This window comes from Denitrobaculum tricleocarpae (genome assembly GCF_007004665.1).
Classification (GTDB): domain Bacteria; phylum Pseudomonadota; class Alphaproteobacteria; order Kiloniellales; family Kiloniellaceae; genus Denitrobaculum; species Denitrobaculum tricleocarpae.
The window spans coordinates 1-57,671 of the sequence record NZ_ML660061.1; the positions used below are offsets into that span (position 1 = coordinate 1).

The following is a 57,671-nucleotide window of genomic DNA, read 5'->3' on the forward strand; positions in this document are numbered from 1 at the left end:
CGGTCGCGCGGGTATAGCCGTCGCAGATCATGCCCGCGTTGGTCTCATGCGCGCAGTCCCAGAAAGTCACGCCCGCGCGCGGAAACAAATCCGATACCGGCATCATCGCTGACCCGATAATCCCAAACGCATGCTCAATGCCATGCATCTGCAAAACCTTCACAAAGGCTTCTTCCGTCGTCATCTTCATTTCAACGCTTCCTTCCAGTCGTCCAAATTTAAGTGTTTCTGTGCGGTTTTATCTGCGCGCAATTCATTCACGGGCCCGGATGTCTGGCCGGGCACACAGGCTTCTCTATGCAGGGACGCGCGCGTCTTCCAAAATCATCTTCGAGGCCTTTTCCCCGATCATGATGGCCGGTGCATTGGTGTTGCCCGACACGATCTCCGGCATGATCGAGCAGTCGGCGATCCGCAGGCCCTCGATGCCGTGGACCCGCAGACGCGCGTCGACCACGGCCTGGGTGTCCTGTCCCATTTTGCAGGTGCCGGTCGGGTGGTAGATCGTGGTCGCGTTGTTCCTCGCCCATTCGAGCAGTTGTTCGTCGCTGGTCTCCTCGGGGCCGGGCCGGAACTGCTCCGCGATCTTGCCGGCCAGCGGCTGCTGCCTGGAGATGTCGAGCGCGATCTTGATCCCGTCGACAATCGTCCTGCGGTCCGTCTCGGTCGCGAGATAATTGGGATGGATGGTCGGATAGGTCTTGGGATCCGGCCCTTTCAGTCTGATTTCACCCCGGCTTTCCGGACGCAGCTGGCAGACCGATGCGGTGAAGGCCGAGAAGGGATGCACGCCTTCGCCCGGGCTGTCCGCCGACCAGGGCTGAATGTGAAACTGGATGTCCGGCGTCGCCACCTCTTCGCGGGTCTTCAAAAAGCCCGTCGCCAGGCTGGCGGCCATGGTCATGGGGCCCGCCCTGAAGAGAATGTACTTCAGGCCGATCCGCATCTGATTGACGTAGCTGCGGACCTCGTCGTTGAGGGTCGGTTCGTTGCATTTGTACACCAGCCGCGCCTGCAGGTGGTCCTGCAGGTTCTTGCCGACGCCGGGCAGGTCCTTCACGACCTCGATGCCGTTGGCTTTCAGCTGTTCCGCTTCACCCAGCCCCGAGAGCATCATGATCTGCGGCGATCCGATGGCGCCGGAGCAGAGCACCACCTCGCGCCTGGCGCGGACGATATGCTCCTTGCCGTCGGGACCGAGATAAGCGACGCCCGCGGCGCGTTTGTTTTCGATCACGACGCGCGTGGTCATGGCCTTGGTGATGATCTGAAGATTGGGGCGCTTCTTGACCGGGTTCAGGTAGCCCACGGCGGTGCTGCAGCGGCGGCCCTTGCGCGCGGTCAGCTGAAAGTAGCCGACCCCTTCCTGCGTCGCGCCGTTGTAATCGTTGTTGAAGGGGTAGCCCGCGTTCTGCGCCGCCGCGACCCAGGAATCGCAGATCGGCCGGCTCAGGCGCATGTTGGAGACCGAGAGCGGGCCGCCGGTGCCGTGGAATTCGTCTTCGCCGCGCTCCTGGTCTTCGGCTTTCTTGAAGAGCGGCAGGATCTCGTCCCAGCCCCAGCCTTCGTTGCCCATCTGCCGCCAGCGGTCATAGTCCTCGGGCTGGCCGCGGACGTAAAGCAGACCGTTCAGCGAGCTGGAACCGCCCAGAACCTTGCCGCGCGGCCAATCGAGCTGGCGTCCGTTCAGGCCGGGATCCGGCTCGGTCCGGTAGCACCAGTCGACGCTCGGGTTGTGCATGGTCTTGAAGTAGCCGACCGGAACATGAATCCAGGGATTCCAGTCCTTTCCACCCGCTTCCAGCAGGATGACGCGATGATTCGGATCGGCGCTCAGCCGGTTTGCCAGGACGCAGCCGGCCGATCCAGCGCCAACGACTACAAAGTCAGCTTCATTTTCTTGCATTGCCGCTGTCCTCCCGATCAAATTGCCATAATGATTGGCTTGCGTTTTTTTGTAATACGTGTAATTTTTGAGACCATAAGTCTCATAAAGCGCAGATAAATGCAAGGGAGGATAACGTGACTGTTTCGGATAAGCTCAGTAGAATATCGCGTCGCGACCTGTTCAGGCTCGCGAGCCAATACGGAATGTCTTCGACTCTGATGGCCGCGGCCAGCTTCGGTGGCGCCATGTCACTGGCGAGCCTCGCCAAGGCGGCGGAGTCGACTTACGAGCGCCGTTTTTCAAAGCCGGCAAAACATAACCTTAAGTTCGGAGCGTCCGGTTTCAACGCCCGGAACCTTTTGATCGAACGTGCGGGTGCGCTGGAATTTGCCCGTGATCTCGAATCCCGGACCGACGGCGAAATCCGGATCGAATTCATCGGCGACAACCAGATCTGCGGTCAGCTTTCCTGTGTGAAGAAAACCCAGCAGGGCATCGTCGACATCTATGCGGCCTCCACGCAGAACTCTGCCGGCGGCGCGCCTTACCTCAACGTCCTGGACTATGCTTTCATGTTCCCGGGCCGGGCATCGCAGTATTACTTCCTCTATCACCCCGACAGCATGAAGATCCTGCGTGATCCTCTGGAGAAGCGCCACGGCCTGAAGTTCCTCTTCAGCCACTGCGAATTGCGCGGCATTCAGCTGGGTCTGAAGTGGGAAGATCAGCCGACGGTCACCAAGCTGGAGACCCTCTTCGGCACCAAGAACCGCGTCACGGGCACGCAGCTCGGCCGGATCGCCATGCAGCTTCTGAACCTGAACCCGGTTCCGGTTGCCTGGGAAGAAACCCTCGACGGCCTCAAACAGGGCCTGATCGACGGTGCCGAGACCTGGGCCTCGGCCGTGGCCTACGCCAACATGTCGCCGGTGGTGTCCCAGTGCGTCGATCTGAAGTTCTTCTGCGGCACCGAGCACACCTCCATGTCCTCCAAGGTCTTCGACGCTCTGGAACCTCATCTGCAGGATGCCGTGATGGAATCCTCTTATCTGGCACAGGTCCATGTCCAGGCCGCCAACGAAGCGGCCCTGGTCAAGACCGTCGGCTTCTCCGATCCGCAGATGCCCAACACGCTCTTTGCGGAAAACAACGTTCGCGTTGCCTTCCTGCCGGACGACCAGGTCAAGATGGCCGAAGAAATGTGTTCGCCCGAGTTCCAGCCCGGACCTTGGGAGCAGTGGCGCGAGCGGCTCAACGGCTGGGCCGGCGGCATCGACACCTATCAGGAAATTCACAAGATCGCGCGTGAAGTTCCTGCGGACATGCTGCCGGAGAACGTCGAGCCACGGCGTTGGTGGAAGTCCTGATCTAAAGTTGTCACCGCGTCCCGGGGGTCTTTTTCGGGGCGCGGTGTTCTTTTAGGTTCTATAAAAGAGCAGACACAAAAAAAGTCTGACGGTGGGAGGAACCGAGCATGTCATCATTTTCCGAGGGCGCCGGTGCGATATTCGACGCCATCCTTGCGGGCGATTCATGGATGTTCGCAGAATCGCTCAATCACTCTGCGGCATACATTCTGGGGGCAATCGTCGTTCTGGTCGGCGGATATATCGTTTTGAAAATTCTTCAGGCGGTTCCTCTTCTGGATAATCATCTGGAGCGGACCGTTCTGATTACCAGCTATCTGGTCATCGCCATGGTGATCTTCGTCGAGGTCATCCGGCGCTTCGTGTTCCAGTCGCAGGTGCCCTGGTCGACAACGCTTCCTCCTTTCCTGTTCCTGATTATGACCTGGGTCGGCTGCGCCTATAACACGCGCCTCCGCTCGCATCTTTCCTTCTCGGAATTCCGGGCCAGCATGCCGCCGGCCGGGCAGCTCTTCTGTGTTTGCCTGGATGCGGTTCTCTGGCTGACCTTCGCCCTGATCGTGATCGTCACCACCACGAAGCAAACCGCCAACTCGGCGGCGAACTTCCAGATTCTGCTGGGCACGGACAATATTCTGCAGTGGTGGTTCTATGCCTGCGTTCCGGCCAGCTGGCTGATCCTGAGTGCGCGCGTCATCGAAAATCTGATCGAAGACATCGCGCGCTTCCGCGCCGGCCAACCGGTCGTGCAGCAATCCGCAATGATCAGCGATTAGGGGGAACGGACATGACTGACGGTAACTGGATACTCCTGATCTCGATCGGCGTGACGGTCTTTTTCATGCTGGGTGTGCCGATCTTTCTTGTGATCGGCTTCTGGGTCGTCGGGGCCAGCTTCGTGCTCGGCCTGACCCTCGATAACATCGGCGTCGCGCTGTCGGACGTTTTCACTGACGGTTTCGCGCTCCTGGCCATGCCGCTTTTCATCCTGACCGGTGACTTGATCAACAAGTCAGGTATCGCCCGAAGGCTTTCCGACTTCGCCTATGCCTGTCTGGGCTGGCTGCGCGGCGGCCTCGCCATGGCCAGTCTGGGCGCCTGCGGCCTCTTTGCCGCAATTTCGGGTTCGAACTCGGCCACCACGGCCACCATCGGTGCCATGATGCATCCCGAGATGGTCAAGGGCGGCTACGACGAGCGCTTCGCCGCGGCAACCGCCGCCGCCGGCGGCACGGTCGGTATCATCATTCCGCCTTCGATCATCTTCATCGTCTACGGCTTCCTGATGAACCTGCCGATCTCCGATCTCTTCGTCGGCGGGATCATTCCCGGCCTGATGATGGTGATCGGCATGCAGCTGGCCTGCTGGATCATCTGCAAGATGAACGGCTGGGGGCACCTGATACAGCTCAAGCTGAACCGCGTGCTCAAGACGGCTTTCGGTGCCTGGCTCGGCTTCTTCGCCATCGGCCTCGTGCTCTGGGGCATCTACACCGGCAAGTTCTCGCCGACCGAGGCCGCGGGCGTGACCGTCGGCTTCTGTATCATCGTGGGCCTGATCTCCCTGCCGCTCTACCGCCTGATGGGCTCCCTGGATCCGGACCGCTCGCCGGACGAAAAAAGCTACAGCGAGATGGCGCTGGTCGAGGGTTTCAAGTTTACCGAGATCCCGGGCATCGTGATCCGCTCGGCCCAGATCACCGGCATCCTGGCCCCCTTGATCGCCGTCTCGGTCGTCATGCAGCAGATCCTCTCGCTGCTGGGTGCACGGGACACGATTCAGGAGTTCGTGACCGGAATGGGCGGCTATTACGCCGTGCTCTTTACGGCGATGATCATCGTCTTCGTCGCGGGCATGGTGCTCGAAAGCCTGCCCAATACCATCATCCTGGCTCCGATCCTGGCTCCGATCGCGCACTCCATCGGCGTGGATCCGGTCCACTTCGCGGTGCTGTTCCTGGTTGGCGGTTCGATCGGCTTTATCACACCGCCTTACGGCTTGAACCTCTATGTGGCCAGCGGGGTGACCGGTGTCCCTTACTTCAAGCTCTTACGCTACACCGTTCCGTACCTGGTGGCCCTGCTGGCTGTCTGGATTGTCGTGGCCCTCGTGCCGGATCTCTCGACAGTTCTGCTGCCCAACAGATAACAGCCAACGGGACAAGAAACAGAGGACCCTGGAGTCAGTGCTGTGACAACGGCCGTACAGAAAGAGAAGCCGGACAGCATTCCGACAGTTTTGCGCCTCCTCCTGGTCGTGGAGGAGGTGGCAAAACAGGGCGTTCCCGTCACGCCATCCGAGATCAACCAGCATCTCGGCCTGCCGAAACCCACCATCCACCGGCTCTTCGCCACGCTCGAGGCGGAGGGCTTCCTGCAACGCAATCTAGATGGCAAGAGCTACGCCCCGGGGGCGCGGCTTCAGTCCCTCGCGGTCGATGTGCTCTCGTCGCGCAGGTTCCGGGCCGCGCGTCTGGGAGTCATGCGGGCGCTTGCGGACGATATCGGCGAGACCTGTAATCTGGCGGTTCCGGACCGTGACGAGATGCTCTATCTCGAGCGGGTGGAAACCAAATGGCCCCTGCGAATCCGTCTCCCGGTCAGCAGCCGCGTCCCGCTCTACTGTACCGCCAGCGGAAAGCTCTACCTGAGCAGCCTGACCTGCACGCAGTTGGATGGCTACCTGCATCACGTAAAGCTTGAACGGCACACGGCGCATACGCTCACGGACCGTGACCGCCTCTGTCAGGAACTCAAAAGCGTGCGCCGCAATGGCTATGCGAAGGATAACGAAGAGTTCATGGAGGGGATGGTGGCGCTCGCGGTGCCGATCAACGATCAACGGGGCCGGCTGCTGTCCACAATCGCCTTTCATGCCCCGGTGCAGCGCATGACCATCGAGATGGCGCAGCAACACCTTGCTAGGCTGCGTCAGGCAGCGGACGAGCTTTCCCAACTCGTTGCCGAAGGCGCTTAACCTGACCTATAGCGAATTGCGTTTTTCATGAATCACAACACTTCAAAATTTGCGTTCAAGATCAGCAATTTGCTGATCGAGAGGCAGCGAATTTTGTGTCTGTTTAAACGCAAATTGCTTTAATTCCAGTCCGGTCTTTCACCCATTTTCTTTTTCCAGTGACTTTACCACTTCAGAAAGTATGGCCTCGCGGGTTTTGTCGTCCGGGGCAGCCTCGAGTTTCCGGCGCAGATCCAGCGAGAAGGCCGCGAGCCGGTTGTGCCAGTCCAGATTGCCGACCGCTTCAGGGGCAATGCGCCGCGGTGTCCTGGTCTTGATGGGCTTGAGATCCCCGGCGGTCAGATCGAAGCTGTCGTCGAGTTCCGGAATCACGACACGGTTCGGCGTCAGGCCGCTTTCGATGACGCCGTCTCTCAAGGCCTGCAGCCCGGTCCGTTCGCCGTGAACCAGAAACAGTCCGCGCTTGATGGGAAAGCGGGTCTTGATCCATTCCAGCAGGCCGTCGCCGTCGGCATGTCCGGAATAGACGTCGAGCGAGCGTATCCTTGCCCGCACCATGATATCGCTACCCTGAATCCGCACCGCCGATGCGCCCTCGAGCAACAGACGGCCCAGGGTCCCCGGCGCTTGGTAGCCGACGATCAGGACCGTGGTCTTCTTGTTGCTCAGAAAGTGTTTGAGGTGGTGGCGGATGCGCCCGGCATCGCACATGCCGCTGGCCGCGATGACGATAATGCCGCCGCTGTAACGGCCGATGGCCTTGCTCTGATCGACGCTTTCCGTGAAGTGGAAGGAGGGGTGGTTGAAGACCGAGCCGTGGTCTTCGATGTCTTCCAGGCTTTCCGCATGCTTGGCGAAGACCTCGGTTGCCCGGATCGCCAGCGGCGAGTCCAGAAAGACCGGGACCCGGGGCAGGGCGCCCTGATTGATCAATATGGCCAGATCGGCGAGCAGTTCCTGGGTCCGCTCCACGGCGAAGGAGGGGATCAGGAGCACGCCCTCCTGTTCCAGGGCGTCCCGGACTTCCCTGAACAGGGCGTCCCGGCGGTCCTGGGGGGAGATGTCGGTCCGGCTGCGTCCGCCGTAGGTCGATTCACAGATCACATAGTCGAGCCCGGCCGGCCCGTCGGGGTCCGGGTGGAAGAGTTTGTGATCGGGGCCGATGTCGCCGGAAAACAGCAGGCGCTGCCGCTCCGCGTTCACGCCGTCACTGTTCAGTTCCAGCTCAATCGACGCGGCCCCCAGAATATGACCGGCATTCCAGAAGCGCACGCGGGCCTTCGGGCCGACGTTATGCCACTGTTCATAGGAAACCGCGCGGAAGCAATCCAGCGCCTTCTCGCCGTCGCGATGGGTGTAGATCGGCGTCAGGGGGCCGTGAGCGCGCTGGCGGCGGCGGCGGTTGAGCTGCTTGACCTCCATCTCCTGAATGTGGCCGCTGTCGGGCAGCATGTAGGTCAGGAGGTCCCGGGTGCCCTCGGTCGCATAGACCGGACCGGAAAAGCCCCGGCGGATCAGGCGTGGGATCAGGCCGCTGTGATCGATGTGCGCGTGGGTCAGAAGAACGTAGTCAATCTCCTTCGGGTCAAAGGGAAAGTCTTCGTAGTTCAGAGCCTTCAGGGTTTTGGACCCCTGGAACATGCCGCAGTCGACCAGAAACTGACTGTTGCCGTGGCGGATCCAGAAACAGGATCCGGTCACCGTGCCGGCTGCGCCGCAAAACTTGATCTTCAACGTCATGGCGTTTCCCGAAAAGCGGATTGAACCTCGGCCAGCATGCGGGCTTCTTCACCCTCGTAACGTTCCGAGAAATGGAAGACCTCGACCCGGCTGACCCCGGCACGGGCGGCCAACTGACCGGCCTGCGCGGTGGTCAGGTGATAGCGTTCCCGGGCGAGCGCGCTGTCGGCCCGCGCAAACTTGGCTTCTATGAAGAGGATATCCGCGCCCTTGGCCAGCTCAACGATCCGCGCTGCGTTCTTGGGATTGAACTGGCAGTCGGTGACGTAACAGATCTTTCGCGCAACGCTCTCCTCGGTGAGCGCCTGCTTCAGAACGCCGAGCGCGACTTCACCATGCTCTTCGTCGATTGCGATCATGCTGTCGCCCGGCAACTTCTGTCGCAGCGCCTGCTTAAAGCTGTGGAGCCAGGGGCCGGCCGGCAGCCTCTCCGCCGCCAGTTTCGCCTCCAGAATATGCGGCACCGCCTGTTCGCGGATGGCGAAAGCCAGACAGGGAAGCCTGTGATCGAGAAGGGTGCAGTCGACGGTCACGTCGTGATCCTCCAGAAGACGGCCTTTTTTTAGCGGCACTCGCTCGATATTGTCCTGCCGGAATTGGTCGCGGAGCGCGAAGGACGCACGCTGCGCCGTCTCGGCAGAGCCGATTTCCGTGACCGTGATGCGCAAGCTGGCGGGCGCTGGGGGCTCCAGGTTCCAACTGTAGGCGGCCAGCTTGTGTTTCGTCTTTTCGATGATGCCCAGCGGACCATAGACGCGAAGTTGCTGCCCCTGCGCCAAGAGGTGCCGCAACAGCCGGTCGAAGTCGGCGAAGTGATCCAGATGGGCATGCGAGACGAAGAGGTCGCTCACCTGCCGGAGCTTGGCCGGGTCCAGCGAACTGACATCGCCGACATCAAGCAGAAGGCCGCGCTTCTCGAATTCAAACCCGACATAGAGGACCGGATCGCCAAAGCGCCCATTCACCAAAGCCGGTTCGAGCCGATATCCCATGCTTCACTGCGTCCATTCGAGCGGGTAAATACTTGCCGGCGCATTGGCATCGGTATCCGGATTCTGCGCCGCCTGTTCGGACTTCAAAGGGTCACACCTCCACTGTTCCGCGATATCTTGATTCAGCCGGAAAGCGCGGTTCCGGGCATTGATACGCATCAATCATTCAACCTGGAGGAGTTGATGCAGGTCATAGCCGCCTTTATCGCCGAAGACATAGACTCTACCATAGTGAAGCTTACCCGGCAGGGCCGTCGCGTTTGAGGAAGGCGCGCGTCTCGCGGCTGACCAACCCGACTCAGAGGTGACGCCAGCATGGATAAGAAGCATAGATTCAATTTTGCGTACGCCCTGCTCGCCGTCTGGGCGATTCTTTTGTTCCAGAACTGGTGGATCAGTTCGCGCGAGATACAGCAGATTCCCTACAGCGAGTTCGAGCAGCTGCTGGAGGAGGGCCGGGTTGCTGAGGTCGCGATTTCACAGAATACGATTCAGGGCACGCTGCGCGGCAGTGCGGGCGAAAAAGCCGGGCTCTTCAGAACGACCCGGGTCGAGCCGGGGCTGACCGAACAACTGCGCAAGTATGACGTCACCTACAGCGGAGTCATCGAAAGCACCTTTCTGCGGGACGTACTCTCGTGGATCCTCCCGGTTGTTTTTTTCGTTGCGATCTGGTTGTTCGTGATTCGCCGCTTTGCCGAGAAACAGGGGTTCGGCGGCATGATGTCGGTCGGAAAGAGCAAGGCGAAGGTCTACGTCGAAACAGATATCAAGGTCACCTTCAGCGATGTTGCCGGTGTCGACGAGGCCCTTGGCGAGCTCAAGGAAATTGTCGATTTCCTGAAACATCCGGACCAGTACGGCCGCCTGGGGGCCCGGATTCCCAAGGGAATTCTGCTGGTCGGACCGCCGGGCACCGGTAAAACCCTGCTTGCGCGCGCCGTGGCGGGCGAGGCCGGCGTGCCTTTCTTCTCGATCAGCGGTTCCGAGTTTGTCGAGATGTTTGTCGGGGTCGGGGCGGCGAGGGTGCGCGACCTGTTCGAGCAGGCGCAAAAGGCGGCGCCCTGCATCATTTTCATCGACGAACTGGATGCCTTGGGCCGGGCGCGAGGGGTCGGCGGTTTCGGCGGGGGGCACGACGAGAAGGAACAGACGCTCAACCAGCTGCTGTCCGAGCTCGATGGCTTCGACACGCGCCAAGGCATCGTTCTTCTGGCGGCGACCAACCGGCCTGAGATTCTGGATCCGGCCCTGCTGCGCGCCGGACGTTTCGACCGTCAGGTTCTGGTCGACCGGCCCGACAAGCCGGGACGTGTTGCTATCCTCGATGTGCATGTGAAGGGAATTGAATTGGCCGGCGATGTCGATCCGGAAAAGATCGCCGGATTGACGCCGGGGTTCTCGGGCGCGGATCTTGCCAATCTCGTGAACGAGGCGGCAATCATGGCAACCCGGCGCGGCGCCCAATCCGTCGCCATGGAAGACTTTACGGCGGCGATCGAACGGATTGTCGGTGGTCTCGAAAAGAAAAGCCGTTTGCTCAATCCGCATGAACGCAAGGTCGTGGCCTATCACGAAATGGGGCATGCGCTGGTGGCGATGGCCCTGCCGGGAATGGATCCGGTGCACAAGATCTCGATTATCCCCCGCGGTGTCGGCGCACTCGGCTATACCATGCAGCGTCCTACGGAAGATCGCTTCCTGGTTACCAAGGCTGAGCTTGAGAACAAGATGGCGGTGTTGCTGGGAGGACGCGCGGCCGAGCAAATTATCTTCGAAGAGATCTCCACCGGCGCGGCCGACGATCTGGAAAAGGCGACGGAGATCGCGCGCCATATGGTTACCCGCTTCGGTATGTCCGAGAAGCTTGGCCAGGTGACCTATGACACGCGGCAGCAGGCTTTTCTTGGCGATGGAGGTGTTGTTGGGCCGGGCGCGCGCGAATACAGCGAGGAAACCGCTGCGGAGATTGACCGTTCTGTCCGGGATCTCACCGATCGGGCGCTCAAAAGGGCGAAGGAGGTCCTGAGCCGCTACGCCGCGCAACTCGAGGATGGCGCGGAACGCCTCTTGGAGAAGGAGACACTCTCGAGCCGGGATCTGCCCGCCTTGCCAGATTCACCAGACCGGCCAGATTCGCCAGACCGGCCAGATTCGCCAGACCGGCCAAACCCCGCAGACCGGCCAAACCCCGCAGACCGGCCAAACCCGACAGACCAGCCAGACCCGACAGACCTCTCAGCCGGGGAGGGCGATGCCGATGGGCGGCATGACGATGTCTCCGCAGCCTGATCGCGGGACAGCTGACAGCAGCGGGCGCGGCGTGAGCCGGTCTTCGAATCCGCATCAGATGGAAGACCAGTCCGAAGTCGAGGCCTTCCTGGCGTCGCCGGCGGCCCATGGTCTGTTGGAGGGTGACGTGGAGCGGATCGACACCCACGCCGCTGTCGTTTTCCTGGCCGGCGACCGCGCCTACAAGATAAAGCGCGCCGTCAAATATCCCTACCTGGACTTTTCCACTCTGGCCAAGCGGCGCGATGCCTGCCTGCATGAGCTTGAGCTCAATCTCAGGACCGCGCCCGCGCTCTATCTCGGGCTTGCGGCGGTCCGGCGCACGGCGGCCGGAGAGCTGACCCTGGAACAGGAAGATGGGGGCGAGACAGCAGCTTTGACCCTCGAGTATGCTGTGGTGATGAAACGCTTCAACCGCGAGGATGAGTTTGACCGCATCGCCGAACGCGGTGCTTTGGACGATCAGCTTCTTGCCGATCTGGCCTCCGTCATCGCGGCGTTTCACGAGACCGCGGTGCCTCATGTGACGGGCTTTGATCATGCCGCCGGCTTTACCGAAATCGTTACGGGCAATGATCTCGCATTCGAGGAATACCAGGGGATCTTTCCACGCGCTGAGTCGCGCGCACTTTCCGGGAAGGCCCTGGCCGCAATCGCCGCAAACGCAGCTCTTTTCGCGGCGCGTCAAAAGCGGGGGAAGGTCCGGCAGTGTCACGGTGATCTTCACCTGGCCAACATCGTTCTGATCGATGGGCAACCGGTTCTTTTCGACGCGATTGAGTTCGACGACCGGATCGCCATCATCGACGTGCTCTACGATCTGGCTTTTCTGCTGATGGATCTCTGGCAGGATGGGCGGAAACGCGAGGCCAATGCGGTTTTCAACCGTTACCTCTCGATCACCGACGACACCACGGCCTTGCCCTTACTGCCATTGTTTCTCTCGGTGCGGGCCGCAATCCGGGCCAAGGTTGCGGCGGCCTCGGGAAAGCCTGGCGAAGCCGGTGACTATTTCCGTCAGGCGGTGCGGTTTTTGGAGCCGGGCAAGCGCCGCTGCGTCGCCGTCGGCGGTCTGTCCGGCAGCGGCAAGACCTCTCTGGCCCGAGCGCTGGCGCCTGAGATCGGATCGGCGCCCGGCGCCGTGCATGTCCGCAGTGACGTCATCCGCAAAGAACTCTTCTGCATGCCGGAGACCGAACGGCTGCCCCAGTCCGCCTACAGCAGCGCGGTGACCGAACGGGTCTATTCGATTATGCTGGAGCGGGCGCACAAGGTTTTGAGCAAGGGCCACAGCGTGATCGTCGACGCGGTTTTTTCAAAGCCGGCGGAGCGGGAGGCGTTTGAAACCATGGCCAAGGGGCGGTCGGTTGCGCCGCAGTGCTTCTGGCTGCGGGCGCCGGAGGAAACACTCAAAGCCCGCGTGGCCGCGCGCCATGGCGATGCATCCGACGCGACCCCTGCGGTCGTCGACCAGCAGGCGGGCTACGACCTCGGCGCTTTGTCCTGGCGCCAGGTCGATAGCGGCGCCGGGCTCGAAACTGTTGCTCAGGAGGTTCAGGCCATGATCAACGGCGCTGACAGCGTGCAATGACCGGCAGCCGCACCGCCCGGCTGCGCCTCGGTTTCCTGTCCTTCCTGCTGATCCTGGCCGGATCACAGGTGACCGCCGAGGCGGCGATCGTCGGCGAGGAGGAAAGCATCATCCTTCGCGACGGCGACACGCTCCTGGATCTGGCGGTCGCGGAGAGTCTGGGCTACGTGGAACTGCTGCTGGCAAATCCGGGGGTCGATCCCTGGATTCCGGCGGCGGGCACAGAGCTGCTTTTGCCAAAGCGCCATCTTCTTCCGGAAGCACCGCCCTCCGGCATCGTGATCAATCTGCCGGAGTTCCGCCTCTACTACTTTGCGCCGGATGGCGAAGAGGTGCTCACCTTTCCGATCGGCATCGGACGCACGGCGCACGAAACGCCGAGCGGTCAGACCAGGATCGTGAAAAAACGCGCCGACCCGACCTGGATTCCAACGGCCTCCGCCCGGCGCGACGACCCTGATTTGCCCGAATTCGTTCCGCCGGGACCCGACAATCCGCTGGGCGCCCATGCCTTGAACCTGGGCTGGCCGCGCTACGTCATTCACGGCACCAACCGGCCTTACGGCATCGGGCGGCGGGTGAGCCGCGGCTGTATCCGCCTCTACCCCGAAGACATCGCCGCCCTCTTCGCGGCGGTGGAGCCCGGCACCGAGGTCACGATCCTGAACCAGCAGGTGAAAACCGGCTGGGTCGGCGACGAACTCTATCTGGAGGTTCATCCTACCCCGCTTCAGGCCGATGCCCTGGCGGCCACCGGGCGGCTGACGCCCTATGATCCACCTGAAACCACGGCGCTGGTGCTGGAGGCCGCGAAAGGGCAGGCGGCACGCCTGAACTGGTCTGTGATCCGGCGGGTCACACAGGAACGCCGCGGCATTCCTGTCCGAATCACGATGCCGGAGTTGAACTGACGTCAGGCGTGCCTGAAGCGGCTGCCCTTACTTCGTCAGCGACTGCTGGAAGCTCCGGTCGGCCTTTGCATTTGCGGCACGGGCCTGTTCTTCGGCCAAAGCGGCGCGCTGTTCCGCCGCCGCCGCGCGCTGCGCGGCCTCTGCTGCAGACTTCTCTGCCTCCATGGCGCGCTGTTCCGCCATGCGGGCGGTTTCCGTTGCGGCAGTGACTTCACTGCGCAAGGTCGTCATTTCCGCATCGTTTGCGCAGGCACCGAGCAGAAACAGTGATGCAAGCGTGATCGCGAGGACGGACGAACGGCCTGTTTTGGTCATCGGACTCTCCTTTGATCGTGAACATCCAAAGCGGGGGGATCCGCTCTTTTCATTCAGACCTTTTTGCTGCAACGCCGCGTTGATTAAGATCAAGGGCAGGGAACAAATCTGGTGCGGAAGGCTGTGACATTTGTATGGCTTTTCGAAGCGTTTTCAGGGGGTAACTCACTCCTTTCCGTTGTGCCGGTGCGCCGGGGTCCATTCGGGTCTGACGGGACGCATTTGCTTTGCTAAGCTCGAACCAGAGGCCTGAAGCGGAAGTGCAAGCGGTTAAGCTAAGGCCATAAGAAAACGGGGAGAATTCTATGCGCGCTGCGCTCTTTCACGAGTTTATGGGGCCGATCGGGGTGGAAAACGCGCCCGATCCCACGCCACCCGGCGACGGCGTCGTGCTGCGCGTTATGGCCAACGGTGTCTGCCGGAGCGACTGGCACGCCTGGATGGGGCACGATCCCGATATCAAATCCCTGCCGCACGTTCCTGGGCATGAATGTTCGGGCATTATCATGGACGTAGGCCCCGAGGTGCGTAACTGGCGACCCGGAATGCGGGCGATCGTGCCGGTGGTCTCCGGCTGCGGGAAGTGCGGCTACTGCCACAGCGGCCAGCATCAGGTCTGTCCCGATCAGTATCAGCCCGGCTTTACCGGTTGGGGCGCCTTTGCCGAATACGTCGCCGTGCCCTACGCCGACGCCAATCTGGTCGAGCTCCCGGAAAGCCTTTCGTTTGAGGTCGGCGGCAGTATCGGATGCCGCTTTACCACCGCCTTCCGTGTCGTGGTTCAGCAGGGAAAAATAGAGCCTGGTCAATGGGTTGCGATCCATGGCTGCGGCGGCGTCGGGCTCTCGGCGGTGATGATCGCGGCGGCCATGGGGGCGAATGTGGTGGCGGTCGATATCGACGACGACCAGCTCGCGCTTGCCCGTGCTGCCGGCGCGGTGCAAAGCATCAACGCGCGGCAGACCAACGAAGTCGCCGAAGCGGTCCGCGATCTGACCGCAGGTGGCGCGCATGTCTCCGTCGATGCGCTCGGCAATCCTGAAACCTGCAAGAACTCGATCCTCTCCCTGCGCCGTCAAGGGCGCCACGTCCAGGTCGGACTTCTGCTGGGCGGTGAGAACAACCCGCCGCTGCCCATGGACCGGGTGATTGCCCACGAGCTGGAGATCGTCGGCAGTCACGCCATGGCGGGCCACACCTTCGGCAATATGATGGCCATGGTGACCTCGGGGAAAGTGGATCCCTCCAAACTGATCACGCGGAGTGTCGATCTGGCAGAGGGTGCCAAGGTCCTGGAGCAGATGGGAAATTTCACCGAAACAGGTGTGACCATGATCACGAATTTCTCGTGAAGCCCTGAGGTTTCCTTAGACCTGTTCCGGCGGTGGGGCGGAGGATTTCAGGAAGGCTTCGACTTCATCGCCGGTCACTTCGGCCGGGAAATGGGCCTGGGTGTTGATCGCCCGTACCAACTGCTTCTGGTACTCGTCACGGGGGATCTCCTGCACACCGAAACGGCTCAGGTGCGGTGTGTTGAACTGGGTGTCGAGCAGTTTATAGCCGCCTTTGCGGAGGCGCAGCGCCAGGTGCATCAGGGCGACTTTGCTGGCGTCGGAAACCCGGCTGAACATGGATTCTCCGAAGAAGACCGCGCCCAGCGAGACTCCATAGAGGCCGCCGACCAGTTTGCCGTCCTGCCAGCACTCGACCGAATGCGCAAAGCCGCGGGCAAAGACCTGATTGTAGAGGGTCTCGATGGTCGGATTGATCCAGGTATCCGGCCGGCCTTCGGTCGGGGCGGCGCAGAGCCGAATGACCTGGTCGAAAGCCGTGTCACAACGTACTTCGAAGTCGCCCTGACGGATTTTCCGGCGCAGTTTGCGCGGGATATGGACGGCATCAAGCGGAAGCACGCCGCGCAGATCCGGGTCGATCCAATGCAGAACCGGATCGTCCCGGCTTTCCGCCATGGGAAAAACCCCGACGGTATAGGCTTTAAGCAGAAGGTCCGGCGTGAGCTCCATGTCCGTCCGCAATTATCTACAAAAACCCGGGTTCTGTACAACGATCGCCCGGTGAGCTGAAGGCCGCTCTCAATTAAAATTGGTCGGTGTGACCAGAGTGCAAGAGGGACCTTCACCTCAGACCGCCGGATCAGCTACGCTGCTTTCGGCCTATCTTTTTGAACCAAAAGGCTTTTAGGCCTGTTCCGCGACAAATTTCTCTAACCAGTGGATATCATAGTCACCATTGATGAACTCGCTGTCGACGATCAGTTTCTGATGCAGCGGCACCGTGGTGTCGATTCCGTCGATGACAAACTCTTCCAGGGCACGGCGCAAGCGCATCAGACATTCGTTCCGGGTTTGACCATGAACCACGAGCTTTGCGATCAGGCTGTCATAGTGCGGCGGTACGCGGTATCCCGCGTAGATGCCTGAGTCGACCCTGACACCCAGGCCGCCGGGCGCATGATAATCGGTCAGTGTTCCCGGTGAAGGCATGAAGGTCTGCGGATTTTCCGCATTGATCCTGCATTCGATGGCATGGCCGAAAAAGGTAACGTCCTCCTGGGTGAGGCTCATCGGCAGACCTGCCGCGATCCGGATCTGTTCGCGGACGATATCGACCCCGGTGATCGCCTCTGAAATGGGATGCTCGACCTGCAGACGGGTATTCATCTCGATGAAGTAGAATTCACCGTTCTCGTAGAGGAATTCGATGGTCCCCGCCGACTTGTAGCCGAGCTTCTTCATGGCGTCGGTCGAGCGCTTGCCGATCCAGGCACGGGCTTCTTCATTCAGGGCGGGGGAAGGTGCTTCTTCGAGCAGCTTCTGATGCCGGCGCTGCAGGGAGCAGTCCCGCTCGCCGAGGTGAATGACGTTGCCGTGGCCATCGGCCATGAGCTGGATTTCGATGTGCCGCGGCCGGCCAAGGTATTTTTCCATGTAGACCGCTTCGTTGCCGAACGCGGCCTTGGCCTCGGTCCTGGCCAGTTGAACCGCCTGGCGCAGTTCTTCATCGTTGTTGGCGACCTTCATGCCGCGGCCGCCACCGCCGGCCGCTGCCTTGATCAGGACCGGATAGCCGATCTTATTGGCGACGGGCAGAGCCTCTTCCGCGGTCATGATCTCACCGTCGGAGCCCGGTACGACCGGGATCCCGAGGTTGTCGGCGGCCTGCTTGGCCGCGACTTTGTCGCCCATCAGGTTGATGTGTTCCGGCGTCGGGCCGATAAAGACGAAACCGTGTTCCTCGACCATCGCCGCGAAATCGGCGTTCTCGGAGAGGAAGCCGACGCCAGGGTGGATGGCATCCGCGCCCGTGATGGTGGCTGCGGAGAGGATGGCCGCGACGTTCAGGTAGCTGTCCTTGCTGGCCGGCGGCCCGATACAGACGCTTTCGTCAGCCAGACGCACGTGCATGGCGTCGGAATCCGCGGTCGAGTGGACGGCGACGGTCTGAATGCCCATTTCACGGCAGGCACGATGGATGCGGAGCGCAATTTCACCGCGATTTGCGATAAGAACTTTCTCAAACATGGGGCTTCCGCCCGTCTCTATTCGATAGTCAGCAGTGGCTCGCCGAATTCTACCGGCTGACCGTCGCTGACCATGATGTTTGTTACCTTGCCGGAGCGAGGCGATTTGAGCTCGTTCATCACCTTCATAGCTTCGATGATCAGGAGAGTCTGACCTTCCGTGACCATGTCTCCGACCTTGATGAAGGCCGGTGCCGAGGGCTCGGGCGCCATGTATGCCGTGCCCACCATCGGTGAGTTGACGGCACCCGCCAGCGGCTGGTCAGCGGCAACAGCTGCGGGGGCAGACTCCGCTGCCGCAACCGCCGCCGGTGCAGGTGCGGCGACAACTGACTGTGCGACTGCGCCCTTGCTGACACGAAGGCGATGGCCCTGCGATTCGTATTCAATTTCGCTGAGGCCGGTTTCGTCGAGCAAACCCGCGAGAGAGCGGATTATTTCTTCATTGATTTCGAATTTCGACATTATGCTTCTTGCTGTTTGATAAGTTGCTGCGCCATCGCGTCCAGGGCCATCAGGTAACCCTGAGCGCCGAAGCCACAGATGACACCCAGAGCGACTTTTGAGACGTAAGAGAGGTTTCGAAACGCCTCACGCTGATGAATGTTCGAAAGATGCACCTCGATGATCGGCAGATCGACGGCCTTGAGGGCATCCATGATCGCGATGGAAGTATGTGTGTAAGCCGCAGGATTAATGATCAGGCCGTTTTGGTCGTTGCGCGCTTCCTGAATCCAGTCGATCAGGCTGCTTTCACTGTTGGATTGACGGAAATCCGCCACAAGACCTAATGCCGCCGCACGCTTCCGGCAACTTTCCTCGATATCGTTCAAGGTTGTGTGCCCGTATATCTGCGGTTCGCGGAGGCCCAACATATTCAGGTTGGGGCCATTGAGAATCAGGACTTTCGGCGCGCTGGCCACTTATGACTCCTGGAAGACTTGGATTTCCAAGCGTTAGCACAGGGCGCCGTGAGCGCGCAATGCGGGGTTCACCTTAAACTGCGCTTTTGCGGCAATTTCTGAGTTCGGCCCTATGATGCGGTGGTCTCCCAGAGTTCTTTTGCTCCCCGGGAGACCCGATCAAGCGCCTTGGAGTCAAGGACCGAAACCGGTGTTGTTTTCCCAACCCCTCGCGGCGAGCCGGCTTCAGCTGGCGTTGGCTCGGGCTTCGGCAATCAGGCGCTCCATCTCCTCGAGATTGACCGCGCCCGGCACAAGTGTTCCGCCAATTACGAAGGCCGGCGTGCCGCGGATCGAGAGCTCTTCGGCAAGCGCGTAATTGTTCCGCAACGCAGCATTGATCTCTTCAGATTTCATGTCGCGTTCCATCAGGTCGGCATCAACACCGACCTCTTCCGCAATTCTGCGAAGATGAGCCGCACTCATATCGCCCGGTTCGCGCATCAGCGCGAAGTGGAAGGCTTCATACTTTCCCTGCTTTTCAGCCGCGAGGGCGGCTTTCGCGCCTTCAACCGATTCCGGGCCCAGAATTGGAAACTCCTTGAAGACGACGCGGACGTTGCCGTCCGCTTTCATGGCTGTCTCCAGGGTATCGGCGGATCGGCGGCAATAGGGGCAGCGGTAATCGAAGAATTCGACCACCACGACATCGCCATCCGGATTTCCGGCGACCGGTGACGCGGGATCGTTTTCCAGCCTCTCCTTGTTGTCTGAAACGGCTGAGAGGCGGCGCTGCTCTTCGGCTTCGGTTCGGCGCTGTTCGTAGAGCGTCAAAGCCTCGACCAGCACTTCCGGATTGCGCAACAGATAGTCGCGGACGATCTTTTCGATGTTTTCGACCTCGGCACTTGGTGCCGCAGCGGTCGATTGATCCTGCGCCTTTACCGGAAATGCGTAAAGCATTATCCCGATCATGAGCAGCGACAGATGGAGGCCGATTGCCGATGGTCGGCGGACGGCCCGTGTGGATTCTAAAAACACGTCAGGAACTCTCCCGGTTTATCTCAGTGTCGCACTCGTATTCTCAGTCGCTGTGGTGCATGGCTGGCACTGCTGTGTCGCCCAGACCATCAACGGTCTTGCTTTTCAACCAGTCTCTCAGCCAAGCCTTCAATGTCCTGGGCCCGGAGGGAGCTGGGCGTATCTTTGGGCAGAATTTTCACCGCGCGGCGGGCATGCTGCAGGGACTCGCGTGCCCGACCGCGTGCCAGTGCGGCTTCGGATAGCGCCAGGGCCGTCATTCCCGTGTCACCGCTGCGGCCATAAGCAATGGCCGATAGGCGCCAGGCCGAGGAATTGTTCGGTTCGCTGCGCAAGGTGAAGGTCAGGTTTTCGAGCGCCCTCTGATCCAGTTCCGGTGTGTTCGCTTCGATCTGAGCCTGGGCCAGTGCGAAACGAAGTTGCGGCGAGTCAGGCAACAGATCCGCGGCCATTTGAAAGGCCGGTATGGCTTCGGCACCGCGGGCATTCTCGTAGAGCATCTGCCCTTTGAGTTCATGAAAATAGGGATCGTCAGGGTTTTCGTCGATCAAGCCGTTGATCAGGGGCAGCGCGATGTCCAGTTCCGCCTCGCGGTAATGGGCAATGGAGCGCGCGTAGCGGCTTTCGAGTGAATTGTCGTCTTCCGGGTATGACTGAAAGACCCGTGAAATCGGCCAGAGGAAGCCGATCAGCTTGGCCCTTACGCGTTCATGAAGCCGCACGAGTTCTTCCGGCGGCGGGCTATCCTTGTAGGGTGATGCGGCGACGGCGTTTTCCAGGAAACTGATCCGTTCCTGGGTCAAGGGGTGCGTGCGCAGGTAGGGATCCTGGCTGGTCGCCAACAGGACTTCCTGACCGCGCAGGACGCCCATGAAGTCGAGCAGGCCCTGTGGAGAGAGCTTTGTCGCTTCGAGCAGGCGGATGCCGGCCTGGTCCGCCGCTGATTCCTGGCTGCGGCTGTACCCCAGAAAGCCCTTGAGTGCGACGTCCTGTCCGCCGCTGATGATGGCCGAGGCCGCCTCTCCACGACCGGTGGCCAACGCCGCGCCGATACCCAGAAGGTAACTGGCGATGATCGTGGATTGCGCGTTCTCGATGCTTTGGCCGCGGATTGCAACATGCCCGCCCGCCATATGGCCGGTTTCATGGGCGATCACGCCGATTGCCGCCAGCGGGCTCTCGGCCTTGATCAGGAGGCCGGTGTTTATGAACATCCTGTTGCCGGTGGTGACAAAGGCATTGAGCGAGTCGTCGTTGACCAGGAAGATCCGAACCGACTGGGGGCTAAGGCCCGCCGCTTGGAATAGTGGCGTCGCGTAGATTCGAATGGTAGTTTCGATTTCCGCGTCGCGCACCAGTCTCAAGCCCTGGGCGGACAGCGGCGCCGGCGCCAGAAAGGCGAGGACAACCGCGAGAGCCGCGAAGGTGGAGAAGATACGTTTGATCACAAGTCAAGTCTCGACATCAAAAGATAAACCTAAGGTCGGTATTCGTGCGATTCAACGAGGCGCTCCACAAGATCCCAACTTAGACCCACAGATTAATCAGGTTACCGTGAATATAGTTTCAGCAAACGCCACCATCGGCAAGGCGCAAGGACTCTTCTCAAGCGTACGCACCTCCCTGAACATGGTTAAATCCCTGCGTTTTAGTGCGGGAAGACGCATTTTATTGGCTGGCAGCGCCATGTTGTTGGTCGCCGCTTGCGAGAGTAACCCGGAACCCGGGGGTGTGTTTGCCCCCGTCGATGGTTTTGCGGGTCTGATTGCGGGCGATGAACCGCGTGCCGTGGTCGTCGGGCGCGATGTGCTTGGCAATGGCGGCACCGTCGCCGATGCCGCCGTCGCAATGTATTTCACGATGGCCGTCACTATGCCCTCGCGCGCCGGGATCGGCGGTGGCGGTGTTTGTGTCTATTTCGATGCCCCCAACCTCTCCAGTGAAGTCTTCGAATTCCTGCCCCGGCAGAGTGCCTCGGGAGGCATGGTTCCGGGAAATGTGCGGGGGATGGCTGCCTTGCACGCGCGGTACGGGACTTTGCGCTGGGCTCAGATGCTGTCTCCCGCCGAGGGATATGCGCGCTTCGGCCATGCGGTGAGCCGCGCCTTTGCCCGGGACCTGGCTGTCGCAGGACAGGCTCTGCAGCAAGTTCCCGACCTCAGACGCCGCTTCGAAATGCCAGATGGAGCTTTGGCCCGTGAGGGAAACACCATTGCACAGACTGAACTTTCGGCGGTTCTTGCCGGGGTGCGGCAACGCGGCGCTGCTTATTTTTACGGCGGCGACTTCGCCAACCGGCTCGCAGAGGCATCCACCCGTGCAGGGCTTCCGCTGACGGTCGAAGATATCAGAAGCAGTCTGCCGAGCATCCGTCCGGCTGCGAGCTTTCCGGTGAATTCCGATGTCGCCTACTTTTCGACGCCGCCAGCCGCGGGCGGCATTGTAGCCGCCCAGATCTGGCAGATGCTAACGGCCGCCGAGGACTACGAGGATGCGAGCGAAGAACAGCGTTCGCACCTTTTCGCCGAAGCCTCGATGCGGGCTTTTTCGCAGCGCACCGGCTGGATAATGCCCGATGGCCGTTCCAAAGAGGATCTGGAAACGCTGTTGAGCGAGGCGCGGGCAGAGACGGTCATGGCAAATTTCAATTCCGGCCGCCACACTCCGGCAGATCAGCTTTCTCCAGTGCCGGGAACAGCGCCCGGTGACCCGGGCGCGGCGGGGTTTGTGATCGGTGATGCCTACGGCAATGGTGTTTCCTGCAGCTTCACCATGAACGGGCTCTTCGGGTCCGGCAGGGTCGCACCGGGCACGGGCGTGCTGCTTCCGGCGCCGCGGCGCGCGCTCTCCGATGGAGGCGACACTTTGAGTGCCGTGATTGTCGCCAACACCAATACGGGTGTGCTGCGCTTCCTGGGCTCTTCAAGCGGCGGCGCGGCGGCTTCGACCTCTCTGGTGCGGCTGATGCTGGATAGTTTGGCTACGGACAAGGGGTTGTCCGCCTCCATGGCGGAGCCCCGTGTGCATCACGGCGGTGCGCCTGACATCACCTTCTATGAAGAAGGAAGCGGTGCCGTCGCAGACCTCGAGGCTAAAGGTCATGTGACACAGATCGTGCCGCAGATCGGTCAGGCAAACGCCATTTACTGTCCCAGGGGGATCGTGCAATCGCCTGCCGCATGCGAGGTCCAGGCCGATCCCCGCGGGCACGGTTTGTCCAGCCTTGTGCAATAAACAAGCCCGACCTCCAATTGGGTAGGGAATCGAGCTTCAGAGCGAAGGGTGTGAGGGAAAGATGGTGTTGAAGGTGGCCTCCCGCGGGCGTGCGGTCTCGCCCTTCATCGTGATGGACGTCATGCGGGCTGCGGCCCAGCGCGAAGCGGAAGGGGCGGAGGTTCTGCACCTGGAGGTCGGGCAGCCCGGGACACCGGCACCGGAAAAGGTGATCGATGCGGCTAAAAACGCCCTGGACAGAGACCTGATCGGCTACACCGATGCCAGGGGCACCGCGAGCCTGCGGGCGCGCATCGCCCGCCACTACCAGGATCAATATGGCCTTCCGGTCGATCCGGAGCGGGTCATGGTGACCACGGGTTCCTCGGGCGGGTTTCTTCTGAGTTTTCTCTCCGCGTTCGACCCGGGCGACCGCGTGGCTCTCGCGGCCCCTGGATATCCCGCCTACCGCAACATTCTCCAAGCCCTCGGCGTGGAGCCGGTGCTTCTGACCAGCACTTTGGAACACCGCTTTCAGCCGACAGTCGGTCTGCTCGAACGCGCCGGGCAATTGGACGGTTTGATTGTAGCCAGCCCTTCAAATCCTGCGGGTACCATGCTGGATGACGGGGAACTGGCTGCCCTCGCGGGCTATTGCACGGCAAATGATATCCGATTGATCTCGGATGAGATCTATCACGGCATCAGCTACGGCCATCGGGCGGTTTCCGCGCTCGCGCACAGCCCCGATGCCATCATCATCAACAGTTTCTCGAAGTATTTCTCCATGACCGGCTGGCGGCTGGGCTGGATGGTGGTGCCTGAAGATCTGCTTCGGCCTGCGGAGTGTCTGGCGCAGAACCTCTTCATCTCGGCTCCGGCCTTGTCTCAAACCGCGGGCGAAGCGGCCTTTGATTGCGGCGATGTTCTCGACGGTTATGTGGCAACCTACGCGCGGAACCGTCGGCTTCTACTTGAGGAACTGCCCAAAGCCGGTTTCTCAACCATGGCCCCTGCCGACGGTGCTTTTTACATCTACGCGGATATCTCGGATTTGACCGATGATAGTGAAGCCTATTGCCGCCGTATGCTGGCCGAGACCGGGATTGCGGCGACGCCCGGCGTCGACTTCGACCCGGCACGGGGACATCACTTCCTCCGGTTTTCTTTTGCCGGGCCGGAAGCCGACATTGCCGAAGCAGCCAAGCGGCTGCAGGCCTGGGTTTAACGGCTGCCCGCCGCCCAGCGACGGGTCGCTATCCATAAAAAGAAGCTCCGCTTCGGGTTTCTCGACCCAAAGCGGAGCTTCATTCTCTTCACCCGCAGATCTTGAAGAGGTAATCGCGGGTCACTTGTGCGTCAAACTACCAAGCAGCATTCAGGTCCGGACTGCGTCGTTAGACCCAACGCGACCACCACCCGCGGCGTTTTTCACCTTCTTCACCGGCCTGGCCGTCTTCGCCGCCTTGGGCACCAGAGGTTTCTTGCACGGGTTCGGAAATCGCCGCGGTTACGGGCTCCGGCGACGCAGGTTCCCGCACGGCAGTGTCCTGAGCGACCAGCTCAGCGGGCTCAGCCGGCCGCGGCTCAGCAGCCATAGTCTCTTCCGATACTGCATCTTCGGTCGCTTTCGCGGCCGCCGGCTTTCGAGTCCGGCTACGCGGTGTTTTGGCCGTTGCCGAACGGCTTCGGGTTGCCCGCTTCTTCGGCGCTTCTTCGGTTTTGGGTTCTTCTGCTTTTGGTTCTTCTGGGGCCACCTCATCTGCAGATGCCGACGGGTCCGCCGGCTTCGCCTCGGCAGGTTTTTCCGGTGCCGCTTTATCGCTGTCGCTGCTTTTCTTGGCGCGGCTGCGGCGGCGTTTAGGTTTCGGGGTTTCCTCGGCCGGGGCTTCCTCGGAGGCATCAGCGGCTGCTGCATCTGAACCCGCGCTTTCAGATGACACCACGGCTTCAGGTGACACCACGGCTTCAGGTGACGCGGCCGTTTCTACGGGGGCGCCGGCCGCTTCGTCTTCAGAGCTTCCGGAGGCAGCAATCGCGCCGTCCTGCCCGGTTTCTTCTTCTGACGAGGCATCGCCCTCAAGCGTCTCGCCGTCTTCGTTTTCCTTGCGGCGGGAGCGTCTGCGGCCACCCCGCTTTCCGCGACGGCGGCGTTTGCGTGCCTTGGTTTCCTCGTCGTCGCCTTCGCCGTTTTCGTCCCGCGCGGCATCTTCGGCAGAGACCGCATCGTTCTCCTCGCCTTCAACGACGGAGGTTTCCTCCGCAGGTGAAGCCACGGTCTCGTCATCGCGTTTCCGGCGGCGGCGGCGGCGTGAGCGTTTTCGCTCGCTTCCGGCCTCTTCAGAGCTTTCGACGCTTTCGTCTTGCAGGTCTTCGTCATCGCGTGATCTTGAAGCCTGACGGTCTCTGTTGCGATCACGCGAGCGTTCGGATGAACGTTCCGCAGGCCGTTCGGCCCGATGATCGCTGGTACGCTCGCCCGCTTCGCCAACCCGCTCAAGACTGTAGTCGGGCGCAGTCAGGCTATTGTCAGCGGCAATCTCGATCGAGAAACCGTAGCGTTCTTCGATGTTGAACAGGAGCGCGCGCTTCTGATTGAGCATGTAGAGCGCGACAGCGGTCGGAACCTTGATCAGGAGGCTTCCGCCCGCACGGCGTATGCCTTCCTCTTCAACCGCACGCAAAACATGCAGGGCGGTCGATTCGGTGGTCCGGACCGTGCCCACTCCCTGGCAGGTTGGACAGATCAGGGTCGAATTCTCGACCAGGCTTGGACGCAGGCGCTGACGCGACATCTCCAGCAGGCCAAAGGGGCTGATCCGGCCAAGCTGGATTCTGGCCCGGTCGTTCTTCATGGCTTCTTTCAGCCTGCGCTCGACCTCGCGGTTATGGCGCGACTCTTCCATGTCGATAAAGTCGATCACGACCAGACCGGCGAGATCGCGCAGACGGACCTGCCGAGCGACTTCGTCTGCCGCTTCGAGGTTGGTCTTGAGTGCGGTTTCCTCGATGTGTCGCTCACGCGTCGCTTTGCCCGAGTTAACATCGACCGCAACCAGCGCTTCCGTTGGGTTGATGACGATGTAACCGCCTGATTTCAGCTGAACCGTGGGATTGTGGATGGCGTCAAGCTGGCCCTCGACTTTGTAGCGATGGAACAGCGGAATCGCGGGATCCTTGTAAAGCTGAACCTTCTTGGCGTGGCTCGGCATCAGGGTCCGCATGAAGCTTTTCGCGGCCTTGTAGCTGTTTTCGCCTTCGACCAGAACGTCTTCCATATCGCGGGAATAGAGATCCCGGATCGCCCGTTTGATCAGGTTCGCTTCTTCATGGATCAGGGCGGGCGCGCTGGACCGCAGCGTGAGCTCCCGGATTTCATTCCAAAGCCGCATCAGATATTCGTAGTCGCGGCGAATCTCGGTTTTGTTGCGCTGGCTTCCCGCTGTACGCACGATCACCGCGATGCCCTCAGGGATCTTGAGTTCGCCCAGGATCTCCTTCAAGCGGCGGCGGTCACCGGCATTGCTGATCTTGCGGCTGATCCCGCCGCCCTTGTTGGTGTTGGGCATCAGAACGCAATAGCGCCCGGCCAGGGATAGGTAGGTCGTTAGCGCCGCACCCTTGTTGCCGCGTTCTTCCTTGGAAACCTGCACCAGAATGACCTGGCGGCGTTTGATGACTTCCTGGATTTTGTATTTGCGGAGCAGTTTTGCCCGGCTGCGCTGCACGATCTCGTCGTCGTCATCTTCGCTCAGGGTATCGACGCTGGATTCGCCTTCGATCTCCTCGACGGTGTCATCCTGCTCGACCTCCGCAGCGTCGTTCTCGCCACTGTCAGCTTCGGTGGCTTCGTCAGCGGAGCCGTCTGAAGCTTCCTGATCAGCGGTCTCGGACTCTGCTACCGTTTCGGGCTGGGTGTCGTCGGAACCGGCAGTTTCCTGATCTGTTGGCTCAAGCCCGGGGCCGTCCCCGTCGGAAGCCCCTGCGTCACCGGCCTGATCTTCGCCTGCCGGGCTTTCGTCATCGGGGTCATCCGAACCATCAACCTGCTCATCGCCCGTGCGAACGGAGGATTTGAGGGCTTTCTCCTCAGCCAGCAAAGCCTCGCGGTCGGCGATGGGGATCCGATAGTAGTCGGGATGGATTTCACTGAACGGCAGGAAACCGTGGCGATTGCCGCCATATTCTACGAAAGCCGCCTGAAGCGAAGGTTCTACCCGCGTGATCTTTGCGAGGTAGATATTTCCTTTGAGCTGCTTTTTAGAGACTGTTTCGTAATCGAACTCTTCGAGACGAGAACCATTGTGAACCACCACCCGCGTCTCTTCCGGGTGGGTGGCATCGATTAACATACGCTTTGCCATTAATTGGAAACTCCAACGCGCATCCTACGCCGGCCGCAGCTATGGCGGGGCGGGGCGCGTAAATCTGTAGTGGTTGGTTACAAACCATCCAAGGGTCTCACGATATTGCGTTCAAACGCGGCCGTCGGCGGCGGAGAACGCTTGCCTTTGTCTGCGCGCAAGGCGCGCAAACACTGAATTTTGTGCGAAGCGGGCCGATTCTGCTTAAGCTTCGCTGGTCGTTGTCGCTGTTCTTTACTCTCGGCACTTCCGCGTCCGGTGATGACGGCCATTCCTTCCCGCTGTTGGGACCCGTCTTGGGTGTTAAGGTGCCGTGCCGTCAGTCCGTCGAGGATAACCGTTCCGACGCCGATCCCATAGGAGCGCGGCATCTTTTGTGGTTAAGAACGTTCCGTGTGCAGAGTAACAGTACTGCCCTGTATGTGTCACACCCTAATTTTTCGTTATTTTTTCGGCGGATACCTGGCGTGTCTTGACCAGAGTCGCGACAGTCTCCGGACCTCGGTTCTCAGTTGGGGCAGACCCGTCCGTCGTTGAGAGCGATCTCGGCGCAAGGCCGGGAGCTGCTTCTGCGAAGCCGCGATTCCTGACGTTTTTTCTGGTTGCAATCCCGTGAATCGGATACATCTCGTGAGAATGCTGCCGCTTGAACCAGCCTTTGCTACCCGATTCGGACCATGAGATTCGGCCCATGAAACGTCTAGTCCTGATTTTGGCGGTCATGCTGCTTGGAGCCCATGAGGCGGCGGCCAAGCCTGCCGTTTTGGATATTCGTGTCGGCCAGCACCCGGATAAGACGCGACTCGTTCTCGAATTGTCCGAAGCCCCGAACTACCGCGTGTTCCTGCTGCCGAACCCCTTTCGGGTGGTCATCGACCTGCCCGAACTCGATTGGTCGGTGCCCGAGAGCAAAATTCCGGAGGGCGCCGGCGCCATCAACGCCTTGCGGTTCGGGCTTTTTGCGCCGGGGACCAGCCGCGTGGTCCTGGACCTTAAGCAACCGGTCCTGGTCAAAAGCGCCTTTGTTCTGCCCCCCAAGGACGGACGTCCGCACCGATTTGTGGTCGACATCGAACCCGTCACCCTCGCGGCTTTCAATGCGGCCCCTGCGGAGCGTCTTGGCGCCTCTTCGGAAAAACCTCTCCGGACCACACAAACGGCAGCCGCGGCTACGGTGCAACCCAAGCCGGCGGGCGACCGGCGGCCGACCATCGTAATTGACGCCGGCCATGGCGGCGTAGACCCTGGTGCTACGGGTGTCAGTGGGCTGCTGGAGAAAGACCTGGCTCTGGAGTATGCCAAGGAATTGAAGAGTCAATTGGAGGCAACCGGACGGTTTCGCGTGGTTTTGACCCGGGACCGGGATGTATTTCTGGCGTTGCGCGATCGGATCAAGATCGCGCACCAGGCAAACGGCGATCTCTTCGTGTCGCTGCATGCGAACAACCATAAATCCAGAAAGATCAAAGGTTTTTCGGTTTATACACTGTCTGAGAAATCGTCCGATGCCGAGGCCAGGAGTCTCGCGGCCAAAGAGAACAAGGCGGATATCATCGCCGGTTTCGATCTTTCCGAGCAAACCGAAGTGGTGCGCGATATCCTGATCGATCTGGCGCAGCGCGAGTCGAAAAACCAGGGGAATCAGTTTGCCGCGGATGTGGTTGATGAGGTGGGCCAGGTCGCGAACCTGCTCGGAAACCCGCACCGCTACGCCGGATTCGCGGTTTTGAAGTCGCCCACAATTCCTTCGGTGCTGATTGAAATCGGCTATCTTTCGAACCGGGCAGAGGAGAAACGGTTGCGCGATAAGGGCTACCGCAAGAAGCTGATGTCCGCACTATCGCGATCGATCGGTAACTATTTTCAGCAAAATCAGACTTTTAATCGTTACTGAACGACCCAATATCCAGGGTGTGAGGAAAAGTTCAGGAACCCTCTCGCGCATTGATTTGTTAGTCTGTTAACAGATCGGGGTGGGAAGCGTGGCACTGATCATTTGTTAGGTATTATTGCGTATGTTTTGAAAGCATACGCCAGCTTATGATAATGACAGGATGTTGCGCGGTCTTTCGGCGTTTATTTAACGGAACGGGCATCGCTCGCCGGTAAACGACAGCCTGCTTTACCAAACCCGGCTGCAGAGCGAACGGAGAATATGCTTAGGTTTTTTGTCTTCAGTCTGGGCTTCCTGGTTTTTGTGGGCCTGGCGGCTGTGGTCGGCGGATTTTACGCGCTGCACCACTACGGCCGCGGCTTGCCGGATTACAAACAGCTTGCGGACTATGAACCGCCGATGGTGACCCGCATTCACGCGGGCGATGGACGTCTGATGAGCGAATACGCCATCGAGAGGCGTGTCTACGTTCCCATTCAGGCGATTCCAAAGCGTGTCGTGAATAGTTTTCTCTCGGCGGAAGACAAGAATTTCTACGAGCATCCCGGGGTCGACTTCGTCTCACTGCTTCGCGCGGTCGTGACGAACGTCGCGAATATCGGCCAGGGACGGCGTCTGGTTGGTGCTTCGACCATCACGCAGCAGGTGGCGAAGAATTTCCTCCTGACCAACGAGGTTTCCTACGAGCGCAAGATCAAGGAGGCGTTGCTTGCCTTCCGGATCGAGCGCACCTTTTCCAAAGACCGTATCCTCGATCTCTATCTCAACGAGATTTATCTGGGGGGCGGCTCGTACGGTGTTGCAGCAGCGGCCCTGAACTACTTCAACAAGCCGCTCGATCAGTTGACGATTGCCGAGGCGGCTTATCTGGCTGCCTTGCCCAAGGCGCCGAACAACTATCACCCTGTCCGTAAACATGCAGCCGCAGTCGCCCGGCGGAACTGGGTGCTCCGGCGGCTGCTTGAAGACGGCAAGATCACACCTGAAGAGGCCGAAACCGCGCGGAACTCTCCACTTGAGGTCCGGCGGCGGGATGTTACCGAGGTCGTCGATGCCGACTTCTTCAGCGAGGAAGTCCGGCGTGAACTGGTTGAGCTCTACGGCAATGACAAGCTCTATGAAGGCGGCCTGTCGGTTCGCACCACCCTGGATCCACGGCTCCAGCGGATTGCCGATCTGACCCTCCGCAACGGGCTGCTGGCCTACGACCGGCGACATGGCTGGCGCGGTCCGGTGGCACAGCTGGACATGGAAAGCGGCGACTGGCAAGAGAAGCTGGCGGAGATCAGACTGCCCGCCGGCGCGAAGCCCTGGCGTCTCGCCGCCGTGCTCGAGGTCGGTGCTCAGTCGGCCGCTGTGCAACTGGCGGACGGCACAGAGGGCACACTGCCGATGAGTGAGCTCGTTTGGGCTCGTAAATGGCTTAAAAATCAGAGGTTTGGCGAGAAACCAAGCAAGCCTTCCGATGTTGTTGCTGTCGGGGACGTGGTTCTGGTTGAGCCGGTTGAGGCGAATGAAGAGGGTGAGGCCTACGAAGCCGGGACCTTCGCCCTGCGTCAATTGCCCCAGATCGACGGCGCGCTGGTGGCGCTGGATCCCCACACGGGCCGGGTGTTGGCGATGTCGGGCGGTTTCTCCTTCGAGCAGAGCCAATTCAATCGCGCCACACAAGCAAAGCGCCAGCCGGGCTCGTCCTTTAAGCCTTTCGTTTATCTGGCCGGACTGGACAGTGGCTACACGCCCGCAACCATCATTCTCGATGCGCCTTTTGTGATCGACCAGGGGCCGGGCCTCGGAAAATGGAAACCCGGTAACTACACCAAGAAATTCTACGGACCGACCCGCATGCGCGTTGGAATCGAGAAGTCACGAAATCTGATGACCGTTCGTCTGGCCCAGACCATCGGCATGGAGAGGGTGGCTGACTATTCGCAGCGCTTTGGGATCGATAAGAACCTGCAGCAGGTTCTTTCCATGTCGTTGGGGGCGGGCGAGACCACGCTGATGCAGATGACAACGGCTTACGCGATGCTGGTCAACGGGGGTAAGCGCATTACGCCCAGCCTGATCGATAGGATTCAAGACCGCAACGGGGCGACGATCTACCGTCACGACTTGCGCCTTTGCGAGGACTGCATGACCGACTATCAGTCCGGTGGCGTGATTCCTGAACTGGAAGATGAGCGCGAACAGATTGCCGATCCGCGCAGCGCCTATCAGGTCGTTTCCATGCTGCAGGGTGTGGTCGAACGCGGGACCGGTCGCAAGATCAAAGCGGTGGGCAAGCCGCTTGCCGGTAAGACCGGTACGACCAACGATTATATGGATGCCTGGTTCGTCGGCTTCTCGCCTGATCTGGCTGTCGGAATCTTTACGGGCTTCGATAATCCCAGGACTCTGGGCCGGAGTGAAGGAGGGTCTGCGGTCGCCGCCCCGATTTTCCGGGATTTCATGGCCGAAGCCCTGAAGGATCAGCCTGCGATCCCCTTCCGTATTCCGCCCGGTATACGGATCGTACGCTTGAACGCGGAGACGGGGCAGCTTGCGCGTCCCGGCGACCGGAACGTGATGCTGGAGGCCTTCAAGCCTGATAACGTGCCCAGCGGACAGCAGGTGCTGATCGACGGCGGTTCGCCTGCTACGGGCGAGACCGGCGGCGGAGCGCTCCCGGTTCAGCCACGAAATGAAGGCCTTTCGGGCGGACTCTACTGACGCGTTCGACGTTGGGTTTTAACGCCCCGGCCGAGCCTGGCCCCGGCTGATCCCGGCCCTGGCTGATCCTAAATGTCGGTCTGTACAGAAGCCTTTGAATTCCGTAAAAGAACAGCAGTAAATCCGGAGTGAGGCCCTTTCTGACGGATGCCGTCGCAAAGGATCGAACCAATACCCGCACAGGAGGCCGCATGCGCGCCGAAATCCAGGCGGTGGTTGACGACATTACGCAGTCGTTGACCCTGCTGAGGAGGCATCTTTGACTTGGATGCCGCAACACGACGACTAGACGAACTGAACTCCCTGGCCGAGGATCCCTCGCTTTGGGACGATCCCGACGCCGCGCAGAAAATCATGCGCGAGCGCACGCAGCTTGAGCAGTCCATCGCCAACTACAAGGAATTCGAACAGGGTGTCGAAGACGGCGTCATGCTGATCGAAATGGGCGAGGCTGAAGAGGATGCCGATACGGTCGCGGAGGCAGAATCTTCTCTGATCGCTTTGCGGGACCGGGCGGCCAAGGAACAGCTCGCCTCTTTGCTGTCCGGCGAAGCGGATGCGAACGACTGCTACCTGCAGGTCAATGCCGGTGCAGGCGGCACCGAAGCCCAGGATTGGGCGGAAATGCTGCTGCGCATGTATGTCCGCTGGGCGGAAGCGCATGGCTGCAAGGTGGAATGGCTGGACGAGAGCGCCGGCGAAGAAGCCGGGATCAAGTCCGCGACGCTTCAGATCAAAGGCCATAATGCCTATGGCTGGCTGAAAACCGAATCCGGTGTGCACCGCCTGGTGCGCATCTCGCCGTACGACTCTCAGGCCCGGCGTCACACGTCTTTCTCCAGCGTTTGGGTTTATCCGGTTGTCGACGATACGATCGAGGTCGAGGTTCTGGATAAGGACCTGCGGGTCGACACCTTCAGGGCATCCGGCGCGGGTGGGCAGCACGTCAACAAGACCGACAGTGCCATCCGGATCGTGCACGAACCGACCGGCATCGTCGTGCAGTGTCAGAACGACCGGTCACAGCACAAGAACCGGGCCCAGGCCATGGCGATGCTGAAGGCCCGGCTCTACGAGCATGAGCTTCAAAAGCGCGAAGAGGCTGCCCAGGCGGAAGCCGACGGCAAAACCGACATCGGTTGGGGGCACCAGATCCGCTCTTACGTCCTGCAGCCCTATCAGATGGTCAAGGATCTGCGCACCGGCCATGAGACCACCAACTCCGGCGCGGTTCTGGATGGCGATATCGACGGCTTCCTCGAGGCGTCTCTGGCCAGCAGAATTTCGGGGAGCAACAGCGAGGCGGAAGCCTCGTAAGTTGCCGTTGTCCGGCGCCTGAAGCCTCAAGACCATCGCCCGCTGGTCCAAGATGGCTATGTTCGATAGAATGCGTCCAGGCTGTGGGCGTGAGACCTGCAGTTGCCTAGAGATGGGAGTGGCGATGCGCGAAATCCTCGAGGGTATTCATTGCTGGTCGCGTTTGTCGCAACCCCATGGCTACGACTTCAACGGCTACTTCCTGACTCTGCCGTCAGGTAACCTCGTCATTGATCCGGTCGAGCCTGAAGATGGGGATCTCAAGCGCCTGGTCTCTGAGGGCGTTTCAGAGATCCTGCTGACCAACCGCAATCATAGCCGCGCCGCGAACCGTATTCGTGAGGCGACGAAGGCGAAAACCCTGATCCACGCCGAGGATGCCCGGCATGCCCGTAGCCAAGGCTGCGAGATCGATGGCGAACTGACACCGGGCAGCCGGGTCGGTCCGCTTCATGTCTTGCCGGCTCCCGGCAAGTCGCCGGGTGAGGTGGTGCTTTACTGGCGCGAGCGGCGGCTGGCCTTTATCGGCGATCTGGTGATCGGCAATCCTCCAGGGCGTTGTTCGCTTCTGCCGGACGAGAAGATGGACGATCCGGCGCGCTTACGTGCCAGTGTCAAGACCCTGCTGGAGCTCGAGCTCGATTGTCTGATCATGGGCGACGGCGTGTCGATCACACAGAATGCCAAACCGGTCCTGCAGGATCTTGTCTCCGGGTTTACCGCCTAGCTGATTGCGTGACGGGTCGCTTGCGGCCAGTGCCGTTCTTCGACGTGTGAAACTCACAGATTAAAGGTTTGTGTTTAAAACACTGAATATGGAATTCGAAATTTGGAATCCGTAATTTCTGGGACACGATCTTTAGGCTAGTCATGGTGCCCGGTTCATGATGTCGCGGTTCACGATGCCCCAGGTTCAGGATGCCCAGGTTCAGGATGCCCAGGTTCACGATGCCTGGTGATGTTTTGATGAAGGGCGCGTATTGAAGAGAGAACACCATGGAGGAAGGTATGTCTGAAGTTGGTTCCGCCACCCAAACAGGGTCTGAACAGCGGGTGGTCTCTTTCACGCAGATGAAAGAGGGCACCAGGGAAGACTATCTCTATCTGCGCGGGCTGGAGGAAGCACACAATCGGGGAACGGCCGAGCGCCTGTTGCGCGCGTTGCGTCTGCAGGCGGAAGAAACGATCCCGGGCTACCGCATCACCCGTCTTGAGCACGCTTTGCAGTCGGCGACGCGGGCTTATCGCGATGCCGCCGGCCTCGATTGGGTGGTGGCGGCTTTGCTGCATGATATCGGCGACGGCCTGGCCCCACAGAATCATGACCGCTTCGCTGCGGAGATTTTACGCCCCTTTGTGCGCGACGAAGTTACCTGGGTGGTTGAACACCACGGCGCCTTTCAGATGGTCTACTACGCCCATCACTACGGCTGGGATCAGTACGAACGCGAAAAGTACCGCGCCCATCCTTATTACCAGACCTGCGTGGATTTTTGCGAGCGCTGGGATCAGGCTTCCTTTGACCCGGATTATCCGAGCGAGCCGCTGGAGTTCTTTGAGCCCATGCTGGGCGAGGTCTTTCAGCGTAAAGCCTACGAGGAATCGAACCTGCGGACCGGCCTTGCGAAGGGTTTGATGTCCTGATTCCTCCGGTTTCAAATGACGGACGCCTTAGCTGTTAGCGGCCAAAGCGCCCTCATGCGCCAACAGCCAGGCTTTGCGTTTCAGCCCGCCGGCGTAACCCGTGAGCTTACCCGTGCTGCCGATGAGGCGGTGACAGGGTACGACAATCGACAAGGGGTTGCGCCCGTTGGCGGCACCTACAGCGCGCGGCGCATCGGGGCGTCCCAGCTTTTTTGCCATCTCGCCGTATTGCCAGGTCTGCCCGGCGGGGATGTGCCGCAACGCGTTCCAGACCTGCTGCTGAAACTCCGTGCCGCCACTGTCGACGGGAAGCGCGTCGATCGCTGTCACGTCACCTTCCAGATAGGCCATCATCTTATCTGAGTGTCCGCCGGAGTTTTTGACCTTCAATAGTTCGTAGCGCCCAAAGCGTGCCGTCAGGTTTCGCTGCAGGCGGTCAAGGCAGTCGTCGAATTCGACGGCGCAGAGCGGGGGTGCCGCGTCTGCTTCACTGCCTTCGCTTAAGGTGACCAGGATAATGCCGCCGATGGGCGAGGGAATTTCATCGGTGAGAAGAGTGACCACGGCGGCTCCGGCTTTGTGCTTCCAATACGATGCTCAGAATTGCCGAGATTCAGCACCTCCGCAAACGCGATCGAGCTTATCGAAAGGGCACACTACCCGCTGGCTGGAAGCGGCGGTGATGATTTGTGGCGGTTTACGCTTTTCTTGATCCACGGAGCTTCAAAACCGCGTTCCATATCAACAGTGTGCGGATTGGGAGACAGTGAATTTCGAGTCGGCCGGACCGTAGACTGACGGAACGCAACGGCAAATAGTTGACAATGTTAATTACTTTGCCGAAACTTGAGCGCATGAAGCAAACGATCGCGCCACACCGGCTTCGGGACGGCCTGGGCTACCGGGTGTCGCGCCTGGCCCGGGTGATGGAACGGGATTTCGAACGCCGGCTTTCGGGACTCGGGATCACGCGCCTGATGTGGTGTGTGCTGCCGACAGTGGGCCTGGAAGGGATCGTGCGGCCATCCGAGATTGCCGGTCATATCGGCGTCGATCGCACGGCTTTATCGCGGGTGCTCCGTGAACTGGAGGCCAAAGGTCTGGTTCGACGCGATAAAGATGGGCGCGATGGACGTTCGACCCATGTGACCCTGACCGAAGAGGGTACGCGTTGCCTGGACGCGGCGCTGCCGCAATCCATGGGCACGACCAATCACTTCAGCAGCAAACTGAGTGGCGAGGAGGTCGACATCTTCCGGCACTTGATCGACAAACTGCTCGCGGAGGAAGAGGGCGCCTTGCCGGGCATCTGAGGCTGGGCTCTCTGCAGGTGTGCAGGGCTGCTGTCACGGCAGGCGGATCAAAAGGGACGAGATCTATGCGGTTGTTTTCCTATAAAAACAGGCCGGTCCACCTGGGGCCGTATCCGCTCGAGCGTTTGAAACGGCAAGAGGCGCAGCCGGATCTCTTCGACGTCCCTGTCATGCAGCCTCTCGCGTTTCTCGACGATGAAAGTCCGGAGAGCCTCGCCAATCCCATGGCGCTCTTTATCGGAATGCTGGACGCGATCAGGGACGGCCTGATCGCAGAGAAACGCTCGGAAATTCCATCCAGTCTCGAGGAGCGCAGCGATCATCTTAAAGCCGCGGGCTACTACTTCGATGCGACGCAGGCCGGTATCTGCGCCTTGCCGAAGGCGGCATTTCTCGAGCAGTCGTTCCGCAACCCAGTGCTGGATCAACTGCTCGCACAACTGGAGGGCAGCCAGCCCAAGACGCTGGCATCCGGCATCGATGTGGTGATGGCGGACGTGAAAGAGTCCGCGAAAGCGAAGCCTGCGCCGATGGACCATCACGGCTATGCCGTGGTCTATCTGGTCGAACATCCGCGTGATCCGGACCCGGAGGAGCCCGGATCGGACTGGATCACCGGGACCCTGGAGCAGCGCTCCGCGGTCAGAGCGGCGGAAACCGCCGTTGTGCTGGCGAACTACCTTCGGATTCTGGGCTTTGAAGCGCGCGCCCATACGGCCAGTTCTTCGGATGTGGATCTGGGGAAGCTGGCGCTGGCGGCTGGGCTGGTCGAAAAAAAGAAACGCGCCGACGGGTCCATTGGACTGAGCAATCCCTATGTCGGCGAACGCTACAGTCTCGCGGCCATCACCACGACGCTCGAGCTGGCACCCGATCTGCCGCTCGCGCCGCGTGGTTTGGGCGATCGCTGGCGTTCGCACGGTCCGGCCTGGTGGCTCGGCAAAGGCAGCTTCAAAAGCCTGTTTAACCGAACCCCTTACCGCAAGCGGCCCTTCGCAAAGGGCGCTCTGCCTTTTGAGAAGATCAGGCAGCAGGAAGAACCCACCACCTTCATCGACTCTGCCCGTGTGCCCCGTGTGCCCAAGCGCACGGATATGTTTGCCCGTGCGCTCTTCGGTGACATGGGCAAGGTGGTGCAGGAGGGCTCGAAAAACGGTTGTTACGTTCTGAAAAACCCGATGGGTTATTGCTCCCGGCGGGCCTTGGGCGCGCTGATTCTGTTACAGGACGGGCAGCCGGCGGCGGAAATCGCGAAGTCTGCGCAAGATTCCCAGTGCAACGCCGACAACGTGAAAGCTTCCCTTTACTACCTCGGGGCCGATGCCGTCGGACTCTCTCCCGCGCCCGACTGGACCTACTACTCCCACGACGCCGCCGGGAACGAAATCGAGCCCTATCATAAGAACGCGATTTCGATCCTGATCGACCAGGGCCACGAGACCATGGACGCGACCAGCGGGGACGACTGGATTTCCGCCGCGCAGTCCATGCGCGCCTATCTGCGCTCTTCCCTGATCGGGGGCATTGTGGCCGAGCAGATCCGCCGCCTGGGTTACGGTGCGCGGGTGCATTCCGTTCTGGACGGTGAGGTCCTCCAGCCACCTTTGCTGCTGCTGTCCGGCCTGGGCGAGGTCAGCCGGATCGGTGAGGTGATCCTGAACCCCTACCTGGGACCGAGACTCAAATCGGGCGTCGTGACCACTGACATGCCCTTTGTCTATGACAAGCCGATCAATTTCGGTATGCAGACCTTCTGCGAGAACTGCAACAAATGTGCGCGCGAGTGCCCGGCCGGGGCGATCACCGCCGGTCCCAAGGTCATGTTCAACGGCTACGAAATCTGGAAGTCGGATTCGGAACGCTGCGCGCGTTATCGGATCACCAACCTGCTGGGCAGCATGTGCGGCCGTTGCATGAAGACCTGTCCCTGGAACCTCGAGGGGCTGTTCAAAGAGGCGCCCTTCCGCTGGCTGGCGATGCATTATCCCAAGGCGGCCAAATGGCTGGCCAGGCTCGACGACAGGGTCGGCAACGGCCAGATCAATAAAGTGAAAAAGTGGTGGTGGGACCTGGAACTGCAGCCGGACGGCCGTTACATCCCGGCCAAGGAAACCAACGCCCGGGCCTTGAGCCTCGATCTGGATTTGAAACCCGAAGACCAAACCCTCGCGGTTTACCCCGCGCACCTGGCGCCACCGCCCTATCCCGTGCCTTTCCCGATGGACCGGGAAGCCGGTCTGGAGGCTTTTCAGGCTCTTCTCAGTCCGGAGGAGCATAAGGCGCGCCTGGCAAAGGGAGAGACCGAGGACTTGGTGCCGCAATTCCGGATGCCGGAGGGACCCCCGCCGGTGATGCCGGTGACGCTGTCGAAGAAGCGCGTGATGGCGAAGGACATTGCCTGCTACGAATTTGTCGCGCCCGATGGTGCTGACCTGCCGTCGTTCGATGCAGGCGCGCACATCGATGTGGTGGTGGCTCCTGAATACTTCCGGCAATACAGCCTCGCCGGCGATCCGGCAGACCGGTCCAAATACGTGATTGGTGTCCTGGAGGAAAAAGAAGGCAAGGGGGGATCGAAACTGATGCACCGGATCTTTGAGGAGGGCCGAAAGGTTTTCATCTCACCGCCGCGCAATCATTTTCCCTTGGCCGATAGCGCGGGCAAAACCCTGTTGATCGGCGGCGGTATCGGCGTGACGCCCCTGATCGCCATGGCGCACCAACTGCATGCCAAGGGCGCCGACTTTTCTCTCTTTTACTGCGCGCGCCAGCGTGAGAGGGCAGGATTTGTCGAAGATCTGGAGCAGGCGCCATGGAGGGACCGCGTCCGCTTTTTCTTTTCCGCCGAGGGCAAACGCGCAGATCTTGACGACCTGCTCGCGGGTTACGGCAGCGGTGATCAGCTCTATACCTGTGGTTCGTCAAACTTCATGGACGCGGTCTTCGCAGCGGCAGAAAAGAATATCTGGCCCGAGGATGCGCTGCACCGGGAGTACTTTTCCGTGCCGGATGACGCCGAATATGAAAACCACGAATTTACAGTGCGTCTTGCGAATGACGGCCGCAGTTTTGACGTTCCGGCCGAGAAGTCCATTGTCGACGTGCTGGGTGCGGCGGGTATTCATATCGATGTGAAGTGTTCCGAGGGCATCTGCGGCGTTTGTGTGGCCCGCTACACGGAAGGCGATGTCGAGCACCGGGATTTTGTGCTGGGCAAAAAAGAACGTGTCGAAAAGATGATGACCTGTTGTTCGCGCGCCCGCGAAGAGGGCGGTGAGGTTGTTTTAGATCTCTGATTTTCAGGCTTCGGATCCTGCAACCGGAGACTTTTTTGAAAGTTCACACTTCTCGCAGGTTTTTGGCTGAATTCAACCAAAAAGATACACTTTTTCGAACTGTAAAACTCCTCTGCTTCTTCTGAACCTCACAGCCTAAACAGGTGTTTCTATGAACCGAATTTTTAAGGGTTTCCGATTGCAGGTGCGCCAAAATACTGAAAATGCATGATTATTTGTAAGAAGGCGGATTTTTCGACGAATTTTAAATTAATTTTACGCCTCGTTAATCTTTTCCTTGATAGAACAAAGATAAGGACAAAAACAACTTTGGAGGTTTTTCGCGCCGAAGCTTGATTCGACGCGCTTTGACCTAAATAAAACCATAGATAAGGAGCGACAGGCGTGAAGAAAATTTACGCATTTGCGATTTCGACGTTCGTCGGCGTTGCTGCGACATTCGGATTTACCTCCAACGCTCATGCCACAGTCATTCTCGATATTGTTGATGGACAACTGGTCGGTGCTCAGAATGTCAATGTTAGTGGGACGCTATACGATGTTTCGTTCACCGACGGCACTTGCATCGGTCTTTTCTCCGGTTGCGACAACGCAGCGTCGGATTTCACCTTTACATCTTTCCAAACTGCGTTTGAGGCGGCGACCGCGCTGCTTGAGCAGGTATTTCAGGATACAGCCGAGGGCCTGTTCAGTTCTGATCCAGAGCTGACACGAGGGTGCGAAGGCCTTGCTGTTTGCTGGTCCTCGATTCCTTATCAAGTCACCAGCGCAAACAGGTTCGAAGCAATGATCGCGCGAAACTTTGCCGACAATGCTGTTGATTTTGCGTCAGGATCCTTCACGCAACCATCTCTGGATTACTTTACGTTTACCAGCGACACCTTTGCGGTCTTCTCTCTGGCTTCTGGCGGCCCGATCCAAGTTGACGAGCCCGGAACCCTGTTGCTCTTCGGTGTTGCGCTGCTCGGTCTGGGAGTTGCCAGCCGCCGAGGTCGGCGTCACGAGGAAACTTCATCCACATAACATAAGCCAACGCAGCAGGCCCCGAGCAGCATTCCGTAGGGCTGCCGCTCAGGGCCTGCTCGGTCGATGGAGAAGAGAGAGGCTACGCTTTTCGCGTCGCGAGATAAATGCCGGGTAAGACCATGGCTGCGCCGACCAGGTGATAAATCTCGAGGGTTTCGCCGAGCAGCAGAAAGGCAAGCACGCCGTTGTAAAGCGGAACGAGGTACATCAGCAGTGAGGTCGGACCTGCGCCGAGCGTGCGTTGGATCTTGGCGTAGGAGAGGTAGGCGCCGCAGGACGGCACCAGCGCCAGAAACAGGATCGTGACGATGGTTGTACCGTTCCAGGTGACGAGGTCGCCCGCTGCCATCTCGCCGATGTAAAAGGGCAGCAGGATGATGAGGCCACCGGCCGTGATTGCGGCGAAGCGGGCAATCATCGGCAATTCGCTGTTGCGGTGCCGCAACAGGAGCGAATAGACGGCCCAGGCGATCGCAGCTGCTGTGATCCAGAGATCTCCCACCACAAACAGGAGTTCGAGCAGGATGCGCGGGTCACCCTTGCAGATGATCGCGAGCACACCCAGCAGACAGATGGCAACGCCCAGACCCTGACGCATGGAGAGCGACTCGCCGTAAAAGAGGCGTGCAAAGACCACGATCAGGATCGGGGAGGCCGCATAGATCAGACCAATATTGGTCGCCGTTGTGCTGTCGGCGCCGATGTAAACAAAAGCCCCGCAAACCCCCATGCCAAGGGCGCCAAGGACCAGAAGGTCCAGCCAGTCACGCCGCAGCGCATCGCGATGGCGCCATAGGACTGCGAGTGTAATGGGTGACAAGAGAAGGAAAGTCACCGCCCATCGCCAGAAGGCCAGGGCCACGGGCGGGATCAGATCGTGCGTCGCGCGGGCGACGAGCATGTTGCTGCAAAAAAAGGCCGGCGCCAGGGCCAGCAGAAGGAAAGCGAGTTGCCGCTCGGTCAGCCCAAAGAAATGCTTTTCCGGCTCAGTTGGAGCTTCAGGGGGCTTAAGGCGCAGGCTGTCGGACATGGATTTGATATATCGGAAGGACTTGCGAGCGGCAAATCCTACCCCCGATGCCAAAACCGCATAGCTGACATCAGAGTGCGCTGTAAAAATCCGCCGGAAGCCCTGCCGCACTGCGGGCAGGTTCGTTAAAGGGCGGCTTCAGGGCACCGTGGAAATGACGTCTGACCAGATCCCGCCAGGTTTCCTGGGGCGAACGTTCTTGCCGCGCGCAAAGGAAGTCGAACCACTGCTTGCCGCAGGCGACATGGCCGACTTCCTCATCGAAGATAATCTGCAGGATCGCCGCGCTGTCGCGGTCGCCGACCGCGTCCAGCTTCGCGATCATCGCCGGTGTCACGTCCAGGCCGCGGGCTTCCAGAACCATCGGCACAATGGCAAGGCGGGCCAAAAGGTCGTGTGCGGTTTCTTCGGCAGCCCGCCAGAGCCCGTCATGGGCGGGCAGGTCGCCATAGCTTGCGCCCAGCTCAGACAAACGCCCGGCCAGGAGATCGAAGTGCTTGGCTTCTTCGTCGCCGACCTGAACCCAGCCGTCATAGAAGGCCTTGGGAAGATCGTCGCCGGTAAAGCGCGCGATGATATCCCAGGCCAGATCAATTGCATTGAGTTCGATATGCGCCAGGGCATGCAGGAGCGCGATCCGCCCCTTGCTGCCCTGATTGATCTTCCGCTTTGGCACATCGCGGGGCGCCATCAGCAGCGGATGGTCTGGCCGTTGGGGCCGCGTGGGAGGAACCGTGTTTCCGATCGCGCGAAGTTCCCCCGACCGCCAGCGGGCCGCGATGGTTCGGGACAGCCTGACTTTTTCAGCCGGATCTGCGGTCGTGAGGATAACAACCGCGGCCGCGCTCAGGCTGTCCTGTTCCATTGTAATCTGCTGCTGAACTAAAGGGCCTGGGCTGCGGCGAGAACCTCGTCCACGTGCCCCTTGACCTTCACCTTGCGCCAGACATTCTGCACCAAGCCCTTTTCATCAATCAGGAAGGTGGCGCGTTCGATCCCCATATACTTTTTGCCGTACATGGATTTCTCGACCCATGTGCCATAGGCCTCGCAAACGCTGCCGTCTTCATCGGATCCCAGGATGAAGTTGAGTTCGTGCTTGGCTTTGAATTTGTCGTGCTTGGCGACCGTGTCCTTCGAAACGCCGACGATCTCGGCATCGACCTTGGAGAAGTCCGGCAGGGAATCGCGAAATCCGCAGGCTTCCTTGGTGCAGCCCGGTGTATCGTCCTTCGGGTAAAAGTAAAGAACAACTTTCTTGCCCTTGAGGGCTTTAAGGCTGACGTCACCCGCGCCATCCGTAGCCATTTTAAAGTCTGGTGCCTTTTGCCCGACTTCGACCATTTAATCGTTCTCCCGTATTTTTCTGGTTGTATGACAGGTTACAAAGGTTGTTCGCAACCCTGATCCGGTCAATAGGCCGGATCGTTAAAACATGCCTGTTTGTTACCGGCAGGATCGAATGTGCCTGACTGGTCAGGCTATTCTGGCGCTAACTATTCTGGCGCTAAAGACGCATGGGGCCGCTCGATGTATTCCTGATAGATCTCGTAGCACGCATCGGTCTGTGTGATCAGGGCGTCTTTGACTTGAGCAAAGCTCTCAAGGCCCGTCGCCCGGCACAGTGCGATCTTGAGGTCGTCGGACGCCGTCGAATCGTCGAAGGCTTCGCCGGTCGTGAGACGCAGCAGGCCCTGAATTTCACGCAACAATTTGTGCGTCGCGATCAAGCGACCGGCCTCCTTCTCTCCGATAATTCCGGCTTTTTGGCATTCCGCAAAGCTCTCGCAGCTCGAAGGTGAGAGGATGTCGGGGGATTCAGCGGCGTGTTTGAGTTGGAGATATTGGGCCAAAAACTCCACGTCGACCAGGCCGCCCCGGCGATGTTTTGTGTCCCAGAGGGTTTTGGCGGGCCGCTCGCGGTCGATGCGTGCGCGCATCTCGGCGACGTCCCGCAGGAGTTTTTCCGGATCGCGCCGTTGGCAGAGAATCAGTCGCTTTGCGGTCTCAAATCTCGCGCCAAGGTCCGGATCGCCCGCAATGACCCGAGCACGGGTGAGGGCCATCTGCTCCCAGGTCCAGGCACTGCTTTCCTGATACTTCACGAAGCCGGCCAGAGTGGTTGCAACAGGACCGGCGGTGCCCGAGGGCCTGAGACGCATGTCTACCTCGTATAGCCGTCCCTCGCCGGTCGGGGCGGTCAGGGCATTGATCAAACGCTGGGTAAAACGTACGTGGTAAACGCCTGGGTCCAGAGGTCGGTCACCATCTGAGTCCTTGCCATCGGGCGGCGGGTCGTAAAGGCATAAAAGGTCCAGATCGGAAGAGACGGTCATTTCGCGGGCGCCCAGGCGGCCCATGGCAATCACCACCATGTCGGGACCGTTCAACCTGCCATGGCGTAGCGAAAACTCCTCCAATACCCGCGGGTAAAGCCTGCGCAGGACGGCGTCGGCGACATTGCTCAAAGACTCGCCGGTCTCCTGCGCATCCCCCGTGTGGCGCAGGATATGTACACCGATCTGAAAGCGCTGATCGTTAGCCCATCGCCGTGAGAAGTCGAGAACGTCCTGAAAGTCACGGGCCTGGTTCAAGACAGACGTGAGATCTGCCTCGAGCTCCTCCCGACCAAGGACGGGATCAAAGAAGCCGGGTGTCAGAACGCAGTCGAGCAGGCCGCTGTTCCGGCTGAGCTGATCTGCCAGAACCGGAGCCCCGCCCATGATTTCGGCAATCAGATCCAGAAGTGTCGGATTGGCATGCAGCATCGAAAAGAGCTGGACGCCGGCGGGCAGGCCCGCGAGAAAACTGTCGAATTTGGCCAGCGCGAAATCTGGCTGCGCCGTCTCGCCCAGGGCCTTGAGCAGCGACGGTAAAATTTCACCGAGGATCCGCTGTGCCCGTGTCGAACGTGTCGCCCGGTAGCGCCCGCTCTGCCATGAGTGAATGAGGTGCACGACTTTCGTGCCATCGCTAAAACCGTAGCCTTCCAGGATCTTGAGGTCTTGCTCACTGGGATCACTGTCGGTCGCGATAAAACTGATGTCCGACTCCGGCGCAGTGTCGTCTTCGAACAGCTCCGCATAGCGGTTCTCGACACATCGGAGTTTTTCCAGAAGCGCCTCTCCAAAGGCTTTACTGTCATCGTAGCCCATGAAAGCGCCGATTTCGGCCAAGCCCTCATCACTATCCGGCAGGCTTTGGGTCTGCTGGTCGTCGACCATTTGCAGCCGGTGCTCGACCCGCCGCAAAAACCAATAGGCGTTCGTCAATTGATCGGCGGCGGCTTGCTCCAGATGACCGGTTTCGACGAGATCCCGGAGTGTCTTGACGGTTTTCGCATTCCGGAGACGGATATCGCGGCCGCCCCAGATCATCTGCTGGGTCTGGGCAAAGAACTCGATTTCCCGGATACCGCCGCGGCCGAGTTTGACATTGTGGCCGAGCACAGCAATGGCGTCGCTGCCTTTGTGGGCGTTGATCTGCCGTTTAATGGAGTGGATTTCCTGGATTGCTGCGAAATCCAGATGTTTGCGCCAGATGAAGGGGTGCAGTTCGCGCAGGAAGGACTCCCCCAGCGCCAGATCACCGGCACAGGGCCGCGCCTTGATCATGGCCGCGCGCTCCCAGTTTTTCCCCAGGCTTTCGTAATAAACCATTGCAGCCTGGGTTGAGATGGCGAGGGGCGTGGCGCTGGGGTCGGGCCGCAAGCGCAGGTCGGTGCGGAAGACGTAGCCATCTTTCGTCCGGTCCTGGAGAAGCCGGACCAGATCCCGGGTCAGGCGGACATAGCCTTCCTGCGGGCCCCGATGGTGGTGGTAGTCAACCTTCTCACGGTCGAACAGTACTATCAGGTCGATATCCGATGAATAATTGAGCTCGCCCGCGCCAAGTTTTCCCATGGCCAGGATCACGTAGCCACAGTCTTTCTCGGGGGCGTCAGGGTGCGGCAGTACGAGCTCACCACGATCATGAGCCGCGTGCAGCAGGTACCGGACCGCGGCGGAGAGTGCCGCGTCGGCGAAGTCTGATAAGGCTTCAACGACCTCGGTATCGCTCCAGAGTTCTGCAAGGTCCGCGATGGCGGTCAAGATTGCAATGCGCCGTTTGGCGAGCCTCAGGGTCTCTGAAACGTTCGTGATCGGCCCTGACACGGGAAGATCCTGCTTGAGGCCTTCCAGAAGCTCGCCTAGAACCTTTGTGGGGCCAAACTTTAAAACGGAATAGAGTGTTCCAATATCTGAGGTCAGGGCGTGCGTCAGGAAGGGGCTGTTCGAGAACACCGCGTCCAGGAGAGCTTGTCCGGACTCCGAGGATGGAAGCGTTTCTGCGAAGTGCTTGAGATCCGGATCTTCCAAGCAGCCGATTTCTTCGGCCCAGAGTTTTTGACCCAGCGCCACCCGCTCGGCGTTACGCACTTTAGGCAGTTTGTTTTTTGATATTTGATCCAGGTACAGCATCGTCTCTCAATTCCGGCTTTCCGGAAGACTGCGAGACCCTGCGCGGCGGGTCAAGCTTGCGACAGGGGTCATAAGGGAAGTTTCCGGAGAAATGCGCAGATTTTGGATCTATGCCGCTGAATGCTGTATCGGTTTGATCGCCGGTATTGCCTTGCTTGCCGGCATCGTCTTCTGGCGGCTGACCGATGGACCGGTTGCGATCAATTTCCTGGTGCCCTACGCCGAAGAGGCGCTTAGCGAGGTTGTTGAGGATACCACCGTCGAGGTCGCCGAAACCTATGTCGCTTGGAATGCCGACCAGCGCGCTGTCGAAGTCCGGGTTCTGAACGCGGTTGCCAGGGGCGCTGACGGCGAGGTCATTGCCAGTTTTCCAAGCGTCGGCGTGGAGCTCAGTCTGCGCGCCCTGGTGCAGGGGACCTTCGCCCCGACCGTTATCGAGATCAAAGGCGCCGCGATCAACCTGGTACGCGATGCCGATGGCGGGTTTCTGCTGGGTGGCGAAGTCATTGCCCAGCAGACCGAGGGCCCTGTTACGGTTGCACCTCCAAAGGGGCGTGATGAAGTCGCAGGAAGTTCGGCGGCGCTGAAAAGCGTGCTGGATGAGCTTTTGTCTCAACCTGATCCAAGCCTTCCTCTCGCTTTCCTGCGTGAAGTGCGGATCGTTGGCGGGACTATTCTCCTCGACGACCGGCGTGCGGATGTTCTCTGGTACGCGCCGGACGCCAGCGTTTCCTTGCGGCGCGACGCGGCGGGTCTCGCGGGCGAGGTTGATTTGGCGCTCGACGTCGGGGGGGAACGCGCCACTTTGGATGGCGCCTTTCTATACGACCGCTCGACCGAAATACTGGATCTGGCGGCGACCCTGGAGAATCTGCCGCCGGCCTCCCTCGTGCCTGCAGCCTCGGAACTCAAGCCGCTCAGCGGTTTCTCTGCGTCCCTTGGCGGCAATGTTTCAGCGTCGATGAGCCTCGGCGGCCGGGTCGATTTTCTGCGGTTTACGCTCACTCTGGGCGCCGGTGATCTGGCGGTAGCAGGTATTTTGCCCGAAGTCCTCCCCGTGCGGGGAATGGAGGTCAAAGGCCGGTTCGACGGCCCGACGCAGGAACTCTTCGTAGACGGTGGCAGTCTGCGCCTCGGCTCGGAGGAAGAAGCCGGACCCGAGATCAAGTTCGAGGGAAAGCTTCAGGTCCGTGACCGGATCTTTCATGCTTCAGGCAGTGTTGAGACAGCAAACGTAAAAGCCGACGAGCTGGGCAGATATTGGCCGCCAATTGCCAGTCCCAACGGGCGCGAATGGGTGTTGGAGAACGTGCACCGAGGTGTCGCGGAGTCCGCGCGGGTTGAGGTGTCTGCATCGGTGCCCGAAGACGACCTTGAGGCTGTGGAAATCCACGATGTGAAAGGCACGCTGAAGTACAGCGGGCTGGATATTCACTTTCTGCGGCCCATGCCGCCGATCACAGGGGTTTATGGCACGGCGACATTCGACGCTGCCGGAATGCACTTCCAGCCTGCCGGCGGACGGCTTGGCGATCTGATCGTTCAGCCTTCGGATATCAGGATTGGCGGTTTTGATCGCGACGGTCCGGAGTCCATGTCGATCCGCAGCCGCGTCGAAGGCCCGGTTCGCGATGCTCTTCTCCTGCTGAATCACGAGCGCCTCAAGCTGATTGACGGTCTTGGGATCCGGCCCGAGGATACTGGCGGCACCGCCAATACAGACTTGAGTTTCGATTTTCCGCTGATCGCAGCTCTCAGCTTTGACGATGTCGATCTCTCGGCGAATGCGGCGGTGCAGGATGCGTCGGTCAAGCAGGTGCTGTTCGGTCAGGACGCGACAAAGGGCCAGCTCGAAGTTGCGGTCACCAATACGCAGATGAACCTGAAAGGACCGGTCGAACTTGGGGGCGTTCCAGGCACGGTGGACTGGTTTGAGCCTTTTGACTCCAGCCTGCCGACCGGCAGCGTGATTAGGGCCTTGGTGCCTTCGATCGACAATGCCGGCCGCGAGCGCATGGGTTTCGACTTCCTGCCCTATCTGGACGGCCCTGTCTCTGCTTCCATTGTCTACACCGCACGCCGGGAGCTGCCTGATGAAGTTCAACTGATCGCTAACCTGGCGACCGCGAAGCTCGAAGCCGCCCCCCTGTTGTGGACAAAGGATCCAGGGGTTGCGGGCGAAATTCGGGCGGTGATCGAGTTGGTCGACGACCGGGCCACGCGGATCAAGGATATAGAGCTGACGGCGGGCGATCTGACGGCATCCGGCCATATCACCATGGATGAGGCCGGGCGGGACATCTCCGAGATTTTTGCCGACAGTTTGCGTTTTGGACGCACGGCTGTGTCAGCGGTGCACATGCGGCGCTTACCCGAAGAAGTCGCGGTCTCAATCGGGGGCGGGACGGTTGATGCACAACCCTATCTGGCGCGTGATCCCTCGTCTCCCGATCAGGCCGAGCCAGCCAATGCATCTGCGGATGTATCTGCGCCCAAACCCGAGGAGCCGCGAGATGCCTTCTCGATTACGACCGCACGCACGCTGGATGCGTTACTGTTCGGGGAGGAGCAGTATCTGGAGTCCGTTACTTTTTCGCTTCAGCAATTGACGACGGGTTGGGATCGAATCGCGCTGGATGGCGAGATACCGGAGCAATTCTGGACCCCACCGGTCCTCGGCACAGCGGAAGATGACGCAGAGACCGAGGAACCTGCCGTTCCCGCGCTGCCTGAGAAGAAACTGGTCAGTGTCGACTTTCGCCCTTTGATCGGCACGAAACACAGCCTGCGCGCCAGGACAAACGACCTGGGCGCTGCGCTTCGGGTCCTGAATGTTCTCGACACAGTCGAAGGCGGCGTGTTGGAGGTTCGCGGCGAGAGTGATGGCCCCTCACCGGCCTTTCCGATCAGGGCCAGCTTGCAGGCCCGTGACTACCGATTGGTGAACGCATCGATTTTGGCACGGATACTGACCTTCGGATCCCTGACGGGCGCACTGGACACGCTCTCGGGTGAGGGGATCGAATTCCAGCGTCTGATCGGTGATTTTGTGCTCAATAACGGCATTGCCAGCTCCGAGTCGATGCGCGCTTATGGTCCTGCAATCGGGCTTACAGCCAAGGGGGCACTCAACTTCGACAGTCAGAATATGGACGTGGAGGGAGCGGTCATTCCTGCATACACCGTCAATCGGGTGCTTGGTCAGATACCGGTGCTCGGAACAATCCTGACCGGTGGTGACGGCGGCGGCGTGCTGGGAGTCAACTACAGTATCGGCGGGACTTTCGAAGAGCCCGATATTTCGGTCAATCCCTTATCTGCTCTGGCTCCCGGTTTTCTCCGCCGCCTCTTCAGCGGCGGCGGAGAGCCCGTGGACCTGCCTGACGAGCGCGAACAGCCGTAAGCGCTTAAACAGCCTTAACCAGCACGTGGCGTTTCTTGCCTGCGGACAGCTTGACGACGCCGTCGCTGTTCAGGTCGTCAAGGCCGACGGCGCATTGGTCGTTCGGAATGGCGACATCGTTGATCCGGCCGCCTCCACCCTTTATCAGCCGGCGCGCCTCGCCGTTGCTGCCGGCCAGCCCGGCCTGGCGCAAGAGTTCGTAGGCGAGGATACCGCTCTCGAGGCTGCCGCGCGCAACTTCGATGGTCGGCAGATCCTGAGCGAGGGCGCCTTCCTCAAAGGTCTTGCGGGCGGTCTCCATGGCTTTTTCGGCCTGCTCGCGTCCACGGCAAAGCGCTGTTGCCTCCGCCGCGAGCACTTTCTTGGCCTCGTTGATCTCCGAACCGTCCAGCCTTTCCAATTTGAGGATCTCGTCTTCGGGCAGTTCGGTGAAGAGCCGCAGGAAGCGGCCAACGTCCGCATCTTCGGTATTGCGCCAGAACTGCCAGTAGTCGTAGGCCGATAAACGTTCTTCGTTAAGCCAAATCGCGCCATCGGCCGTCTTGCCCATCTTGGCACCGGATGACGTGGTCAGCAGGGGTGTGGTCAAGCCGAAGACCGTGGTCTGATTGATCCGGCGCGTGAGATCGACGCCATTCACGATGTTGCCCCATTGATCCGAGCCGCCCATTTGCAGCATGCATTTGTGGCGCTTGTTCAGCTCGAGAAAATCATAGGCCTGCAGGACCATGTAGTTGAATTCCAGAAAGGAAAGCGGTTGCTCGCGGTCCAGCCGCAGTTTGACGGAATCGAAACCGAGCATGCGGTTGACCGAGAAGTGTCGGCCAAAATCGCGCAGGAAGTCGATGTAGTTCAGTTCCTCGAGCCAATCGGCGTTGTTCACCATCATCGCGTCGCTGGGTCCCTCGCCGAAAGTCAGGAACTGCGAGAAAATCTGCTGGATCCCCGCGACGTTCTTGGCGATGTCTTCACTGGTCAGCAAGCGCCGGGCATCATCTTTGCCGGAGGGGTCGCCGACCTTTGACGTCCCGCCGCCCATGAGGACGATCGGCTTATGCCCGGCTTTTTGGAGCGCGCGCAGCATCATGATCTGAACCAGACTTCCGACATGCAAAGAGTCCGCCGTCAGGTCGAAACCGATATAGGCAGCAATCGGGCCTTGCGCGGTCAGGGCGTCAAGTTCCGCCATATCCGTGCACTGATGAATGAAGCCGCGACGGCTCATTTCACGCAAAAAGTCCGATTTCAGGTTCGCATTCGAGGAAGTCATGGTTCGCTACACTAAATTTCAGGTTCACGGGCGCAGGCAGTAAGGCTTCTGAAACCTGACTGGGTCATAACTGACTGATCACGTCTCTCTAAGTTACGTCTCATTGGGTCACGTCCAGCCGCTTCGCACCTGAAGCCTCGCCTTGCCCTGGGCGGGCCGATTTAACACAATCGCGGCAAGACCTCAATCGGACCTGTTGCGCAAGGGGATTTATGCAAGACTTCGCCAAGTTCTGGACCATCGGTTTAATGAGCGGCACCTCGCTCGACGGTATCGACGCCGCGCTGCTGAAAAGCGATGGGCAGAGGATTCTGGCATTCGGGCCCCGGCTGACACTGGCCTACGATGATGACTTTCGCGAGGACTTGCGGGCGGCTCTTGGGGGCAAAGGACCCATAGAAACTGTGGAGCGGTCGCTGACCCTGCGCCATGCCGAGGCGGTGACGCAGCTTGTCGCGCAGGCCGGTATCCCGCGCAGCGAGATCGTTCTTGTGGGTTTTCACGGCCATACCATCTTTCATGCGCCGGACCAGGGGCGGACCTGGCAGATCGGTGATGCCGCTCTTTTGGCGCGGGAGACCGGGTTTGATGTGGTGGCTGACTTCCGCAGCCGAGATGTCTCGCTGGGCGGACAAGGTGCCCCTTTCGCGCCGCTGTTTCACGCGGCGCTGGCCCGCGATCTGGAGAAACCCCTGGCCGTGCTCAATATCGGCGGTGTTGCCAACGTGACCTGGATCCCCGGATCAAGCGAGACCTCCAACCCGTCAGAAGATCATTTGTTGGCCTGCGATACGGGCCCTGGAAATGCCCTGCTTAACGACTGGGTCGAGCGCCATACGGGACGCGCGATGGACGAAGGTGGCGTGCTCGCAGAGGCGGGCGAGGTCGATGCGGGGGTCTTGAAGGTGATGCTCGAGCACGATTACTTCGGTCAGGCATTGCCCAAGTCTTTGGACCGGGATGATTTCGATCCGGCTCCGGTGGCCGGCTTGTCCTTGGAGGATGGGGCTGCCACTCTGACGGCCTTTACCGCAGCAGCTGTCGCCCGTGTCGTCCCTCAGCTTCCCGAGGCCCCCGGGCGCTGGCTTGTGACCGGTGGCGGGCGCCACAATCCTACTTTGATGGCAATGCTCGCGAAGGAGCTGGCCGTACCGGTAGAGCCGGTCGAAGCCGTCGGCTGGGACGGCGATGCGCTCGAAGCGCAGGCTTTCGCTTACCTGGCCGTGCGCTCGCGTCTCGGGCTGCCGCTCTCGCTCCCGGGTACAACCGGCGTCACGCAGGCGACAACAGGTGGCGTTTTCACGCCGGCCTGACCGACCCGCGCCCCGAGCAGACAACCAGAGATGTCAGGGGGCGACTGCCGCCTGATCCCCGCTCTTCAATGCCTTGTTGAGATAGTCGTCGAGATGACCGTTCAACTCGTCCATCTGCTCGCCGAAGAAGTGACCGGCTCCGGCCAGAACGCGGTAATCAATCTCGATACCCCGCTGGCTGGAGAGCTTGTCAACCAGCTTCGCGACTGAGGGCTCGGGAACGATTTCGTCCTGGTCGCCCTGCAGAATCAGGCCTGACGAGGGGCAGGGAGCCAGGAAAGTGAAGTCGTGCATGTTTGCCGGCGGTGCAACGGAGATGAAGCCATTGATCTCCGGCCGGCGCATCAAAAGCTGCATGCCGATCCAGGCACCGAAGGAAAATCCGGCAATCCAGCAGGCCGAGGCATTTTCATTGACCGACTGCAGCCAGTCCAGTGAGGAAGCAGCGTCGGAGAGCTCCCCTTCGCCGCGATCAAAGACACCCTGAGAACGGCCTACCCCGCGAAAGTTGAAGCGGAGAACCGAGAAACCCTGCCGCACAAAGGCATGATACAGGGTGTAAACCACCTTGTTGTTCATGGTGCCGCCATGTTGCGGGTGTGGTTGCAGCATAAGGGCAATCGGGGCATTCGGGGACTTATTGTGGTGATAGCGTCCCTCTAGTCGGCCTTCCGGGCCGTTTATGATCACGTCTGGCATCTAGCCAATCTTCCTCATCATAATCTCTTTTACACCTGGGCTGCGCGGGTATAACCCAGCAGCGAGCTGGGTCAAGGTTTCATCTGTCCAGGAAGCGAAATGCGATATACTTGACCCCTGTAGTCAGGTTTACTATATCGCCAGAACAAGTCCTTATGCTGTCCGCTGACAGACAAACGGCTGGTTCGCGCCAATTGCCTGGAAACAAGCGTGTATCATAGCACGAGGGATAGAGCCATGTTCAAGAGTGTAAGGCGTGAGATAGACTCCGCGATGGCTCGCGATCCGGCCGCGCGTTCCTGGCTGGAAGTGGTGCTTTGCTATCCCGGTTTCCAAGCCGTTCTTGTCTACCGGCTGTCCAACGCGCTCTGGCGGCGGCGCTTGTACCTTCTGGGCCGTGTTGTCTCGCATCTCGGCCGCTTTTTGACAGGGATCGAAATACATCCCGGTGCGCGGATCGGTCGGTGCCTCTTCATCGACCATGGCATGGGGGTCGTGATTGGGGAGACCAGCGAGATCGGCGACGATGTGACGCTTTATCACGGTGTAACCTTGGGCGGCGTCGCCCCAAGTGTCGATAGCGACAGTCAGCGGGGCGCCAAGCGGCACCCGACCCTGGAGTCTGGTGTTATCGTCGGTTCGGGAGCGCAGATTCTTGGTCCTGTGACGATTGGGAGAGCCGCAAAGGTGGGCGCGAATGCGGTCGTGACCCGCGATGTCGCTGCCCGTGCGACGGTCGTTGGCATCCCTGCGCGTGCGCTTCAGGCAACGCCGGATCGTCGCGGTGAGGAGGACGAGGCGTGCTTTGCCGCCTACGGCACGCCGCTGGGTGAAATCGGCGACCCTGTCGCCAAGACGCTTGAGGGCCTTGTGAAAGAGATCGAGATGCTGCGCGCCCAGCTCAAGGCGCTGGAAGAGAAACAAGACGAGAAAACGCCGCGGGTTGAACATCGAAAAAGGGGCGCGCTGTGAAGTTGAACACCAAAGGACGCTACGCCGTGATGGCGATGGTTGATCTTGCGGCGAACTGCGATGAGGCGGTCGATGACAAGGAGGGAAGGCAGGCCCCCAGGCGCCGCGCCGTTCCTCTCGCCGAAATCGCGGAGCGGCAGGAAATCTCACTGTCTTACCTCGAGCAGCTGTTCGCTAAGCTGCGGCGCGGTGCGCTGGTGCAGTCGGTGCGCGGCCCGGGTGGCGGTTATCTGCTCGCCCGTAACGCATCGGATACGCGGATTTCCGACATTATTCTGGCGGTCGACGAGCCAATTCGTGCCACGCGCTGCATGCCCGGGCAACCGGTCGGATGCCGTGGCAACAGCAGCCGGTGCATGACGCACGACCTCTGGGAAGAACTGGGTAATCAGATCTATCTCTATCTGAATTCGGTCAGCCTCGCAGATGTCGTGGAGCGACGGGTGCTGGGGAGCAGCGGTCTCTTTGCAGACGCCTGCTTTGGCACCGCCGGGAGTGGCGGAATCCCAGCGTCGGCTTGCCAGCCCTCCGATTTGGATGAGAATGACCCGGCCCATGCCGCAGAGTGATCCGATCCGGCTTGAGGTCATGCCAAAACAGGGTCTGAGCGAAGAGTAAGATGCAGAAGCACTATATGGACTTCAACGCGACGGCTCCGATCCGCCCCGAGGTGGTGGAGGCTTTCGTGCGCGCGTCACAGACCGTTGGAAACCCTTCTTCAGTGCATGGATTCGGGCGTGGTGCGCGGCGGCTTGTGGAAGAAGCGCGGCGATCCGTTGCCGCGCTGACCGGAGGGCGGAGCCAGGACGTGATCTTTACCTCCGGCGGTACGGAGGCCAATAATCTGGCCCTCAAGGGCAGCGGCAGGCCGCATGTTCTCGTGAGCGCTGGTGAGCATGATTCGGTGCTGCAGGCAGAACCCGCCGCCCAGACCATTCCCTTGAATCCCGATGGTACCCTGGACATGGCGCAATTCGAGTGCCTTCTCTCAAGCTTGCCGGAGACAGCGGCGAATTCGATCCTTGTCTCAGTCATGCTGGCGAACAACGAAACCGGCGTCATACAAAACATCCCGGAAATCGCGGCGACCGCCCGGCGGTACGGGGCTTTGGTCCACTGCGATGCGGTGCAGGCTGCGGGGAAAATTCCCTTGGACATTGCGATGCTTGGCGTTGATATGCTGAGTCTCTCCGCCCATAAGATCGGTGGCCCGCAGGGCATCGGCGCTCTGGTTCTGACCCCTGGGCTGGAGTTAAAACCGTTGTTGCTGGGTGGCGGGCAGGAACGGCGCAGGCGAGCAGGAACCGAGAATGTCGCCGGCTGCGCCGGTTTTGGCGTCGCGGCGGATTTTGCGGTAAGCCACTTGACGGACACCCAAAGACTGGCTGACTGGCGGGATGAGATCGAGATACGCCTCACCTCGCTCTCACGGGAGAGCAAAGTCTTTGGCAGTGCAGCGCAGCGGCTACCGAACACCAGCTGTATTTCGATGCCTGGCGTTCCCGCGGAAACCCAGCTTATGGCGCTGGATCTGGCGGGCGTTGCGGTCAGTTCCGGATCGGCTTGCTCATCCGGTAAAGTCCAGCCGTCCCACGTGCTCCGGGCGATGGGAGCGAGCGACGCGGAGGCGGCAAGCGCGCTGCGCATCAGTCTGGGCTGGTCGAGCACACTCGGGGACGTCGAGGCTTTTGTTGATGCCTGGTCGGCGTTGTATCGCCGTCAGGAGGGTCGCGAGGCATCCTTGGACCTTGCCACGGGCTCGATTGCGTAGGGAATGGCTATGTCTCAAGACGCTGATACGGATAGCGAAATGGAAACACGGGAACGCGTGGAACCGATGATTGAGGGATCCTTGGATTTAGCCGAAAAGAACCGGGTGCCGGTGTCGATTTATCTCGACAATCAGGCCACCACCCCGACGGACCCCCGGGTGACCGAGGCGATGCTACCCTATTTTACCGAGAAGTTCGGTAACCCACATTCTGCGGACCACGCTTACGGCTGGGATGCTGAAGACGCCGTAGAGCGAGCCCGGGCACAGGTCGCCGAACTGATCGGAGCCGAGCCGCGTGAGATCATCTTCACGTCGGGTGCTACGGAGTCAAACAATCTTGCGATCAAGGGCGCTGCGCGCTTTCACAAGGACCGGAAACCTCATGTCGTCACCTGTGTCACCGAGCACAAGTGTGTTCTGGAAAGTGTGCGCAGGCTGGAGCGAGAGGGCCATCGGGTCACCTTCGTGCCGGTGCTGGCGGATGGACTGATCGACTTGGCTGCGTTGGCGGACGCTGTTGATGAGGAGACCTCCGTGGTCTCCGTGATGGCGGCAAACAACGAGATCGGGGTTTTACAGCCCATCGATGAGATTGCAGCGATTTGCCATGAAAAAGGGGCCTACTTCCACTGCGATGCCGCTCAGGCGGTGGGTAAGATCCCTCTGAGTGTCCGCGAGACGCAGATCGATCTGCTGTCGATCTCGGCCCACAAGGTCTACGGCCCAATGGGTATTGGCGCTCTTTTTGTCCGCCGCCGTCCGCGCGTGCGCCTGGAGGCTGAAATCGACGGTGGTGGTCAGGAGCGCGGCTTGCGGTCCGGAACGCTTCCGACGCCCTTGTGTGTGGGTTTCGGTGAGGCGGCCCGTATCGCGCATGCTGAGATGGAAGAAGAAAGGGCGCGCGTCGAGGTCTTGACCGAGCGGTTGCACAGCAGTCTGCTGGCGTCGATACCCGGCATTCACCTGAATGGCCATCCGGGGCAGCGTCTGTCCGGCAATCTCAATCTTTCATTTGAGGGCGTGGACGCTGCAACTCTGCTGCGGGCGGTTCCGGAGCTCTGCCTTTCGACCGGATCGGCCTGTACTTCTGCATCGGTGGAACCCTCCTACGTTCTTCAGGCGCTTGGATTGGACGCGGACCTCGCCCGCGGAAGCCTGCGTGTGGGCGTTGGTCGCTTCAATACGGAGGTCGAGATCGATCAGGCCGTTATTCTTCTGGCCAAGGCGGTTTCGCGGATCAGGGAAGAGAAACAAGGTTAATTTGTTGTTTTTTGTTGTCGAGATGCGAGTGCGCTCGTATTTCCTGCAAATACGCTTCAATCAGCATCCGGTATTTACGCCGGAAGATACGAGACAGGAGTTTGGCTAAATGCCGAAGATGGTGTTCATCGAGAGAGACGGTAACCACAAAGAAGTGGACGCGCCGCTCGGACTCTCGGTGTTGGAAATCGCACAGCGCAACAATGTCGATATCGAAGGCGCGTGTGAAGGTTCGTTGGCATGTGCAACCTGCCACGTCGTGATCGATCCCGATTGGTATGACAAACTCAACGAAGCCAGCGAAGACGAAGAAGATATGCTGGATCTGGCGTTCGGCCTGACCCGAACCTCCCGCCTGGGCTGTCAGCTCATTATCACCGAGGCTCTGGACGGTCTGACAGTGACACTGCCGGGCGCTTCGCCCAGCATGTTGCTCGATTGATCCCCTCCATGTCGGACATGACTCCACCCTGGGAACAGGGCGTTTTCGCCGCACTGAAAGCTGAGAATCTCGCCGACTGGAGGGCTTACACCGATCATGCCTTTGTGCGCGGCCTGGGGGATGGAACACTGCCGGAGGCCTGTTTCCGCCACTATCTCGTTCAGGATTATCTCTTTCTCATTCACTTCAGCCGAGCCTACGCGCTTGCGGTCTACAAGAGTGACAGTCTGGAAGACATGCGTCAGGCGGCCGCGACCATGGATGCGCTCTTGAACGAGGAGATGCAGCTGCATCTGCGCTATTGTGTCCAGTGGGGTCTGACCGAAGCCGAGATGGCGCAAACCGAAGAGGCTTCGGGGAACCTGGCCTATACACGTTTTGTGCTCGATGCCGGGCTTTCAGGCGATCTGCTCGACCTCCTGACCGCCTTGGCGCCCTGTGTGGCGGGCTATGGCGAAATCGGACTGAGGCTGGCCTCGCAGGGCGGCGCAGACATTGCAGGCAACCCCTACCGGGACTGGATTGAAACCTATGCCGGCGACGGATATCAGTCGGTCGTGACGGCAGCGCTTGCGCAACTGGATAGAGTTGCCTCGGCCCGAATCGGTGGCGATATCTGTCGGTCCGGGCGTTGGAAATCCCTGAGCAAAACCTTCGGTGCGGCAACCCGGCTGGAGGTCGGCTTTTGGGATATGGGCCTGTCACCCAATCA

At 60.2% G+C, this 57,671-nt stretch carries 45 protein-coding genes (1 of these 45 running past the window's edge); 26 read left to right on the plus strand and 19 right to left on the minus strand.

The features are described 5' to 3' along the window. On the minus strand, nt 1–190 hold a 190-nt coding region (locus FKG95_RS23650), incomplete at its 3' end, for a thiamine pyrophosphate-binding protein (RefSeq protein WP_246116882.1). A 105-nt stretch (nt 191–295) separates the two neighbouring features. Next, entirely contained in the window at nt 296–1,906 is a 1,611-nt protein-coding gene (locus tag FKG95_RS23655; RefSeq protein WP_142898917.1) for a GMC family oxidoreductase, read from the minus strand. Nucleotides 1,907–2,091: 185 nt separating this feature from the next. On the opposite strand from FKG95_RS23655, the gene FKG95_RS23660 reads away from it, so the two are divergent. The 4 genes from FKG95_RS23660 to FKG95_RS23675 all read left to right on the plus strand — a co-directional run bounded on the left by FKG95_RS23660 (nt 2,092) and on the right by FKG95_RS23675 (nt 6,232). Continuing rightward, nucleotides 2,092–3,255, plus strand: coding sequence for a TRAP transporter substrate-binding protein (locus FKG95_RS23660; RefSeq protein ID WP_218940345.1), 1,164 nt, complete (start codon nt 2,092–2,094; stop codon nt 3,253–3,255). Nucleotides 3,256–3,362: 107 nt separating this feature from the next. After that, nucleotides 3,363–4,031: a TRAP transporter small permease gene (locus tag FKG95_RS23665; protein WP_142898919.1), complete on the plus strand. Its 669-nt coding sequence runs from the start codon at nt 3,363–3,365 to the stop codon at nt 4,029–4,031. A gap of 11 nt (nt 4,032–4,042) precedes the next feature. Then, nucleotides 4,043–5,404 (plus strand): TRAP transporter large permease, encoded by a 1,362-nt coding sequence (locus FKG95_RS23670; protein WP_142898920.1) that lies wholly within the window; start codon nt 4,043–4,045, stop codon nt 5,402–5,404. A 42-nt stretch (nt 5,405–5,446) separates the two neighbouring features. Beyond that, nucleotides 5,447–6,232, plus strand: coding sequence for an IclR family transcriptional regulator (locus FKG95_RS23675; protein WP_142898921.1), 786 nt, complete (start codon nt 5,447–5,449; stop codon nt 6,230–6,232). 138 nt (nt 6,233–6,370) lie between these two features. On the opposite strand, the gene FKG95_RS23680 is transcribed toward FKG95_RS23675, so the two are convergent. Both FKG95_RS23680 and FKG95_RS23685 read right to left on the minus strand, forming a co-directional pair. Next, complete coding sequence (locus FKG95_RS23680; protein WP_142898922.1) at nt 6,371–7,972, minus strand: MBL fold metallo-hydrolase; 1,602 nt, start codon at nt 7,970–7,972, stop codon at nt 6,371–6,373. Further along, a complete protein-coding gene (locus FKG95_RS23685) occupies nt 7,969–8,964 on the minus strand; it encodes an MBL fold metallo-hydrolase (protein WP_142898923.1) in 996 nt (331 codons plus the stop codon). Before FKG95_RS23685 ends, FKG95_RS23680 begins: the two co-directional genes overlap by 4 nt. A gap of 315 nt (nt 8,965–9,279) precedes the next feature. Here FKG95_RS23685 and ftsH point away from each other — a divergent pair, with 315 nt between their 5' ends. The 3 genes from ftsH to FKG95_RS23700 are packed head-to-tail and all read left to right on the plus strand — an operon-like array spanning nt 9,280 to nt 13,758. Beyond that, the gene (gene ftsH, locus FKG95_RS23690; RefSeq protein ID WP_142898924.1) at nt 9,280–11,256 is read left to right on the plus strand and encodes an ATP-dependent zinc metalloprotease FtsH; all 1,977 of its coding nucleotides are present in this window, start codon (nt 9,280–9,282) and stop codon (nt 11,254–11,256) included. Further along, a complete protein-coding gene (locus tag FKG95_RS23695) occupies nt 11,240–12,847 on the plus strand; it encodes a bifunctional aminoglycoside phosphotransferase/ATP-binding protein (RefSeq protein WP_142898925.1) in 1,608 nt (535 codons plus the stop codon). The genes ftsH and FKG95_RS23695 overlap by 17 nt, the downstream gene beginning before the upstream one ends. Continuing rightward, on the plus strand, nt 12,844–13,758 hold the full coding sequence (locus FKG95_RS23700; RefSeq protein ID WP_142898926.1) for a L,D-transpeptidase family protein: 915 nt from the start codon (nt 12,844–12,846) through the stop codon (nt 13,756–13,758). The genes FKG95_RS23695 and FKG95_RS23700 overlap by 4 nt, the downstream gene beginning before the upstream one ends. A 27-nt stretch (nt 13,759–13,785) precedes the next feature. On the opposite strand, the gene FKG95_RS23705 is transcribed toward FKG95_RS23700, so the two are convergent. Next, nucleotides 13,786–14,073: an Lpp/OprI family alanine-zipper lipoprotein gene (locus FKG95_RS23705; RefSeq protein WP_142898927.1), complete on the minus strand. Its 288-nt coding sequence runs from the start codon at nt 14,071–14,073 to the stop codon at nt 13,786–13,788. A gap of 305 nt (nt 14,074–14,378) precedes the next feature. On the opposite strand from FKG95_RS23705, the gene FKG95_RS23710 reads away from it, so the two are divergent. After that, nucleotides 14,379–15,425 carry a zinc-dependent alcohol dehydrogenase family protein gene (locus FKG95_RS23710; protein WP_142898928.1) on the plus strand — a complete coding sequence of 349 codons (1,047 nt, stop codon included), beginning with the start codon at nt 14,379–14,381 and terminating at the stop codon, nt 15,423–15,425. A gap of 15 nt (nt 15,426–15,440) precedes the next feature. Here FKG95_RS23710 and aat read toward each other — a convergent pair whose 3' ends face one another. From aat to FKG95_RS23740, 6 genes are all read right to left on the minus strand, one after another. Further along, entirely contained in the window at nt 15,441–16,097 is a 657-nt protein-coding gene (gene aat / locus FKG95_RS23715; RefSeq protein ID WP_142898929.1) for a leucyl/phenylalanyl-tRNA--protein transferase, read from the minus strand. Between the two features lie 174 nt (nt 16,098–16,271). Next, a complete protein-coding gene (gene accC / locus FKG95_RS23720; protein ID WP_142898930.1) occupies nt 16,272–17,615 on the minus strand; it encodes an acetyl-CoA carboxylase biotin carboxylase subunit in 1,344 nt (447 codons plus the stop codon). 17 nt (nt 17,616–17,632) lie between these two features. Continuing rightward, nucleotides 17,633–18,079 (minus strand): acetyl-CoA carboxylase biotin carboxyl carrier protein, encoded by a 447-nt coding sequence (gene accB / locus FKG95_RS23725; protein WP_142898931.1) that lies wholly within the window; start codon nt 18,077–18,079, stop codon nt 17,633–17,635. Further along, the gene (gene aroQ / locus FKG95_RS23730; RefSeq protein ID WP_142898932.1) at nt 18,079–18,537 is read right to left on the minus strand and encodes a type II 3-dehydroquinate dehydratase; all 459 of its coding nucleotides are present in this window, start codon (nt 18,535–18,537) and stop codon (nt 18,079–18,081) included. The genes accB and aroQ overlap by 1 nt, the downstream gene beginning before the upstream one ends. Nucleotides 18,538–18,762: 225 nt before the next feature. Then, nucleotides 18,763–19,479 carry a DsbA family protein gene (locus FKG95_RS23735; RefSeq protein ID WP_179954244.1) on the minus strand — a complete coding sequence of 239 codons (717 nt, stop codon included), beginning with the start codon at nt 19,477–19,479 and terminating at the stop codon, nt 18,763–18,765. Between the two features lie 167 nt (nt 19,480–19,646). Then, a complete protein-coding gene (locus FKG95_RS23740) occupies nt 19,647–21,005 on the minus strand; it encodes a M48 family metalloprotease (protein ID WP_142898934.1) in 1,359 nt (452 codons plus the stop codon). 106 nt (nt 21,006–21,111) lie between these two features. On the opposite strand from FKG95_RS23740, the gene FKG95_RS23745 reads away from it, so the two are divergent. Both FKG95_RS23745 and FKG95_RS23750 read left to right on the plus strand, forming a co-directional pair. Continuing rightward, entirely contained in the window at nt 21,112–22,791 is a 1,680-nt protein-coding gene (locus tag FKG95_RS23745) for a gamma-glutamyltransferase (protein ID WP_179954245.1), read from the plus strand. Nucleotides 22,792–22,852: 61 nt separating this feature from the next. Beyond that, complete coding sequence (locus FKG95_RS23750; protein ID WP_142898936.1) at nt 22,853–23,998, plus strand: pyridoxal phosphate-dependent aminotransferase; 1,146 nt, start codon at nt 22,853–22,855, stop codon at nt 23,996–23,998. Nucleotides 23,999–24,167: 169 nt separating this feature from the next. Here FKG95_RS23750 and FKG95_RS23755 read toward each other — a convergent pair whose 3' ends face one another. Then, nucleotides 24,168–27,134 carry a ribonuclease E/G gene (locus FKG95_RS23755; protein WP_142898937.1) on the minus strand — a complete coding sequence of 989 codons (2,967 nt, stop codon included), beginning with the start codon at nt 27,132–27,134 and terminating at the stop codon, nt 24,168–24,170. A 691-nt stretch (nt 27,135–27,825) separates the two neighbouring features. Between FKG95_RS23755 and FKG95_RS23760 the strand changes: the two genes are divergently transcribed. From FKG95_RS23760 to FKG95_RS23780, 5 genes are all read left to right on the plus strand, one after another. Further along, the gene (locus FKG95_RS23760) at nt 27,826–29,028 is read left to right on the plus strand and encodes an N-acetylmuramoyl-L-alanine amidase (RefSeq protein ID WP_246116883.1); all 1,203 of its coding nucleotides are present in this window, start codon (nt 27,826–27,828) and stop codon (nt 29,026–29,028) included. 261 nt (nt 29,029–29,289) lie between these two features. Next, nucleotides 29,290–31,740 (plus strand): penicillin-binding protein 1A, encoded by a 2,451-nt coding sequence (locus tag FKG95_RS23765; protein ID WP_142898938.1) that lies wholly within the window; start codon nt 29,290–29,292, stop codon nt 31,738–31,740. A 191-nt stretch (nt 31,741–31,931) separates the two neighbouring features. Then, a protein-coding gene (gene prfB, locus FKG95_RS23770; RefSeq protein WP_142898939.1) for a peptide chain release factor 2 occupies nt 31,932–33,057 on the plus strand; the annotation gives its coding sequence in 2 pieces (ribosomal slippage) (nt 31,932–32,000 and nt 32,002–33,057; 1,125 coding nt in all). A 124-nt stretch (nt 33,058–33,181) separates the two neighbouring features. Next, entirely contained in the window at nt 33,182–33,784 is a 603-nt protein-coding gene (locus FKG95_RS23775; protein WP_179954246.1) for an MBL fold metallo-hydrolase, read from the plus strand. A 281-nt stretch (nt 33,785–34,065) separates the two neighbouring features. Continuing rightward, nucleotides 34,066–34,701: an HD domain-containing protein gene (locus tag FKG95_RS23780; protein ID WP_218940346.1), complete on the plus strand. Its 636-nt coding sequence runs from the start codon at nt 34,066–34,068 to the stop codon at nt 34,699–34,701. Between the two features lie 27 nt (nt 34,702–34,728). On the opposite strand, the gene FKG95_RS30255 is transcribed toward FKG95_RS23780, so the two are convergent. After that, entirely contained in the window at nt 34,729–35,265 is a 537-nt protein-coding gene (locus tag FKG95_RS30255) for a methylated-DNA--[protein]-cysteine S-methyltransferase (protein WP_142898941.1), read from the minus strand. Between the two features lie 290 nt (nt 35,266–35,555). Between FKG95_RS30255 and FKG95_RS23790 the strand changes: the two genes are divergently transcribed. From FKG95_RS23790 to FKG95_RS23800, 3 genes are all read left to right on the plus strand, one after another. Beyond that, the gene (locus FKG95_RS23790) at nt 35,556–36,014 is read left to right on the plus strand and encodes a MarR family winged helix-turn-helix transcriptional regulator (RefSeq protein ID WP_179954247.1); all 459 of its coding nucleotides are present in this window, start codon (nt 35,556–35,558) and stop codon (nt 36,012–36,014) included. Nucleotides 36,015–36,079: 65 nt separating this feature from the next. Next, a complete protein-coding gene (locus FKG95_RS23795) occupies nt 36,080–39,310 on the plus strand; it encodes a 2Fe-2S iron-sulfur cluster-binding protein (protein ID WP_142898943.1) in 3,231 nt (1,076 codons plus the stop codon). Between the two features lie 384 nt (nt 39,311–39,694). Beyond that, entirely contained in the window at nt 39,695–40,333 is a 639-nt protein-coding gene (locus FKG95_RS23800) for a PEP-CTERM sorting domain-containing protein (RefSeq protein ID WP_142898944.1), read from the plus strand. An 82-nt stretch (nt 40,334–40,415) separates the two neighbouring features. Here FKG95_RS23800 and FKG95_RS23805 read toward each other — a convergent pair whose 3' ends face one another. The 4 genes from FKG95_RS23805 to FKG95_RS23820 form a co-directional block, all read right to left on the minus strand. Next, a complete protein-coding gene (locus tag FKG95_RS23805) occupies nt 40,416–41,366 on the minus strand; it encodes a DMT family transporter (RefSeq protein WP_179954248.1) in 951 nt (316 codons plus the stop codon). Nucleotides 41,367–41,436: 70 nt separating this feature from the next. Further along, on the minus strand, nt 41,437–42,231 hold the full coding sequence (locus tag FKG95_RS23810) for a ferritin-like domain-containing protein (protein WP_142898945.1): 795 nt from the start codon (nt 42,229–42,231) through the stop codon (nt 41,437–41,439). 17 nt (nt 42,232–42,248) lie between these two features. Continuing rightward, nucleotides 42,249–42,710 carry a thioredoxin-dependent thiol peroxidase gene (gene bcp / locus FKG95_RS23815; RefSeq protein WP_142898946.1) on the minus strand — a complete coding sequence of 154 codons (462 nt, stop codon included), beginning with the start codon at nt 42,708–42,710 and terminating at the stop codon, nt 42,249–42,251. A gap of 152 nt (nt 42,711–42,862) precedes the next feature. Continuing rightward, complete coding sequence (locus FKG95_RS23820) at nt 42,863–45,784, minus strand: bifunctional [glutamine synthetase] adenylyltransferase/[glutamine synthetase]-adenylyl-L-tyrosine phosphorylase (RefSeq protein WP_246116884.1); 2,922 nt, start codon at nt 45,782–45,784, stop codon at nt 42,863–42,865. Between the two features lie 133 nt (nt 45,785–45,917). Here FKG95_RS23820 and FKG95_RS23825 point away from each other — a divergent pair, with 133 nt between their 5' ends. Next, on the plus strand, nt 45,918–49,229 hold the full coding sequence (locus tag FKG95_RS23825; protein WP_142898948.1) for a YhdP family protein: 3,312 nt from the start codon (nt 45,918–45,920) through the stop codon (nt 49,227–49,229). Between the two features lie 4 nt (nt 49,230–49,233). On the opposite strand, the gene tyrS is transcribed toward FKG95_RS23825, so the two are convergent. Next, nucleotides 49,234–50,499: a tyrosine--tRNA ligase gene (gene tyrS / locus FKG95_RS23830; protein ID WP_142898949.1), complete on the minus strand. Its 1,266-nt coding sequence runs from the start codon at nt 50,497–50,499 to the stop codon at nt 49,234–49,236. Nucleotides 50,500–50,711: 212 nt separating this feature from the next. Here tyrS and FKG95_RS23835 point away from each other — a divergent pair, with 212 nt between their 5' ends. After that, on the plus strand, nt 50,712–51,812 hold the full coding sequence (locus tag FKG95_RS23835; RefSeq protein ID WP_142898950.1) for an anhydro-N-acetylmuramic acid kinase: 1,101 nt from the start codon (nt 50,712–50,714) through the stop codon (nt 51,810–51,812). 33 nt (nt 51,813–51,845) lie between these two features. Here FKG95_RS23835 and FKG95_RS23840 read toward each other — a convergent pair whose 3' ends face one another. Then, nucleotides 51,846–52,511, minus strand: a complete 666-nt coding sequence (locus tag FKG95_RS23840) for an alpha/beta hydrolase (protein WP_142898951.1) — start codon at nt 52,509–52,511, stop codon at nt 51,846–51,848. 198 nt (nt 52,512–52,709) lie between these two features. On the opposite strand from FKG95_RS23840, the gene epsC reads away from it, so the two are divergent. The 6 genes from epsC to tenA form a co-directional block, all read left to right on the plus strand. Then, nucleotides 52,710–53,483, plus strand: a complete 774-nt coding sequence (gene epsC / locus FKG95_RS23845; protein ID WP_425456778.1) for a serine O-acetyltransferase EpsC — start codon at nt 52,710–52,712, stop codon at nt 53,481–53,483. Further along, complete coding sequence (locus tag FKG95_RS23850; RefSeq protein ID WP_142898953.1) at nt 53,480–54,052, plus strand: Rrf2 family transcriptional regulator; 573 nt, start codon at nt 53,480–53,482, stop codon at nt 54,050–54,052. The genes epsC and FKG95_RS23850 overlap by 4 nt, the downstream gene beginning before the upstream one ends. A gap of 50 nt (nt 54,053–54,102) precedes the next feature. Beyond that, nucleotides 54,103–55,254: a cysteine desulfurase family protein gene (locus FKG95_RS23855; protein ID WP_142898954.1), complete on the plus strand. Its 1,152-nt coding sequence runs from the start codon at nt 54,103–54,105 to the stop codon at nt 55,252–55,254. Nucleotides 55,255–55,263: 9 nt separating this feature from the next. Then, nucleotides 55,264–56,517: an IscS subfamily cysteine desulfurase gene (locus tag FKG95_RS23860; protein WP_425456774.1), complete on the plus strand. Its 1,254-nt coding sequence runs from the start codon at nt 55,264–55,266 to the stop codon at nt 56,515–56,517. Nucleotides 56,518–56,626: 109 nt separating this feature from the next. Next, complete coding sequence (locus tag FKG95_RS23865; RefSeq protein ID WP_142898955.1) at nt 56,627–56,959, plus strand: ferredoxin family 2Fe-2S iron-sulfur cluster binding protein; 333 nt, start codon at nt 56,627–56,629, stop codon at nt 56,957–56,959. Nucleotides 56,960–56,967: 8 nt separating this feature from the next. Continuing rightward, on the plus strand, nt 56,968–57,671 hold the 5' portion of the coding sequence (gene tenA / locus FKG95_RS23870; protein WP_142898956.1) for a thiaminase II. The gene runs 10 nt beyond the window's last position; the window shows 704 of its 714 coding nt (coding positions 1–704); its start codon is at nt 56,968–56,970; its stop codon lies off the right edge, out of view.

Coding starts and splice junctions, on each gene's coding strand:
- FKG95_RS23825 (WP_142898948.1), top strand. CDS start 45,918: ATGCGCAGATTTTGGATCTATGCCGCTGAATGCTGTATCGGTTTGATC.
- FKG95_RS23670 (WP_142898920.1), top strand. CDS start 4,043: ATGACTGACGGTAACTGGATACTCCTGATCTCGATCGGCGTGACGGTC.
- FKG95_RS23750 (WP_142898936.1), top strand. CDS start 22,853: ATGGTGTTGAAGGTGGCCTCCCGCGGGCGTGCGGTCTCGCCCTTCATC.
- accB (WP_142898931.1), bottom strand. CDS start 18,079: ATGTCGAAATTCGAAATCAATGAAGAAATAATCCGCTCTCTCGCGGGT.
- FKG95_RS23790 (WP_179954247.1), top strand. CDS start 35,556: ATGAAGCAAACGATCGCGCCACACCGGCTTCGGGACGGCCTGGGCTAC.
- FKG95_RS23710 (WP_142898928.1), top strand. CDS start 14,379: ATGCGCGCTGCGCTCTTTCACGAGTTTATGGGGCCGATCGGGGTGGAA.
- aat (WP_142898929.1), bottom strand. CDS start 16,097: ATGGAGCTCACGCCGGACCTTCTGCTTAAAGCCTATACCGTCGGGGTT.
- FKG95_RS23865 (WP_142898955.1), top strand. CDS start 56,627: ATGCCGAAGATGGTGTTCATCGAGAGAGACGGTAACCACAAAGAAGTG.
- FKG95_RS23755 (WP_142898937.1), bottom strand. CDS start 27,134: ATGGCAAAGCGTATGTTAATCGATGCCACCCACCCGGAAGAGACGCGG.
- accC (WP_142898930.1), bottom strand. CDS start 17,615: ATGTTTGAGAAAGTTCTTATCGCAAATCGCGGTGAAATTGCGCTCCGC.
- FKG95_RS23665 (WP_142898919.1), top strand. CDS start 3,363: ATGTCATCATTTTCCGAGGGCGCCGGTGCGATATTCGACGCCATCCTT.
- FKG95_RS23680 (WP_142898922.1), bottom strand. CDS start 7,972: ATGACGTTGAAGATCAAGTTTTGCGGCGCAGCCGGCACGGTGACCGGA.
- bcp (WP_142898946.1), bottom strand. CDS start 42,710: ATGGTCGAAGTCGGGCAAAAGGCACCAGACTTTAAAATGGCTACGGAT.
- FKG95_RS23795 (WP_142898943.1), top strand. CDS start 36,080: ATGCGGTTGTTTTCCTATAAAAACAGGCCGGTCCACCTGGGGCCGTAT.
- FKG95_RS23695 (WP_142898925.1), top strand. CDS start 11,240: ATGTCTCCGCAGCCTGATCGCGGGACAGCTGACAGCAGCGGGCGCGGC.
- FKG95_RS23765 (WP_142898938.1), top strand. CDS start 29,290: ATGCTTAGGTTTTTTGTCTTCAGTCTGGGCTTCCTGGTTTTTGTGGGC.
- tyrS (WP_142898949.1), bottom strand. CDS start 50,499: ATGACTTCCTCGAATGCGAACCTGAAATCGGACTTTTTGCGTGAAATG.
- FKG95_RS23855 (WP_142898954.1), top strand. CDS start 54,103: ATGCAGAAGCACTATATGGACTTCAACGCGACGGCTCCGATCCGCCCC.
- ftsH (WP_142898924.1), top strand. CDS start 9,280: ATGGATAAGAAGCATAGATTCAATTTTGCGTACGCCCTGCTCGCCGTC.
- FKG95_RS23840 (WP_142898951.1), bottom strand. CDS start 52,511: ATGCCAGACGTGATCATAAACGGCCCGGAAGGCCGACTAGAGGGACGC.
- FKG95_RS23655 (WP_142898917.1), bottom strand. CDS start 1,906: ATGCAAGAAAATGAAGCTGACTTTGTAGTCGTTGGCGCTGGATCGGCC.
- FKG95_RS23780 (WP_218940346.1), top strand. CDS start 34,066: ATGTCTGAAGTTGGTTCCGCCACCCAAACAGGGTCTGAACAGCGGGTG.
- FKG95_RS23660 (WP_218940345.1), top strand. CDS start 2,092: ATGTCTTCGACTCTGATGGCCGCGGCCAGCTTCGGTGGCGCCATGTCA.
- FKG95_RS23805 (WP_179954248.1), bottom strand. CDS start 41,366: ATGTCCGACAGCCTGCGCCTTAAGCCCCCTGAAGCTCCAACTGAGCCG.
- FKG95_RS23700 (WP_142898926.1), top strand. CDS start 12,844: ATGACCGGCAGCCGCACCGCCCGGCTGCGCCTCGGTTTCCTGTCCTTC.
- FKG95_RS23735 (WP_179954244.1), bottom strand. CDS start 19,479: ATGCTTTACGCATTTCCGGTAAAGGCGCAGGATCAATCGACCGCTGCG.
- FKG95_RS23835 (WP_142898950.1), top strand. CDS start 50,712: ATGCAAGACTTCGCCAAGTTCTGGACCATCGGTTTAATGAGCGGCACC.
- FKG95_RS23760 (WP_246116883.1), top strand. CDS start 27,826: ATGAAACGTCTAGTCCTGATTTTGGCGGTCATGCTGCTTGGAGCCCAT.
- FKG95_RS23685 (WP_142898923.1), bottom strand. CDS start 8,964: ATGGGATATCGGCTCGAACCGGCTTTGGTGAATGGGCGCTTTGGCGAT.
- FKG95_RS23705 (WP_142898927.1), bottom strand. CDS start 14,073: ATGACCAAAACAGGCCGTTCGTCCGTCCTCGCGATCACGCTTGCATCA.
- FKG95_RS23860 (WP_425456774.1), top strand. CDS start 55,264: ATGTCTCAAGACGCTGATACGGATAGCGAAATGGAAACACGGGAACGC.
- FKG95_RS23810 (WP_142898945.1), bottom strand. CDS start 42,231: ATGGAACAGGACAGCCTGAGCGCGGCCGCGGTTGTTATCCTCACGACC.
- FKG95_RS23775 (WP_179954246.1), top strand. CDS start 33,182: ATGCGCGAAATCCTCGAGGGTATTCATTGCTGGTCGCGTTTGTCGCAA.